At 72.6% G+C, this 55,938-nt stretch carries 49 protein-coding genes; 24 read left to right on the top strand and 25 right to left on the bottom strand.

Annotation, left to right across the window (positions count from 1 at the left end):
* Positions 1–721: 721 nt before the first annotated feature.
* Both ACZ5NJ_RS30965 and ACZ5NJ_RS30960 read left to right on the top strand, forming a co-directional pair.
* Positions 722–1,582 carry a C40 family peptidase gene (locus ACZ5NJ_RS30965; RefSeq protein WP_468769135.1) on the top strand — a complete coding sequence of 287 codons (861 nt, stop codon included), beginning with the start codon at positions 722–724 and terminating at the stop codon, positions 1,580–1,582.
* A 306-nt stretch (positions 1,583–1,888) separates the two neighbouring features.
* On the top strand, positions 1,889–2,149 hold the full coding sequence (locus ACZ5NJ_RS30960) for a hypothetical protein (protein WP_468769134.1): 261 nt from the start codon (positions 1,889–1,891) through the stop codon (positions 2,147–2,149).
* 50 nt (positions 2,150–2,199) lie between these two features.
* Here ACZ5NJ_RS30960 and ACZ5NJ_RS30955 read toward each other — a convergent pair whose 3' ends face one another.
* Complete coding sequence (locus ACZ5NJ_RS30955; RefSeq protein ID WP_468769133.1) at positions 2,200–3,492, bottom strand: geranylgeranyl reductase family protein; 1,293 nt, start codon at positions 3,490–3,492, stop codon at positions 2,200–2,202.
* Between the two features lie 98 nt (positions 3,493–3,590).
* Between ACZ5NJ_RS30955 and ACZ5NJ_RS30950 the strand changes: the two genes are divergently transcribed.
* The gene (locus tag ACZ5NJ_RS30950) at positions 3,591–4,124 is read left to right on the top strand and encodes a GNAT family N-acetyltransferase (RefSeq protein ID WP_468769131.1); all 534 of its coding nucleotides are present in this window, start codon (positions 3,591–3,593) and stop codon (positions 4,122–4,124) included.
* An 82-nt stretch (positions 4,125–4,206) separates the two neighbouring features.
* Here ACZ5NJ_RS30950 and ACZ5NJ_RS30945 read toward each other — a convergent pair whose 3' ends face one another.
* Both ACZ5NJ_RS30945 and ACZ5NJ_RS30940 read right to left on the bottom strand, forming a co-directional pair.
* Complete coding sequence (locus ACZ5NJ_RS30945; protein WP_468769167.1) at positions 4,207–5,118, bottom strand: glutaminase; 912 nt, start codon at positions 5,116–5,118, stop codon at positions 4,207–4,209.
* Between the two features lie 24 nt (positions 5,119–5,142).
* Entirely contained in the window at positions 5,143–5,838 is a 696-nt protein-coding gene (locus ACZ5NJ_RS30940; RefSeq protein WP_468769130.1) for a demethylmenaquinone methyltransferase, read from the bottom strand.
* 179 nt (positions 5,839–6,017) lie between these two features.
* Here ACZ5NJ_RS30940 and ACZ5NJ_RS30935 point away from each other — a divergent pair, with 179 nt between their 5' ends.
* Positions 6,018–6,821, top strand: a complete 804-nt coding sequence (locus ACZ5NJ_RS30935) for a DUF3152 domain-containing protein (RefSeq protein WP_468769129.1) — start codon at positions 6,018–6,020, stop codon at positions 6,819–6,821.
* An 18-nt stretch (positions 6,822–6,839) separates the two neighbouring features.
* Here the strand turns inward: ACZ5NJ_RS30935 and ACZ5NJ_RS30930 are convergent, their stop codons facing one another.
* From ACZ5NJ_RS30930 to ACZ5NJ_RS30915, 4 genes are all read right to left on the bottom strand, one after another.
* A complete protein-coding gene (locus ACZ5NJ_RS30930) occupies positions 6,840–7,484 on the bottom strand; it encodes an imidazolonepropionase-like domain-containing protein (RefSeq protein ID WP_468769128.1) in 645 nt (214 codons plus the stop codon).
* 17 nt (positions 7,485–7,501) lie between these two features.
* On the bottom strand, positions 7,502–8,701 hold the full coding sequence (gene mqnC, locus ACZ5NJ_RS30925) for a cyclic dehypoxanthinyl futalosine synthase (protein WP_468769126.1): 1,200 nt from the start codon (positions 8,699–8,701) through the stop codon (positions 7,502–7,504).
* Positions 8,702–8,774: 73 nt separating this feature from the next.
* On the bottom strand, positions 8,775–10,526 hold the full coding sequence (locus tag ACZ5NJ_RS30920) for a serine/threonine-protein kinase (protein WP_468769125.1): 1,752 nt from the start codon (positions 10,524–10,526) through the stop codon (positions 8,775–8,777).
* 237 nt (positions 10,527–10,763) lie between these two features.
* Positions 10,764–11,627 carry a menaquinone biosynthetic enzyme MqnA/MqnD family protein gene (locus ACZ5NJ_RS30915; RefSeq protein ID WP_468769123.1) on the bottom strand — a complete coding sequence of 288 codons (864 nt, stop codon included), beginning with the start codon at positions 11,625–11,627 and terminating at the stop codon, positions 10,764–10,766.
* A gap of 237 nt (positions 11,628–11,864) precedes the next feature.
* On the opposite strand from ACZ5NJ_RS30915, the gene ACZ5NJ_RS30910 reads away from it, so the two are divergent.
* Together ACZ5NJ_RS30910 and ACZ5NJ_RS30905 are read left to right on the top strand one after the other, a co-directional pair.
* Positions 11,865–12,068 (top strand): cold-shock protein, encoded by a 204-nt coding sequence (locus ACZ5NJ_RS30910; RefSeq protein ID WP_007265804.1) that lies wholly within the window; start codon positions 11,865–11,867, stop codon positions 12,066–12,068.
* 231 nt (positions 12,069–12,299) lie between these two features.
* A complete protein-coding gene (locus ACZ5NJ_RS30905) occupies positions 12,300–12,875 on the top strand; it encodes a hypothetical protein (RefSeq protein ID WP_468769122.1) in 576 nt (191 codons plus the stop codon).
* Positions 12,876–12,977: 102 nt separating this feature from the next.
* On the opposite strand, the gene ACZ5NJ_RS30900 is transcribed toward ACZ5NJ_RS30905, so the two are convergent.
* The gene (locus tag ACZ5NJ_RS30900; RefSeq protein WP_468769121.1) at positions 12,978–14,681 is read right to left on the bottom strand and encodes a lytic transglycosylase domain-containing protein; all 1,704 of its coding nucleotides are present in this window, start codon (positions 14,679–14,681) and stop codon (positions 12,978–12,980) included.
* A 498-nt stretch (positions 14,682–15,179) separates the two neighbouring features.
* Between ACZ5NJ_RS30900 and ACZ5NJ_RS30895 the strand changes: the two genes are divergently transcribed.
* The 3 genes from ACZ5NJ_RS30895 (at position 15,180) to ACZ5NJ_RS30885 (ending at position 19,391) form a co-directional block, all read left to right on the top strand.
* Positions 15,180–15,872, top strand: coding sequence for a hypothetical protein (locus ACZ5NJ_RS30895; RefSeq protein ID WP_468769120.1), 693 nt, complete (start codon positions 15,180–15,182; stop codon positions 15,870–15,872).
* A 101-nt stretch (positions 15,873–15,973) separates the two neighbouring features.
* Positions 15,974–16,759: an SDR family oxidoreductase gene (locus tag ACZ5NJ_RS30890; protein WP_468769118.1), complete on the top strand. Its 786-nt coding sequence runs from the start codon at positions 15,974–15,976 to the stop codon at positions 16,757–16,759.
* A 40-nt stretch (positions 16,760–16,799) separates the two neighbouring features.
* Positions 16,800–19,391, top strand: a complete 2,592-nt coding sequence (locus tag ACZ5NJ_RS30885; protein WP_468769117.1) for a bifunctional FO biosynthesis protein CofGH — start codon at positions 16,800–16,802, stop codon at positions 19,389–19,391.
* A gap of 20 nt (positions 19,392–19,411) precedes the next feature.
* Here ACZ5NJ_RS30885 and ACZ5NJ_RS30880 read toward each other — a convergent pair whose 3' ends face one another.
* Positions 19,412–20,491: a tyrosine-protein phosphatase gene (locus ACZ5NJ_RS30880; RefSeq protein ID WP_468769116.1), complete on the bottom strand. Its 1,080-nt coding sequence runs from the start codon at positions 20,489–20,491 to the stop codon at positions 19,412–19,414.
* A 223-nt stretch (positions 20,492–20,714) separates the two neighbouring features.
* Between ACZ5NJ_RS30880 and ACZ5NJ_RS30875 the strand changes: the two genes are divergently transcribed.
* From ACZ5NJ_RS30875 to ACZ5NJ_RS30860, 4 genes are all read left to right on the top strand, one after another.
* Positions 20,715–21,998, top strand: coding sequence for an ADP-ribosylglycohydrolase family protein (locus tag ACZ5NJ_RS30875; protein ID WP_468769115.1), 1,284 nt, complete (start codon positions 20,715–20,717; stop codon positions 21,996–21,998).
* 56 nt (positions 21,999–22,054) lie between these two features.
* Entirely contained in the window at positions 22,055–22,834 is a 780-nt protein-coding gene (locus ACZ5NJ_RS30870) for an SDR family oxidoreductase (RefSeq protein WP_468769114.1), read from the top strand.
* A 66-nt stretch (positions 22,835–22,900) separates the two neighbouring features.
* The gene (locus ACZ5NJ_RS30865) at positions 22,901–23,761 is read left to right on the top strand and encodes a TIGR03619 family F420-dependent LLM class oxidoreductase (protein WP_468769112.1); all 861 of its coding nucleotides are present in this window, start codon (positions 22,901–22,903) and stop codon (positions 23,759–23,761) included.
* 170 nt (positions 23,762–23,931) lie between these two features.
* Positions 23,932–24,420: a hypothetical protein gene (locus tag ACZ5NJ_RS30860; RefSeq protein ID WP_468769111.1), complete on the top strand. Its 489-nt coding sequence runs from the start codon at positions 23,932–23,934 to the stop codon at positions 24,418–24,420.
* Between the two features lie 176 nt (positions 24,421–24,596).
* On the opposite strand, the gene ACZ5NJ_RS30855 is transcribed toward ACZ5NJ_RS30860, so the two are convergent.
* Positions 24,597–26,138 (bottom strand): helix-turn-helix domain-containing protein, encoded by a 1,542-nt coding sequence (locus tag ACZ5NJ_RS30855; RefSeq protein ID WP_468769110.1) that lies wholly within the window; start codon positions 26,136–26,138, stop codon positions 24,597–24,599.
* A gap of 127 nt (positions 26,139–26,265) precedes the next feature.
* Positions 26,266–26,724 (bottom strand): ATP-binding protein, encoded by a 459-nt coding sequence (locus tag ACZ5NJ_RS30850; RefSeq protein WP_468769109.1) that lies wholly within the window; start codon positions 26,722–26,724, stop codon positions 26,266–26,268.
* A 129-nt stretch (positions 26,725–26,853) separates the two neighbouring features.
* Between ACZ5NJ_RS30850 and ACZ5NJ_RS30845 the strand changes: the two genes are divergently transcribed.
* Together ACZ5NJ_RS30845 and ACZ5NJ_RS30840 are read left to right on the top strand one after the other, a co-directional pair.
* A complete protein-coding gene (locus ACZ5NJ_RS30845) occupies positions 26,854–27,693 on the top strand; it encodes a helix-turn-helix domain-containing protein (RefSeq protein WP_468769107.1) in 840 nt (279 codons plus the stop codon).
* The gene (locus ACZ5NJ_RS30840) at positions 27,690–27,932 is read left to right on the top strand and encodes a DUF397 domain-containing protein (RefSeq protein WP_468769106.1); all 243 of its coding nucleotides are present in this window, start codon (positions 27,690–27,692) and stop codon (positions 27,930–27,932) included. Before ACZ5NJ_RS30845 ends, ACZ5NJ_RS30840 begins: the two co-directional genes overlap by 4 nt.
* Here ACZ5NJ_RS30840 and ACZ5NJ_RS30835 read toward each other — a convergent pair.
* Together ACZ5NJ_RS30835 and ACZ5NJ_RS30830 are read right to left on the bottom strand one after the other, a co-directional pair.
* Positions 27,929–28,267: a hypothetical protein gene (locus ACZ5NJ_RS30835; protein ID WP_468769105.1), complete on the bottom strand. Its 339-nt coding sequence runs from the start codon at positions 28,265–28,267 to the stop codon at positions 27,929–27,931. The genes ACZ5NJ_RS30840 and ACZ5NJ_RS30835 overlap by 4 nt on opposite strands.
* 464 nt (positions 28,268–28,731) lie before the next feature.
* Entirely contained in the window at positions 28,732–29,400 is a 669-nt protein-coding gene (locus ACZ5NJ_RS30830) for a DUF4097 family beta strand repeat-containing protein (protein ID WP_468769103.1), read from the bottom strand.
* 225 nt (positions 29,401–29,625) lie between these two features.
* On the opposite strand from ACZ5NJ_RS30830, the gene ACZ5NJ_RS30825 reads away from it, so the two are divergent.
* Together ACZ5NJ_RS30825 and ACZ5NJ_RS30820 are read left to right on the top strand one after the other, a co-directional pair.
* Entirely contained in the window at positions 29,626–29,997 is a 372-nt protein-coding gene (locus ACZ5NJ_RS30825) for a VOC family protein (protein WP_468769102.1), read from the top strand.
* Positions 29,998–30,836: 839 nt separating this feature from the next.
* Entirely contained in the window at positions 30,837–31,235 is a 399-nt protein-coding gene (locus ACZ5NJ_RS30820) for a VOC family protein (protein WP_468769100.1), read from the top strand.
* Positions 31,236–31,351: 116 nt separating this feature from the next.
* Here the strand turns inward: ACZ5NJ_RS30820 and ACZ5NJ_RS30815 are convergent, their stop codons facing one another.
* The 7 genes from ACZ5NJ_RS30815 to ACZ5NJ_RS30785 all read right to left on the bottom strand — a co-directional run bounded on the left by ACZ5NJ_RS30815 (position 31,352) and on the right by ACZ5NJ_RS30785 (position 40,145).
* Positions 31,352–31,645 carry a hypothetical protein gene (locus ACZ5NJ_RS30815; RefSeq protein WP_468769098.1) on the bottom strand — a complete coding sequence of 98 codons (294 nt, stop codon included), beginning with the start codon at positions 31,643–31,645 and terminating at the stop codon, positions 31,352–31,354.
* A 61-nt stretch (positions 31,646–31,706) separates the two neighbouring features.
* On the bottom strand, positions 31,707–33,278 hold the full coding sequence (locus tag ACZ5NJ_RS30810; protein WP_468769097.1) for an APC family permease: 1,572 nt from the start codon (positions 33,276–33,278) through the stop codon (positions 31,707–31,709).
* Between the two features lie 265 nt (positions 33,279–33,543).
* Entirely contained in the window at positions 33,544–35,028 is a 1,485-nt protein-coding gene (locus tag ACZ5NJ_RS30805; RefSeq protein WP_468769095.1) for an aldehyde dehydrogenase family protein, read from the bottom strand.
* Positions 35,025–36,767, bottom strand: a complete 1,743-nt coding sequence (locus ACZ5NJ_RS30800) for an N-acyl-D-amino-acid deacylase family protein (RefSeq protein WP_468769093.1) — start codon at positions 36,765–36,767, stop codon at positions 35,025–35,027. Before ACZ5NJ_RS30800 ends, ACZ5NJ_RS30805 begins: the two co-directional genes overlap by 4 nt.
* 371 nt (positions 36,768–37,138) lie before the next feature.
* Positions 37,139–38,260 (bottom strand): LLM class flavin-dependent oxidoreductase, encoded by a 1,122-nt coding sequence (locus ACZ5NJ_RS30795; RefSeq protein ID WP_389609918.1) that lies wholly within the window; start codon positions 38,258–38,260, stop codon positions 37,139–37,141.
* Between the two features lie 109 nt (positions 38,261–38,369).
* Complete coding sequence (locus tag ACZ5NJ_RS30790; RefSeq protein WP_468769091.1) at positions 38,370–39,167, bottom strand: SDR family NAD(P)-dependent oxidoreductase; 798 nt, start codon at positions 39,165–39,167, stop codon at positions 38,370–38,372.
* A gap of 30 nt (positions 39,168–39,197) precedes the next feature.
* Positions 39,198–40,145, bottom strand: coding sequence for an LLM class F420-dependent oxidoreductase (locus tag ACZ5NJ_RS30785; RefSeq protein WP_468769090.1), 948 nt, complete (start codon positions 40,143–40,145; stop codon positions 39,198–39,200).
* Between the two features lie 376 nt (positions 40,146–40,521).
* On the opposite strand from ACZ5NJ_RS30785, the gene ACZ5NJ_RS30780 reads away from it, so the two are divergent.
* Positions 40,522–41,211, top strand: coding sequence for a transmembrane-type terpene cyclase (locus tag ACZ5NJ_RS30780; RefSeq protein WP_468769089.1), 690 nt, complete (start codon positions 40,522–40,524; stop codon positions 41,209–41,211).
* On the opposite strand, the gene ACZ5NJ_RS30775 is transcribed toward ACZ5NJ_RS30780, so the two are convergent.
* Complete coding sequence (locus ACZ5NJ_RS30775) at positions 41,183–41,941, bottom strand: L,D-transpeptidase family protein (RefSeq protein WP_468769088.1); 759 nt, start codon at positions 41,939–41,941, stop codon at positions 41,183–41,185. The two genes, ACZ5NJ_RS30780 and ACZ5NJ_RS30775, sit on opposite strands and share 29 nt — an antisense overlap.
* A gap of 1,512 nt (positions 41,942–43,453) precedes the next feature.
* Between ACZ5NJ_RS30775 and ACZ5NJ_RS30770 the strand changes: the two genes are divergently transcribed.
* On the top strand, positions 43,454–44,677 hold the full coding sequence (locus ACZ5NJ_RS30770; protein WP_468769086.1) for a DUF922 domain-containing protein: 1,224 nt from the start codon (positions 43,454–43,456) through the stop codon (positions 44,675–44,677).
* Positions 44,678–44,749: 72 nt separating this feature from the next.
* Positions 44,750–45,190: an NUDIX hydrolase gene (locus ACZ5NJ_RS30765; protein WP_468769085.1), complete on the top strand. Its 441-nt coding sequence runs from the start codon at positions 44,750–44,752 to the stop codon at positions 45,188–45,190.
* Positions 45,191–45,196: 6 nt separating this feature from the next.
* On the opposite strand, the gene ACZ5NJ_RS30760 is transcribed toward ACZ5NJ_RS30765, so the two are convergent.
* Positions 45,197–46,816: an ABC-F family ATP-binding cassette domain-containing protein gene (locus ACZ5NJ_RS30760; protein ID WP_468769084.1), complete on the bottom strand. Its 1,620-nt coding sequence runs from the start codon at positions 46,814–46,816 to the stop codon at positions 45,197–45,199.
* A gap of 45 nt (positions 46,817–46,861) precedes the next feature.
* On the bottom strand, positions 46,862–47,461 hold the full coding sequence (locus ACZ5NJ_RS30755) for a DUF6434 domain-containing protein (protein ID WP_468769083.1): 600 nt from the start codon (positions 47,459–47,461) through the stop codon (positions 46,862–46,864).
* A gap of 98 nt (positions 47,462–47,559) precedes the next feature.
* Between ACZ5NJ_RS30755 and ACZ5NJ_RS30750 the strand changes: the two genes are divergently transcribed.
* Positions 47,560–48,465 (top strand): hypothetical protein, encoded by a 906-nt coding sequence (locus ACZ5NJ_RS30750; protein WP_468769082.1) that lies wholly within the window; start codon positions 47,560–47,562, stop codon positions 48,463–48,465.
* A gap of 33 nt (positions 48,466–48,498) precedes the next feature.
* Here the strand turns inward: ACZ5NJ_RS30750 and ACZ5NJ_RS30745 are convergent, their stop codons facing one another.
* Positions 48,499–49,341, bottom strand: a complete 843-nt coding sequence (locus ACZ5NJ_RS30745; RefSeq protein ID WP_468769081.1) for a trypsin-like serine peptidase — start codon at positions 49,339–49,341, stop codon at positions 48,499–48,501.
* Positions 49,342–49,539: 198 nt separating this feature from the next.
* Here ACZ5NJ_RS30745 and ACZ5NJ_RS30740 point away from each other — a divergent pair, with 198 nt between their 5' ends.
* Positions 49,540–50,625 carry an alpha/beta fold hydrolase gene (locus tag ACZ5NJ_RS30740; RefSeq protein WP_468769079.1) on the top strand — a complete coding sequence of 362 codons (1,086 nt, stop codon included), beginning with the start codon at positions 49,540–49,542 and terminating at the stop codon, positions 50,623–50,625.
* Between the two features lie 84 nt (positions 50,626–50,709).
* On the opposite strand, the gene ACZ5NJ_RS30735 is transcribed toward ACZ5NJ_RS30740, so the two are convergent.
* The gene (locus ACZ5NJ_RS30735) at positions 50,710–51,930 is read right to left on the bottom strand and encodes an amidohydrolase family protein (RefSeq protein WP_468769078.1); all 1,221 of its coding nucleotides are present in this window, start codon (positions 51,928–51,930) and stop codon (positions 50,710–50,712) included.
* 163 nt (positions 51,931–52,093) lie between these two features.
* Here ACZ5NJ_RS30735 and afsR point away from each other — a divergent pair, with 163 nt between their 5' ends.
* Positions 52,094–55,114 carry an SARP-family global regulator AfsR gene (gene afsR / locus ACZ5NJ_RS30730; protein ID WP_468769077.1) on the top strand — a complete coding sequence of 1,007 codons (3,021 nt, stop codon included), beginning with the start codon at positions 52,094–52,096 and terminating at the stop codon, positions 55,112–55,114.
* A 198-nt stretch (positions 55,115–55,312) separates the two neighbouring features.
* Positions 55,313–55,519: a hypothetical protein gene (locus ACZ5NJ_RS30725; protein WP_468769076.1), complete on the top strand. Its 207-nt coding sequence runs from the start codon at positions 55,313–55,315 to the stop codon at positions 55,517–55,519.
* Positions 55,520–55,938: the final 419 nt, after the last annotated feature.

Raw genomic sequence — 55,938 nt, 5'->3', positions numbered from 1 at the left:
CCTCGCTCCTTCCAGTCGTCCTTGACCGTTGGTCGCATGTGAGGCAGTTCACAAGCCAGACTGGTGCGCATCTTATGCCTGCCGGTCTGTGATCTGCGACACGGGTAACAACACCGGGTTTGTGATCTCCACCACCTGACGAACGATCATGAAGCCCGATGAGTGGTGATCTTCATACGCAAGGCATCCACATGATCACCAAACGTGACATCCACCCTCGTTACCGCAGGTAGGGGCGGCCTCGCACTATCAAAGAATGCGGGCTACATGCAAATTGGCTACGCGGCGGCGCGGGTGATAAGGGAATCCACTTCCCCCGCGCGAGGGGTCCGGCGATACGGAAGTGGACGGCGCTCCCGGCGCCGGGAGGATGTGCATCCGTTCACGAGCCGCGCGGCCGACGAACCGCACGGCAAGTTCACGGTCGGATCACGGACCGGCCACAGCGCCCTCACGGCGGCAGGCAACTGTGACCTGCGACACATCGATCATGGCCCGCAAAAAGGAGGCTTGGCCATCTGTGCGGGTCGATGGTAGGCGGTGGATCAATTCGGACTTATTGCTGAAAGCCCATGATCACAGCCCTGTGAAGGGGTGTCCGATACGTCCGTTACGGCGTCAATAAGAGGCGCGACGCGCCCGGTTGCCCGGCTTTTCCGGCAACTGTGGCGCAGACCACGTTTCTTGAAGGTGACCCTGCACCCCTGATAGCGGTTGTCCCATGTCCCACACCGCTCACATACCCAGCCACCGGAAGCCCCGCCGCAGCGCCTCGAAGCTCGCGGTCCGCGCCGGAGTTGCCGGTGGCGTCCTCAGCACCCTGGCCATGGCCGGCACCGCGAGCGCGTCCCCGTCTACCGAGCCCGTGGCCGAGACGACGCTGGAGATGCCGGTCCTCAGCCTGGACCTCGGCACCGAGGTCTCCAAGGCGGTCAACACGGCCGCCGAGAACACCCGCGTCGCCGCCGTCGAGGCCGCCGTCACCGGTGAGCTGAACGCCCAGGAGGAGAGCGCCCGCACGGGTGCCGCCGCCGAGGCGAAGCAGGCCAAGGAAGACGCCCAGAAGGCAGCCGAGCAGAAGGCGAAGCAGGAGGCCGACCGCAAGGCCGAGGCCGAGCGCGCGGGCCGCAGCTCCGGCCGCTCCTCCCTCACCAACGCCTCCGCCTCCGACGACGGCAGCGGTGCCACCGTCAAGGGCGGCTCCAGCAGCGGCCGCTCCTCCGCGACCGGCTCCGCCGCGGCCATCATCGACTTCGCCTACGACCAGGTCGGCAAGGCGTACGTGATGGGCGCCACCGGCCCCTCCGCGTACGACTGCTCGGGCCTCGTGCAGGCCGCGTACCGCCAGGCGGGCATCTCCCTGGACCGCACCTCCCAGGACCAGTCCCTGGCCGGCACCTCGGTGTCCCTGAGCAACCTCCAGCCGGGCGACATCCTCTACTGGGGTCCGAAGGGCAGCGCCTACCACGTCGCGATCTACGTCGGCGGCGGCAAGTTCGTCGGCGCGCAGAACCCCAGCACGGGCATCGTCGAGCGCCCGCTGAGCTACGACATGCCGACGGGCGCCGTCCGCGTCCTCTGACCCACCCGGTCCCCGCGAGGTCCGGTACTCCCCCTCCCCCAGCTACCGCTGGGAGGTGCCCCCAGGGGGCGGAGTACCGGACCTTCGGCATGCCCGGGGCCGGGCCGCACCGTCCCTCCCCACACTCCTCACCACAGGAGCGACAGAGTGCCCGCGAACGCCAACACCCGGGTGGCGGACGGCGGTCGGCCGGGCCGGCGGCCGAGCGGGCCGGCCCGCCGGACGGCCCGTGCGGAACGCGCCCTCGCCCTGCGAAGATAGGCGTGTATCCGTGCGCCCGCAGCGATCCCCGGAGGTGGTGATCCCATGAGCGGAACCTCGTGTGAGGACCGCGGCGTCGACGGCGCCACCGCCCTCCCCGCCGCGCTCGGGCTGGGGCTGCTGTCGGTCGGCGGCTGGATGCTGACCACCGCCCGGCCGTGGCAGAAGCCCGGCACCCCGTTGGTCCTCGGCCTCGGCTGGACCGTGTCCGGCGCCCTCCTGCTGGCCGGCCTCGGCCTCCTGGCCCGCTGCGTCCGCACCGTCCACGGGGCCCCGGAGTCCGCCGAGGAGCCCGTGGACGGCTGAGCCGCCCGCCGGGGGACCCGGGGGCGGCTCAGGAGGCGTACGGGCGCGGCTCAGGCCTTCGGGGCGACCTTCGAGAGGCCGTTGATGATGCGGTCCATCGCGTCGCCGCCCGCCGGGTCCGTGAGGTTCGCGAGCATCTTCAGCGTGAAGCGCATCAGCACCGGGTGCGTCAGCCCGCGCTGCGTGGCGATCTTCATGACCTTCGGGTTGCCGATCAGCTTCACGAAGGCGCGGCCCAGCGAGTAGTAGCCGCCGTACGTCTCCTTCAGCACCTTCGGGTAGTTGTGCAGGGCCAGCTCCCGCTGCGCCGGGGTGGCGCGGGCGTGGGCCTGGACGATGACGTCCGCCGCGGTCTGGCCGGACTCCATCGCGTAGGCGATGCCCTCGCCGTTGAACGGGTTGACGAGCCCGCCCGCGTCACCGACCAGCAGCAGCCCCTTGGTGTAGTGCGGCTGCCGGTTGAAGGCCATCGGCAGGGCCGCGCCGCGGATCGGCTGCGTCATGTTCTCGGGGGTGTAGCCCCAGTCCTCCGGCATCGACGCGCACCAGGCCTTGAGGACCTCGCGCCAGTCCAGCTCCTTGAACGCGGAGGAGGAGTTGAGGATGCCGAGGCCGACGTTGGACGTGCCGTCGCCCATGCCGAAGATCCAGCCGTAGCCGGGCAGCAGCCGGTCCTGCGGGCCGCGCCGGTCCCACAGCTCCAGCCAGGACTCCAGGTAGTCGTCGTCGTGCCGCGGCGAGGTGAAGTACGTGCGGACGGCGACGCCCATCGGGCGGTCCTCGCGCCGGTGCAGGCCCATCGCCAGGGAGAGGCGGGAGGAGTTGCCGTCGGCCGCCACGACGAGCGGCGCGTGGAAGGTGACCGGGGTCTTCTCCTCGCCCAGCTTCGCCTGCACGCCGGTGATGTGCCCGGTGCGCGGGTCGCGGATCGGCTCGCCGACGTTGCAGCGCTCGTAGAGGCGGGCGCCGGCCTTCTGCGCCTGGCGGGCGAGGGTCTCGTCGAAGTCGTCGCGCTTGCGGACGAGCCCGTAGTCGGGGAAGGAGGCGAGTTCCGGCCAGTCCAGCTGGAGCCGCTGCCCGCCGCCGATGATGCGCAGGCCCTTGTTGCGCAGCCAGCCGGCCTCTTCGGAGATGTCGATGCCCATCGCCACCAGCTGCTTGGTGGCGCGCGGGGTCAGACCGTCACCGCAGACCTTCTCGCGCGGGAACGCCGTCTTCTCCAGGAGCAGGACGTCCAGTCCGGCCTTCGCGAGGTAGTAGGCGGTCGTCGAGCCGGCGGGCCCGGCCCCGACGACGATCACGTCCGCGCGGTGTTCGGAGAGGGGCTCGGTGGGCTCGGTCACTGCGGGGTCTCCCGAAGGCTCGATAAAGGGTGCCCAACGGCACAGGACATGACGCAGTCTATGCAGCGAGAGTGATCGCGATCCGAAGGGCTGCCCCGATGACGACCTCGCCGATGACCCGGCCGCCGCTGCCTGCGGTCCAGCTCCGCGTACCGATCGACGAGGACGCGCGGGCCTGGCACCGCCTCTTCGACGACGCCGACGTGATGAAGTTCCTGGGCGGCCCCGCGGAGCTGTCCGCGTACGAGGAGTTCACCGCCCGGCAGCGGATGCACGACGCGCAGCTGGGGCACTGCCTGTGGAGCGTCCTGGACGAGGAGGGCCGGGTCATCGGCTTCACCGGCGCGCAGCCGTGGCCGGCGGACAAGGTGTGGGGGCCGGTGGGACGGATCGAGATCGGCTGGCGGCTGGGGCGTTCCGCCTGGGGGAAGGGGTACGCCTACGCCGCCGCGGTGGCCTCGGTGGAGCGGCTGCGGGAGATCGGGGTCGGGTGGGTGTGCGCGGTGATCGACGTGCGCAACGTGCGTTCGGTGGCGGTGGCGGAGCGGCTGGGGATGACGCCGGACGAGGAGATCGCCGCCCCGGGCGGGCGGCGGGCCCGGGTCTACGAGCTGACCCTCGACGGGGCGTAGCGGGGCGTGGCGCGGGGGCGGGCGGCGGGGCCGGTCCGGGTGGCCGGGTCCCGCCGCGGGGAGCCGCCGCGCCCGGGCCGGGTCAGAACACGCTCAGGCCCGTCAGGGTCGTGAAGCGGTCCAGGGCCGTCACGCCGGCCACCGAGTTGCCCCGGGTGTCGAGGCCCGGGCTCCATACCGCGAGGGTGCAGCGGCCCGGGACGACGGCGATGATGCCCCCGCCGACCCCGCTCTTGCCCGGCAGCCCCACCCGGTAGGCGAACTCCCCCGCCGCGTCGTACGTCCCGCAGGTCAGCATCACCGCGTTGATCTGCTTCGCCTCGCTGCGCGTCAGCAGCCGCGAGCCGTCCGCGCGCAGTCCGTGGCGGGCCAGGAAGCGCCCGGCCAGGGCCAGGTCCGCGCAGGTCATCTCGATCGAGCACTGCCAGAAGTAGTGGTCCAGCAGCGCCGGCACGGGGTTGTCGATGTTGCCGTACGAGGCCATGAAGTGCGCCACGGCCGCGTTGCGGTCGCCGTGTTCGTGCTCGGAGGCGGCCACCTCCGGGTCGAAGCCCACGTCCGGGTTGCCGCTCTCCTGCCGCAGGAACTCCAGGAGTTCGCTGCTCGCGTCACCCGTCAGGGTCTGGAGCCGGTCGGTGACGACGAGCGCGCCCGCGTTGATGAAGGGGTTGCGCGGGATGCCGTTCTCGTACTCCAGCTGCACCAGGGAGTTGAACGGGTTGCCGGACGGCTCCCGGCCCACCCGCTCCCACAGGCTGTCCCCGCCCTCGGCGAGGGCGAGGGCCAGCGCGAAGACCTTGGTGATCGACTGGGTGGAGAAGGGGACCCGCCAGTCGCCGGTGCCGAAGACGTTGCCGTCGAGGTCGGCGATGGCCATCCCGAACCGCCGGGGGTCGACCCCCGCCAGCGCCGGGATGTACTCGGCCGGGGTGCCGCTGCCGATCAGCGGGGCGACGTCCGCCGCGATCCGGTCGAGGAGGGCCTGGTAGTCCACGGGTGCCACGGCTGCCAACGGACGCTACTGGACCTTGACGCCGCGGTGCAGGGCCACGATGCCGCCGCTGAGGTTGCGCCAGGCGACCTTGCCCCAGCCGGCCTTCTGCAGCAGCTCGGCCAGCGCCGGCTGGTCCGGCCACGCGCGGATGGACTCGGCGAGGTACACGTACGCGTCCGGGTTGGAGGACACCGCGCGGGCCACCGGCGGCAGGGCGCGCATCAGGTACTCGGTGTAGACCGTGCGGAAGGGGGCCCAGGTGGGCTGGGAGAACTCGCTGATGACGACCTGCCCGCCCGGCTTGGTGACCCGGTACAGCTCGCGCAGCGCGGCGTCCGTGTCCTGGACGTTGCGCAGCCCGAAGGAGATCGTCACGGTGTCGAAGACGTCGTCCTTGAAGGGGAGCCGGGTCGCGTCGCCCGCCGTCAGCGGGAGCCACGGGTTGCGCTTCTTGCCCTCCCGCAGCATGCCGAGGGAGAAGTCGCAGGGGACGACGTACGCGCCGGTCGCGGCGTACGGGAGGGACGAGGTCGCGGTACCGGCGGCCAGGTCGAGCACCGTGTGGCCGGGGCGGGCGGCGACCGCCTTGGCGGCCTCCTTGCGCCACAGGCGCGCCTGCCCGAGGGAGAGGACGTCGTTGGTGAGGTCGTACTTCTCCGCGACGCCGTCGAACATGGAGGCGACTTCGTGCGGCTGCTTGTCCAGGGAAGCCCTTGTCACTGGCGGTGGCCCCTCGGTGCTCGGTGTTCCTGCGGCGGACGGGTCGTACCCCGTCATCCTCTCAGGCCGCCACCGTGCCGGCCGCCCCGGCCCGGCCTGACGCGCGCCGATGGAAATTCCGGCAGATCAGGACCGGAAACGGGCAGACTGGTCCGACAATCCGACCAAAGGGACCACCGATGGCGACACGCCGATCAGTCACAGCACGACGGGCCGAACGGCGCAGGCGACTGCGCCGCACGGTCCTGGGCTCGACGGCGTTAGCCGCGCTCTCCGTCACCGCCTACTGGCTCGGGCTGGAGCGGGGCGCCGCCACCGCCGCCCCGGGCGGCCCGTCACCGGCGGCCGGGCGGGCGGCGGCCCCGGCCGAGCACGCGTCACCGCCCCCGGGCCCGACCGCGAGTCCGAGCCCGGGCCCCACCGCGGCGCCGGGCGCGTTCACCGCCTCCTCCACCGCCGGCCGGGCCCAGGGCCAGGGGCGTGCGCTGCGCTGGCGGGTGGAGACGGAGAACGCCAGCGGCGTCGACCCGGACTCCGCCGCCCGGAACATCGAGGAGATACTCGGGGACCGTCGCGGGTGGATACGCGACCCCTCGTACGGCTTCCGGCTGGCCGGCCCCGGCGAACCGGTGGACTTCACCGTGAAGATCGCCACGCCCGCCACCACCGACCGGCTGTGCGACGTGGTGACCCCCGAGCTGATCGGGGAGACCAACTGCCAGGCCCACCACACCATCGTGGTGAACCTCAAGCGCTGGCAGGAGGGATCGCCGAAGTTCCGGGGCTCGGCCGCCGAGTACCGGGCACTGATCGTCAACCACGAGGTGGGCCACGAACTGGGCCGCGGCCACGAGACCTGCCCCCGGCCGGGCGCCCCCGCCCCGGCGATGATGCAGCAGATCAAGGGGCTCCAGGGGTGCACGTCGAACGCCTGGCCGCACACCGCGGACGGCACCTACCTGTCCGGCCCCCCGGTGCCGTAGCGGGACGGCCCCGAGCGGTCAGCGCCGCCGGTGCAGCAGCCGGCCGCCGATGACGGTGGCCACGCAGGTGGTCGCCCCGCGTTCCAGCAGCTCGGCCCCGTCCGCCACCGCGAACACCGCGAACCGCGCCGCGCCGCCCGCCCGGAGCACCCCGTGGAAGGCCTGGCCGGCGCTCTCCCGCCCGGTGAGCGGGTCCAGCGTCGGCACGCCCTCGTAGGGGGCGGGCGGGACGACGGTCAGGCCCGAGCGGACCACCGCCGTGCGCACCGCCGGGACCGTGAACCGCCCGGCCACCGCCACCACTCCGCGCGCCAGCAGCTTCTGCGTGCCCCGCCGGGCGCTGTTGCCCCGGCGGGACTCGGTCAGCTTCAGGGCCTCCAGGGCCTCGGCGCCGGTGATCGGGTCGGCGCCGAGCTCGGTGACCTCGTACGGGTCGTCCGGGTAGTACGTCCCCTCCAGCAGCACGTCCGCCCCGCGCGCCAGCAGCCCCGGGGTGAGCACCCCGGGCCAGCGCCGTACGCGGGCGTGCGGCGCGGCCGCGGCGAGGTCCTCGTACGGGCCCGTGCGGACGATCCGGTCGCCCTCCACCAGGACGGCGCCGGCCCCCAGGGGGGTGGCGTCCGGCCCGGTGACGAGCAGTTCGGCGGTGTGCAGCGTCAGCATCGAACGGTCGGTCCGCGTCAGCTCGTGGAGATGAGCTTCAGCTCCGGGTGCGCGGTGCCCCCCTCGATGGCGGTCGAGGAGATGTGCGAGACGACGCGGTCGTCGACGGGGTCGTTCGCCGGGTCCTCGTGCACGACGAGGTGCTCGTACGTGGTCGCGCGCTGCGCCGGGACGCGGTCCGCCTTGCGGATCAGGTCGATGATCTCCTGGCGGTTCGAGCGGTGCTTGGCACCGGCGGAGGAGACGACGTTCTCCTCCAGCATGATCGAACCGAGGTCGTCGGCGCCGTAGTGGAGGGCGAGCTGGCCCGCCTCCTTGCCGACGGTCAGCCAGGAGCCCTGGATGTGGGCGACGTTGTCGAGGAAGAGCCGCGCGATGGCGATCATGCGCAGGTACTCGAAGACGGTCGCCTGGGTCCGGCCCTTGAGGTGGTTGTTCTCGGGCTGGTACGTGTACGGGATGAACGCGCGGAAGCCGCCGGTGCGGTCCTGCGTGTCACGGATCATCGCGATGTGCTCGATGCGCTCGGCGTTGGTCTCGCCGGTGCCCATCAGCATGGTGGAGGTGGACTCCACGCCCAGCTTGTGGGCGATCTCCATGATCTCCAGCCAGCGTTCGCCGGACTCCTTCAGCGGGGCGATCGCCTTGCGCGGCCGCTCCGGCAGGAGTTCGGCGCCGGCGCCCGCGAAGGAGTCAAGGCCGGCGGCGTGGATCCGCTGGATGGCCTCCTCCGCCGAGACGCCCGAGATGCGGGCCATGTGGTCGACCTCGGAGGCGCCGAGGGAGTGGATGACCAGCTGCGGGAACGCCTTCTTGATGGCGGAGAAGTGCTCCTCGTAGTACTCCACGCCGTAGTCCGGGTGGTGGCCGCCCTGGAACATGATCTGCGTGCCGCCGAGCTCGACGGTCTCCGCGCAGCGGCGCAGGATGTCGTCGAGGCCGCGGCTCCAGCCCTTCTTCGTGTCCTTGGGGGCCGCGTAGAAGGCACAGAACTTGCAGGCCGTGACGCACACGTTGGTGTAGTTGATGTTGCGCTCGATGATGTACGTCGCGATGTGCTCCGTCCCCGCGTAGCGGCGGCGGCGCACCGCGTCGGCGGCCTGGCCGAGCGCGTGCAGCGGGGCGTGCCGGTAGAGGTCGAGCGCCTCTTCCTTGGTGATCCGGCCCCCCGCGGCAGCGCGGTCGAGGACGGACTGGAGTGCGGCCAGGTCGGTCACCGGTGGGTCACCTTTCGGCGGTGTGTCAAGGGTCCGGACCGATCCAGCCTACGCCAGGGCCCCGTCCGTTCTTTCAGGGGCTGCGGGTCAGGTCGCCCTCCGGGTTGCCGGCCGCCCTGTCCCCCGATGTGTAGTGCAGCGAGCCGCCCGGGTTGAGGGTGAACCGCTCGTCGGCGGAGCCTCCGGCGCAGACGCCGGGGGCCGGGTTGGGGCCGCCGGCGGTGTCCAGGACCAGGGAGCGGTCGGTGGCGGAGCTGAGCTTCCAGTCGCCGCTGCAGTCAGTGCCGAGGATCGGCAGGACCGACTTGTCCCGGCCGACGACCTCGCCGACCTTGCCGGCCTTGATGGTGATCTCGAACTGGCTGGTGGCCCCGAGGTTGGTGGTGACGGTGCCCTTCCAGGTGCCGATGAGCTCCTTGGGGACGTCGTCCCGGGTGCCCTTCGACGGGGCCGAGGCGGACGGGGCCGGGGTGGCCGGGGTTGCCGGGTCCGGGGCCTTGGAGGTGGCCGGGGGTCGGCCCACCACCTTGTCGTGGGAGTCGGACCGCCCGGGCAGCAGCCCTGTGGCGTACAGACCGCCGGACAGGGCCACGAGGAAGGCGGCCGCGCCGAGCACCACGGTGCAGCTGAGACGGCGGCCCGCCACCCGGACGCTCATCCCGGGCCGCTCCCCCGGCGGAGCGTTCCGCTGCCCCGGCACGCCGCCGGGCCCGGACGTCTCGGTGGGCAGCCCGTACACCCCGCCGCCCGAGGAGCCGCCGGACCCGTACGGGCCGCCGCCGGGGCCGGTCGAGCCGGGGCCGTAGGGGTTCGCGTAGCCGCCGGGGGTCGCGTACGAGGGACCCGGCGTCCCGAACCCGACCCCGACGGGCCCGCCGAACGACCCCTCGGTGAAGGGCACCGGCCCGGACGCGGACACGTCGCCGCCCCCGGAGGTGTCCGCGTCCAGGTCCAGCAGGGCCACCGCCGCCCGGCTCGCCTCCTCCACCAGCGGGGCCGGGAGCCAGCCCGGGGCGCCCAGGGCCCCGCCCAGCGCGGCCGCCAGGTCCTGGGGCGCCGGCCGCCCGGAGGCCTCCTTGGCCAGGCAGGACGCGATCAGCTCGCGCAGCTCCCCGGCCGGGACCCCGTCCAGCTCCGGCGGCTCGTGCACCACCTTGTAGAGGAGGGTCGCGGAGTTGTCGCCGCTGAACGGGGGCCGGCCGGTCGCCGCGAAGGCCAGGACCGCGCCCAGCGAGAAGACGTCCGACGCGCCCGTGACGCCCTTGCCCAGGATCTGCTCGGGGGACATGTAGCCGGGCGAGCCGATGGACACCCCGGTGGAGGTCAGGGAGGCGGTGCCGTCCGTGGCCCGGGCGATTCCGAAGTCGATCAGCCGCGGCCCGTCGAGGGTCAGCATCACGTTCGACGGCTTCACGTCCCGGTGGACGAGGCCCAGCCCGTGCACCGCCACCAGGGCCCGGGACAGCCCGGCGCCCACGGCCCGTACCGAGGCCTCCGGCAGCGGCCCGTGCCCGGCGACCGCCCGGTCCAGCGAGGGCCCCGCCACATAGCCGGTCGCCACCCACGGCACGGCCGCCTCCGGGTCGGCGTCCAGCACGGGCGCGGTCCACTCCCCGCCCACCCGCCGCGCGGCCTCCACCTCGCGGCGGAACCGGGTGCGGAACTCCGTGTCGGAGGCGAAGTGCGGGTGCACGACCTTCACGGCGACCGTCCGCCCGCCCGCACTGCGCCCCAGGTAGACCCGGCCCATGCCGCCCGCGCCGAGCCGGCCGAGCAGCCGGTACGCGCCGATCGTCCGCGGCTCACCGGCTTCGAGCGGCTGCATCGCGTCCCCCCTGTCCCCGGGCTCCATGGTCACCCGGACAGCAGCACCTTAGGCGGTGTCCGGCGGGCCGGGGCCGGAAAGACGTCCGCGCATTCCGCTCCGCGGATCTTCTTCCGCTCTTCCCCTTCTCGGGACGCGTACGACGGAAATGCGAAAGGCGAACTAATTACCGGCAAACGGAACATTCCCGTTCGGTGAAGCGGAAGATCCCCGGGAAGGCTCCCAGGGTATTGGTGATCACCGTTCCCCGGCGCCGGCCTTCAGCAACTCCACGGTCACATCCGCCGCGTAGCCCGTGTCCGCTCCCGTACGACGCGCGAATTCCCGCACCCCGGCGAGTTGTTCCGGGCCGAACCGGAAGTCGAGGGTGGTGAAGTAGCGCTGGAGCAGTCCGGCGTCGAAGGCCTCCCAGCGGGCCGCCTGCTCGGCGACCTTCACGACCTCCTCCAGGGACACGTCCCGGGAGGCGAGGAAGGCGTCGTGGACCTCCCGGACGATCTCCGGTTCGCGGGCCAGGTAGTCCTTGCGGGCGGCCCAGACGGCGAAGACGAACGGCAGCCCCGTCCAGTCCTTCCACATCTGGCCCAGGTCGTGCACGGCCAGCCCCAGCCGGGGCGCGTCGTGCAGCGAGGCGCGCAGCGCGGCGTCGCCGATCAGCACCGCCGCCTCGGCCTCCTGCATCATCAGCCCCAGGTCAGGGGGGCAGGTGTAGTAGTCGGGCCGCACCCCGTACTGCTCGGCGAGCAGCAGCTGGGCCAGGCGGACGGAGGTCCGCGAGGTCGATCCGAGGGCCACGCGGGCCCCGTCCAGCTGCTCCAGCGGGACCTGCGAGACGATCACGCAGGACATGACGGGGCCGTCGCACCCGACGGCGATGTCCTGGAGGGCGACGAGCCGGTCGGCGTTGCGGAGGAACTCCACGAGGGTGACCGGAGCGATGTCCAGGTCACCCTGGATGAGCCGCTCGCTCAGCTTCTCGGGGGTGTCCTTGGTCAGCTCCATGTCCAGCAGCGTGCCGGTGCGCGCGAGTCCCCAGTAGAGGGGCATGCAGTTCAGGAACTGGATGTGGCCGACCCTGGGCCGGCTGCGATAGACGTCCACATCGCGAGACTAGCCCCCGCTTCTCCGTCAGCGTTCGAGCGGGTCTCAAACGTCCGAGTGACGTGATCTTTCCCTCTGGTCTCGCCCCGAGGGTGCGTGCTAGGCTCGACGCAAGTTGCAGTTTGGTTTCCCTTGCAGTACGAGGCCTGCGGAGCATGTAACCCGCAGGCTTTTGTAGTTTTCAGACTTCTTAGCAGGTTCTGGAGCAGGGCGACCCTTTGGCCCATAGGAGGGCTCATGGCTACCGGAACCGTGAAGTGGTTCAACGCTGAAAAGGGCTTCGGCTTCATCGCCCAGGACGGCGGCGGCCCGGATGTCTTCGTCCACTACTCCGCGATCAACGCCTCTGGCTTCCGCTCCCTCGAGGAGAACCAGCAGGTGAACTTCGACGTCACGCAGGGTCCGAAGGGCCCGCAGGCGGAGAACGTTACCCCGGCCTAGTCGCCAGGCCGATCGGATCGCGGTCGGATTTCGCAGTACCAAGGAGCCCTGCTCCCTCCGTGCGAACGGAAGGGGCGGGGCTCCTGCCTGTTCCGTTCGGAGCAGCCCTGCCTCCGTTCGGGGGTCGAAAACTGGTTCCCCTGAGTGATGATCCGTGACGTCGCGTGTCCAGCGGCGGGCGGATCGGGGATGTTGGGTCGCGCACATCCGGCCTGCACTCACGGAGGAACGATGACGAAGCTCGCTTGGGCCGCACGGGGCATCTCGGCGCTGTCGGGGGCGGTGCTCCTCGGCGCCCTCATGGCGCCGTCCGCGGCGGCGGGGGGCGTGGACCACGACCCGCAGCCCAAGAAGAAGGCCTCCCATCCCGCCAAGGCCGCGAAGCCGGCCGCGCACGCCATGACCGCCAAGCCGGCCGGGTCCGACGACGACCGCGACGACGAGCACCACAAGAAGTGCTCCACCGGCCGCGACCTCGCCACCGCCGCCCCCGACTACACCAACTTCCCCCCCGGGCTGATCTTCCGGGTGGCGACCGACCGGCACGGGCACGCGTTCCTCAACGACAGCCGGAACCCGGGCGTGTGGGTCAACCTGGGGATCCTCGCGAACGCGCCCCGCTGCGTCACGGACACCGCCGCCTCGGTCACCGAGTCCAACCCCGGCCAGCTCTACGTGACCCTGCAGGACCGTGAGGGCGTGCTGCACCAGGCCACCTGTACCACCTCCGACACGCCGTTCAGCGCGTCGAACCTGGTGGCCGCCTGTGGCACCGGCTTCACCACCGTCCAGGACACCCCGGTATAAGCCCCCGGCCCCCGGGGCCCCGTACACCGACGACGGCACGGCCGGTCGCGCTGGGCGACCGGCCGTGCCGTCGTGTGCGGGCGTACGGGCCCCGGGCCCGGGTCAGGCCTTCGGCGCCGCCTTGGGGGCGGTGACCGTGACGTCCAGGACCAGTTCCGCGCCGTCCGCCGTGGTCAGCCGCAGGTGGTACGTGCCCGCGGGCGCGTCCGTGGTCAGCAGCTCCGGCAGGACGGTCTTGCCGTCGGCCCCGGTCTTGGCCGGCTGGACGGTGAACAGCTTCTGGCCGTCCGCCGCGCCCTTGAAGAACGGGCCCGTGGCCGTCTTCGGGTCCACCGGGACCCAGGCGCCGGGCTTGCCGGTGACCAGCTGGGCGGTGAGCTGTACCCCGGCCTCCGGCTTGTCGCCGCGGGCGGCCAGGAACTCCAGGCCCTTGACGGAGGTGCCCGCCGCGACCTCGACCGCGCCGGCGCCGCCCGTACGGGTCAGCACCACCGGCTTCTCGGCCGGCTTCGCGGTGACCTTGCCGTCCAGGGCCACGGTGAACTGGCCCTTGGCGTCGTAGGCCGTGGCCCGGAGGGTGAAGGTGCCCGCCTTCGGGCCGGCCTTGAGGCGCGGCGCGGTGGCGATGCCCTGGGCGTCGGTACGGACGACCACGCTCGACTCGTCACCGAAGACGAAGCCCGTGCCGCCGGTGGTGTCCTGCTCGACCGCGACGACCACCGCCTGGCCGACGGCCGGCTTGCCGTCGCTGAGCACCGCCTTGAACCGGGCGCCGTCCGCGAAGGTGCTGCCGGCCTCCGCCTCCAGCGCGCCGTCGCCGGCCCGGGCCAGCCCGGCCAGCGTCGCGGGTGCCGGGGTCGGCTTCGACGGGTCCGGCGTCGGGGTGGGCTTCGACGGGTCGGGGGTGGGCTTCGGCGTGGGCTTCGGGTCCGGCTGGGGCGTCGGCTTCGACGCGGGCGGGTTCGGGGTGGGGACGTGCGGCGGGGTGGGCACCTGGGGCACCGGCGGGGTCGGGTAGTTGCCGACGGGCGGGTTCGGGATGCCGGCCGTGCCGTCCTGCTGGTACTGGCGCATGTAGCCGAGCACGCTGTTCACGTACTCGCGCGACTGGTTGTAGCTGAGGATCGCCTTGTCGAGGTCGGCCGGGTTGGAGAGGTCCTTGCCGCCCGAGCAGAGGTAGAGGCCCGCGCCCAGCGCCGCGTCGTAGATGTTGTTCGCGTCGCGCTTGCCGTCCCCGTTGCCGTCGGCCTTCCAGGTGGCCCAGGTGGAGGGGATGAACTGCAGGGGGCCGAAGGCGCGGTCGTACTCGGTGTCGCCGTCGAACTCGCCCTTGTCGGTGTCGAGGATCTTCGCGAAGCCGTTGCCGTCGAGGCGCGGGCCGCGGATCGGCTTCTCGGTGGTGCCGTCGTCCTTGAGTCCGTAGCCGGAGGCGTGCACGGACTCGATGCGGCCTATGCCCGCGATCAGCTGCCAGGGGAGCTTGCACTTGGGGAGCGCGGCGCCGACGGCGAGCTCGGCGCGCTTGTAGGCGTCCAGGGCGGTCGCGGGGATGCCGGCGGCGCCTTCGGCGGCCGTCCCCGCGCCCGCGGCGGGCGGGACGACGGGGTCGGCGAGCTGGCCCGGCAGGTCGAGGCGGGCGTCGCCGCGCTCGGCGGCCTGCGGACTGTCCGGGGTGGGCTCGGCCTCGCCGGCGCCGGCGACCGGGGTGTTGGTCACGACGGCCGCGGTGGTGAGGCTGGCGGCGAGGGCGGCCGTGCACAACACCTTGCGCGAGGTGTTGACTACATGACGGTGAAGCGGCTTCACGGTGCGGCGATCCCCCCAAGGCGGCCGGCGAAGTCAGGCGCACGGCCGGTCGGGCCGTGATTGTTCTGTCTATCAGGTATTCGGATACGACTCGCCGTCGCCCCCGCAGATATGACGCACCATTCGTCTCGTCTTCACCCTTCTGTGGCTCAGGACGTCCAGCCCGCCTCCCGCGGGACTCCCGCACGGCTCGAAGGGGACTTCCGACCCCGTCCGGAACACCCCGAAAGCCCCGCCTTGTATGGCTCGTTGGAATTCGACCCGATTCACCTCGGGTCGGCCGGTTCGGGCGAGGGCGGGGCCGCCGGGAGCGTCCCGGCGGGACCACGTCAACTACTGGTAGTTTCACGCCAGACGAGAGCACTGGTGTACGACGCCTCCTCCTTCCGTGCAGGCATCCGGAAGGCGGAGCGGGCCGTGGTCCAGGCCGTTCGCCGCCCTGCCTCCGCCCCTCGGCCGCCGCTCTCCCGCCCGCGCCGCCGATCCCGAAGGCCTGCCATGACCACTCCACCGCCGCAGCAGCCCCACCCGTACGCCGGGGCCCCGGTCCCGCCGAACCCGTACGCGGGCACCGCCGCCCAGCAGCCGAACCCGTACGCCCAGCCGCCCGCCGGCCAGCCCGGCCAGCCGCCCGCCGGCCAGCCCGCGCAGCACCCCGTCGGCTACCCCACCAACCCGGGTGCCGGGTATCCGGCGCAGCCCGCCACCGGCTTCCCCGCCCCGCAGGGCGGCGGCCCGGGCGCCGCACCGTACGACCCCGCGTACGCGCCCCCGTACGCCCACGCGCCCGCGCCGGGCTGCCGCAACTGCGGGGCCCCGGAGGCGGCGAACTTCGCGGTCCGCGCCCACGTCGGCGTGCTGATCATGATGCGGTTCCACAGCCTCAACGGCCCCTTCTGCCGCCGCTGCGGCCGGGCGCTGGTCCGGGTCATGACCACGAAGACCCTGTGCCAGGGCTGGTGGAGCCCCTTCTCCCTGGTGATCTTCACGCCGTTCACGCTGCTCTGGAACCTGATCGCCGCGATCAAGTTCGGCAAGCTGCCGGAGCCCACCCCCGCGCCGGGCCGCCAGCCGCTGGAGGAGGGCCCGCCGGTGCACGCCCGGCCGCTCGCCTACGTGGCGATCATCCCGCTGCTCTGGTTCACCTGGGTCGCCGTGAACATCTACCTGGACGCCTCCGGGCGCCGCTAGAGAGGTTGGCCCGCCCACTCCCCCGCGCCCCTTCCCACCGCAGCCGCGCCCGCCTACCCTGACGCCCCGTCAGAAACGTACGAGTCACACGGGAGCGCGCCATGCTGCTGCGAGGGAAGACCGTCGTCGTCTCCGGCGTGGGGGCCGGGCTCGGCCACCAGGTGGCCGCCGCCGTGGTCCGCGACGGCGGGAACGCCGTCCTCGGCGCGCGCACCGAGGCCAACCTGGCCAAGTCCGCCGCCGAGATCGACCCCGACGGCGCCCACACCGCGTACCGGCCCACCGACATCACCGACGAGCGGCAGTGCGAGGCCCTCGCCGCGCTCGCCGCCGAACGCTTCGGCGGGATCGACGCCGTCGTCCACGTCGCCGCCTGGGACTCCTACTTCGGCGGCCTGGAGGACGCCGACTTCGGTACCTGGCAGCAGATCCTCGACGTCAACCTCCTCGGCACCCTGCGCATGACCCGCGCCTGCCTGCCCGCCCTCAAGGCCGGGGGCGGCGGCTCCGTCGTCCTCATCGGCACCCAGTCCGCCGTGGCCGCGCCCAACGAGGTCCGCCAGGCCGCCTACGCCGCCTCCAAGGGCGCCCTGACCTCCGCCATGTACTCCCTGGCCCGCGAGCTCGGACCGCACCGGATCCGCGTCAACACCGTGCTGCCCGGCTGGATGTGGGGCCCGCCCGTCCAGGCCTTCGTGACCTTCACCGCGCACATCGAGAACGTTCCCGAGGCCGAGGTCCACGCCCGCCTCACCGACCGGATGGCCCTGCCCGACCTCGCCACCGACGGGGACGTCGCGGACGCCGCCGTCTTCCTGGCCTCCGACCGGTCACGGGCGATAACCGGCCAGTCCCTGCTGGTCAACGCCGGTGAGCTGATGCGGTGACCCCCTCCGGCCCCCGAACCGCTGCTCGTATGCTCGCCGTATGACCACTCCGAGTGACGCCCCGACCGACAACGCGATGCGCCGCGCGCTCCGGCGGGCCCGCGACGGCGTCGCGCTCGACGCGACCGAGGCGGCCGTGCTGCTCCAGGCCCGCGGCGAGGCCCTGGAGGACCTCGCCGCCTCCGCCGCCCGGGTCCGTGACGCGGGCCTGGCGGCCGCCGGCCGCGCGGGCGTGATCACGTACTCGAAGAGCGTGTTCATCCCCCTCACCCGCCTCTGCCGCGACAAGTGCCACTACTGCACCTTCGCCACCGTCCCCGGCAAGCTGCGCCGGGCCGGGCACGGGATGTTCATGTCCCCGGACGAGGTCCTCGACATCGCCCGCCGGGGCGCCGCCCTCGGCTGCAAGGAAGCCCTGATCACCCTCGGGGACAAGCCCGAGGACCGCTGGCCCGAGGCCCGCGAGTGGCTGGAGGCGGAGGGCTACGACGACACGATCTCGTACGTCCGCGCCATCTCCGTGCGCATCCTGGAGGAGACCGGGCTGCTGCCCCACCTCAACCCCGGGGTCATGTCCTGGGCGGACTTCCAGCGCCTCAAGCCCGTCGCCCCGTCCATGGGCATGATGCTGGAGACCACCGCCACCCGGCTGTGGTCCGAGCCCGGCGGCCCGCACCACGGCTCCCCCGACAAGGAGCCCGCCGTCCGGCTGCGCGTCCTGGAGGACGCCGGCCGTTCCTCGGTTCCCTTCACCTCCGGGCTGCTCATCGGCATCGGCGAGACGTACGAGGAGCGCGCCGAGTCGCTGTTCGCGCTGCGCCGGGTCGCCCGCGCCTACCACGGCATCCAGGAGCTGATCATCCAGAACTTCCGCGCCAAGCCGGACACGGCGATGCGCGGCATGCCGGACGCCGAACTGGACGACCTGGTCGCCACGATCGCCGTCGCCCGGCACATCATGGGCCCCTCCGCCTGCCTCCAGGCCCCGCCCAACCTGGTCGACGGCGAGTACGCCCGCCTGATCGGCGCCGGCATCGACGACTGGGGCGGGGTCTCGCCCCTCACCCCGGACCACGTCAACCCCGAACGCCCCTGGCCCCAGATCGACCTGCTGGCCGAGCGGTCGGCGGCGGCCGGGTTCGAGCTGCGCGAACGGCTCTGCGTGTACCCGGAGTTCGTGACCCGGGGCGAGCCCTGGCTGGACCCCCGGCTGCTGCCCCACGTCCGGGCGCTGGCCGACCCGGAGACCGGCCTGGCCCGCCCGGACGCCGTCGTGGAGGGGCACCCCTGGCAGGAGCCCGAGGAGGCCTTCACCGCCGCCGGGCGCACCGACCTGCACACCGCGATCGACACCGAGGGCCGCACCGGCGACCGCCGCGAGGACTTCGACGAGGTCTACGGCGACTGGGAGGCCCTGCGCGAGGCGGCAGCGCCCGGCATGGTCCCCGAACGGATCGACACCGACGTACGGGCCGCCCTCGCGCAGGCCGCCGACGACCCGGAGCGGCTCACCGACGACCAGGCCCTGGCCCTGCTGCACGCGGACGGCCCCGCGCTGGACGCCCTCTGCCGGATCGCGGACGACCTGCGCCGCTCCGTGGTGGGCGAGGACGTCACGTACATCGTCACGCGGAACATCAACTTCACCAACGTCTGCTACACCGGCTGCCGGTTCTGCGCCTTCGCGCAGCGCCGCACCGACGCCGACGCCTACACCCTCTCCCTGGAGCAGGTCGCCGACCGGGCCGCGCAGGCCTGGGAGGTGGGCGCCGTCGAGGTGTGCATGCAGGGCGGCATCCACCCGGACCTGCCGGGGACGGCGTACTTCGACATCGCGCGGGCGGTGAAGGAGCGGGTGCCGGGCATGCACGTGCACGCCTTCTCCCCGATGGAGGTCGTCAACGGCGCCACCCGCACCGGGATGTCCGTACGGGACTGGCTGGCGGCCGCCAAGGAGGCCGGGCTGGACTCCATCCCGGGCACGGCGGCGGAGATCCTCGACGACGAGGTCCGCTGGGTGCTCACCAAGGGCAAGCTGCCGACGGCGGACTGGACCGAGGTCATCACCACCGCGCACGAGCTGGGCATCCGCTCCTCGTCGACGATGATGTACGGCCACGTGGACCAGCCGCGGCACTGGCTCGGCCACTTCCGCACCCTGGCCCGGATCCAGGAGAGCGCCCTCGCCAAGGGCGTGGAGGGGTTCACGGAGTTCGTGACGCTCCCCTTCATCCACACCAACGCCCCCGTCTACCTGGCGGGCATCGCCCGGCCCGGCCCGACGGTCCGCGACAACCGGGCGGTGACGGCGATGGCCCGGCTGCTGCTGCACCCGCACATCCCCAACATCCAGACGAGCTGGGTGAAGCTGGGCACGGAGGGCGCGGCGGAGATGCTCCGCTCCGGGGCCAACGACCTGGGCGGGACGCTGATGGAGGAGACCATCTCGCGGATGGCGGGGTCCTCGTACGGCTCGTACAAGTCGGTGCGGGACCTGGTCGCGGTCGCGGAGGCGGCGGGCCGGCCCGCGAAGCCCCGGACGACCCTGTACGGGGAGGTGCCGCGGGAGCGGCAGGCCGCGGCCCGGGCCTCGGACGGGCACCTGCCGGAGCTGCTGCCGGTCCTGGACTGACCGGGCGGCCCGGAGCGGGATCAGCCGACGAGGAGGTCCCGCTTCAGGTCGCGCAGCTCGCGGGCGTCGAGGCCGAGGCCGTCCTCGAGGTAGCGGTCGAAGGTGCCGTACGTGGCCTTGACCTCGTCGTAGCCGGCATTCAGGTACTCGGGGCGGACGTCGAGCAGCGGCTTGTAGACGGCGGCCTGCGGGGCCGGCAGGTGCGAGAGGATCGCGTCGTTGGCGGCCTTGCGGTAGTCGTTGCTGGCCAGGTAGTCGGCCAGCACCGTCTCCTGCGGGACGCCGAGGGCGGTCAGCAGGGTGGCGTCGGCCCAGCCGGTGCGGTCCTTGCCGGCGGTGCAGTGGAAGAGGACGGCGTGGGCGCGGTCGTCGCGGACCCCGTCGAGGACCTGCGTGTAGGCCTTCCTGCCGCCCTCGCCGCCGACCATGCTCCGCTCGGCGCCGATCATGGCCCGGACGGCCTCGTCGGGGGACTTGGGCAGGGTCTGGAAGGCGCCCGAGCCGGCGAAGACGTCGGCGACGACGTAGCGGGCGCCGGCCGGGACGCGGTCGGCGTCCTTGGTGCGCTCGTCCTGGGTGCGCAGGTCGAAGACGGTCTTGACGCGCAGCCTCCGGAGCTTGGCCTGGTCGGCGTCCGTGAGCTTGTTCAGGGCGTCGGAGCGGTAGACCTCGCCCATCTTGACCCACTGGCCGGTGGTGGTGCGGTAGCCGCCGACGTCGCGGAAGTTGACCGCGCCCTCCAGCCTGACCTGGCGGTCGGCGAGGTGCAGGCCCTGGCCGTGGTCGGCCTTGAAGTCGAACCACTGGCGGTCGGCGGCGGGCAGCCCCTTGACCGTGGCCAGGCCCTGGGCGCCGCCCTGGGCGACGACCTTGCCGTTCGCCTTGATCTCGACGTGCCCGGTGCCCTTGGCGTTCCACTTCAGGGCGTACGAACCGTCCGCGGCGGCGGTGACGGTGGCCTCGGTGAAGGGGATCGAGGTGCGGTCGTGGTGGCGGCCGGGCCATTCCCAGCCGGAGGCGGAGGCGGCGGGGGCCACGACCAGCGAGGCGGTGAGCGCGGAGGCGACGGCGGCGGTCGCGGCGAGGAGAGCCTTCTTCATGGGGTCGAGCCTCCGGGCGCCCGGCGAACCGGGCGTGAACAGGACATGGCTGGAACCGGCCGACGCGAAGGCGAGTGGCAAAACGTGCCACCGATCATCTCCCTGGCTGGAACCGCTCGCGATCCGGCCGTTCTCCGCTCACTTACGGGCGATCTGACGGACTCCTTCCGAAACCGACCGAAGCCGTCCACTACAGTGCGCGCCAGACTCTGGGGGGAACGGCATGGATACGACGACGGGCACGGCCGCCGGCACGGCCGCGAGCAGGGACGCCGGCACGGACGCGGCCACAGCGGCGGGGGCGGCCGGGGCGACGGGCTCGGCCGCCCCGGCCCCCGCTCCGGCCTCGACCCCGGCCCCCGCCCCGGCCCCGGCCGCCGCCCCGGCCTCGACCCCGGCCACCAACCTGACCACCGCCCTGTGGGGCCGTGCCGAACAGCAGGACTTCCGCAGCCGGGTGCGCGGCGCCCTCCTCGGCTCCGCCATCGGCGACGCCCTCGGCGCCCCCGTCGCCGGCATCTCCCTGGACGGCATCCACGAGGCCCACGGCCCGGCCGGCCTCACCGAGCCCGCGCCCGCCCACGGCCGCCGCGGCACCGTCACGGCCTCCACCCAGCTCACCCTGTTCACCGTCGACGGCCTGATACGGGCCCACGTGCGCCGCGACACCGGCGGCTGGCACCCCCCCACCGACGTCCACCGCGCCTACCTCCGCTGGGCCGCGACCCAGCACGACTGGGGCCCCGACGAACGCCGCGCGGACAACGGCTGGCTCGCCCGCGAGGAGTGGCTCTACGCCCGGCGCGGCCCCGCCCGGGCCTGCCTGACCGGCTTCGCCGACGACACCCTCGGCACCCTGGACCAGCCCAAAAACCCCACCGCCCGCGACGCCGCCGCCACCGTCCGCTCCGCTCCCTTCGGGCTCCTGGTCGGCTGGGAACCCGGCCTGGTGCTCCAGCTCGCCGTCGAGTGCGCCACCCAGAGCCACGGCCACCCCACCGCCTACCTGTCCGCCGGGGCCCTGGCCGTCATCGTCCACGGCCTCACCCGCGGCGAGCCCCTCGACGCCGCCGTCCGGCACGCCCTCGCCCTCCTCGCCGCACGCCCCGGCCACCAGCCCGTCACCGACGCCCTGCGCCGGGCCCTCGCCGCCGCAGCCGGCGCCACCCCCGGGCCCCGCGCCGTCGAGTCCCTCTCGTCCGGCGAAAGCCGCGACGCCGAGGACACCCTCGCCCTCGCCGTCTACTGCGCCCTCGCCGCCGAGGACGTCCGGCACGGGCTGCGCCTGGCCGTCAACCACGGCGGCGACTCCACCGCCACCGGCGCCCTGTGCGGGGCCCTCCTCGGCGCCCTCCACGGCGAGACCGCCCTCCCGGCGGCCTGGCTCGCCGCACTGGAAGGCCGCGCCACGATCCTGGAACTGGCCGACGACTTCGCCCTGGAAATGACCCAGGGCCCCACCCTCCACACCACCCCGGCCTGGCTGACCCGCTACCCGCAGGGCTAGGCCCTGAACGTCCCGGCCGCGGCGACGGCCGTGGCCCCAGCAGGAACGAGGCGAAGATGGGTGAACTGGACGGCCGGACCGCACTGGTGACCGGCGGCTCACGCGGGATCGGGCGGGCGGTCGCGCTGCGCCTCGCCGCCGACGGAGCGCTGGTCGCGGTCCACTACGGCGGCAACGAGGCGGCCGCCGCCGAGACGGTGGCGCGGATAGCCGACGCGGGCGGCCGGGCGTTCGCCGTGCGGGCCCGCTTCGGGGAGAGCGGCGCGCTGGACCGGCTGTTCGAGGGGCTCGCCACCGGGCTCGCGGAGCACGGCGCGGACGGCCTGGACATCCTGGTCAACAACGCCGGCATCCACTCCACCAGCCCGATCGGCCGGCTCACCGAGGAGGAGTTCGACCAGCTCCTGGCGGTCAACGTGCGCACCCCCCTCTTCGTGGTCCAGCGCGCCCTCCCGCTCCTGAGGGACGGCGGCCGGATCGTCAACATGGGCTCCGCCGCCACCCGTATCGCCAACCCCCTCCAGATCGGCTACACCGTCACCAAGGCCGCCCTGGCCGCCCTCGCCCCCTCCCTCGCCCACGAGTTGGGCCCGCGCGGCATCACGGTGAACACGATCGCCGCCGGAGTGGTGCGGACCGACATGATCGCCGCCTACCTGAACGTCCCCGAAGCGGTCGCCGGACTGGAGGCGATGACCGCCCTGCGCCGGGTCGGCGAGCCGGAGGACATCGCGGACGCCGTCGGCTTCCTGGCCGGCCCGCGGGGACGCTGGGTGACCGGCCAGACCATCGACGTCTCCGGCGGCACCTACCTCGGCCCGCCCACGGCCGGCTGACCGCCCCTGCCACCGCCACGCGGAACCCCGTACCTTGGCCCTCCCGACGACTCGGAGGTGCCCCCCATGCGGATCGCCACGACCATCTTCCTCACCGACCGCACCGTCTCCCCCACCCGTCTCGCCCACAGCCTCGAAGAGCGCGGCTTCGCCGGCCTCTACCTCCCCGAGCACACCCACATCCCGGTCAGCCGCGCCACCTCCGCGCCCATGGGTGGCGACCTCCCCGACCAGTACGGCCGCACCCTGGACCCCTTCGTCGCCCTCGGCCAGGCCGCCGCCGTCACCCGCCGCCTCCACCTCGGCACCGGAATCACCCTCGTCGCCCAGCACGACCCCATCGGCCTCGCCAAGCAGGCCGCCACCCTCGACCACCTCAGCGGCGGCCGCCTCACCCTCGGCATCGGCTACGGCTGGAACGTGGAGGAGGCCGCCGACCACGGCGTCGACTGGCCGACCCGGCGCGAACGCGTCCGCGAGCACATGGCCCTGATGCGCGCCCTGTGGTCCCCGGAACCGACCGCGTACGAGGGCCCGTACGGCTCCGTCCAGGCCAGCCTCGCCCACCCCAAGCCCCCCACGCCCCCGCGCGAACTCCCGGACGGGCGGCGGCTGCACGGACCGCGCACCCTCATCGGCGGGGCCGCCGGCCCCAAGCTCTTCGCCGCCGTCGCCGACCACGCCGACGGCTGGCTGCCCATCGGGGGCGGCGGCCTCACCGAGAGCCTGCCGGTGCTGCGCCGGGTCTGGGAGGACGCCGGACGCGACCCCAAGGCCCTCCAGGTGGTCCCGTACGCCGTCCGCCCCAACCCCGGCAAGCTCGCCCACTACGCCGAGCTGGGCATCGAGGAGGTCGTCCTGCAACTCCCCTCCGCGCGCGAGGCGGAGGTCCTGCGCACCCTGGACGACTACGCCCAGTACCTCTGAACCACAAGCCGGCGACCGGATCGAGACCCTGCCGGGACACGGCGGCCGGAACCGCCGCGCCCCGGCGGGGCGTGTCTTCGGGTGCCTCGACCGGCCGGCACGGCTGGTACGTTGGCGCGTTCCGTTCCACCGTTCGTTCCAGTCGACTCGCTTTCCTGGGGGACCCTCCCGTGCACAGCACCCTGCGCATCACCGCCTTCGCCGCCGCCGGCCTGGCCGCCGCCCTGACCCTGACCGCCTGCGGCAGCGACTCGAAGGCGGACGCGAAGCCCAGCAAGGCCCCCGCGGCCGCCCTGACGCCGACCGCCGCCCCGACCGCCGCCGCCAGCACGGGCAGCTCCGGCGCGGGCACGGGCGCGGGCTCCCTGGACGGCGGCTGGATCTCGATGCAGACGCCGGGCAAGAGCGTGGTGCTCACGGTCAAGGGCCAGAAGGCGCTCGTGGTCGAGGCCGCCACCGGCCTGACCTGCGAGGGCACCGCCACCGGCGCCACCCTGGACCTGAAGTGCCCGGCGGGCGCGACCCGTTCCAAGGGCAAGGTCGACTCGGTGGACGCCACCACGCTGAAGGTCACCTGGGAGGGCGCGGGCCAGGACACCTTCCAGAAGAGCGAGGCGGGCAAGCTCCCGTCGCTGCCGCCCCTGCCGACGAAGAAGTAGCGGCCCTCCGCCCTGACGAACCGGGCCCGGAGCGCACCATCGGCTCCGGGCCCGGTTCGGCGTCACGCTCCCGCGTGCTGGACCGGAACCTACGGTTCCGATCCCCCCGTTGACGGCGCCGACCTGAGCGGCACCGCTGAGGGGAAAACTAGGGCCCCGCTCGACCGGCCGCCATCTCACGGCTGCACGGTCACGGGGCACGAGGGTGTCACCGGTGCACGGTCCCCCACCCCTGACCGGCCCGAACACCCCGCCTCGCCGGGGTCCGGCTCGCCCACGGCCATGAGCGCGAGCACCACCTCGTAGAGCCCGCTCCCGCCCGCGACGAGCTGGCGCCGCAGCAGCCCCTCCGCCCCGCGCAGGTGCTCGCGCACGGTCTGCGGGTGCACGCCCCGGCGCCGGGCGGCGGGCTCGACCGCGCAGTTCTCGGCGACCCAGTCCCGCAGCGTCCGCCCGAGGTCCCGCTCGTCGGCACCGAGCGGTGCGAGCAGCTCACGGGCCCAGGCCCGTACGGGGGCGGCGGCCAGGAGGCCGGGCACATCGGGAGCCGCGCGCCCGGCAGCCTCCTGGCCCTGGTCCTCGAACCTCAGGGCGAGGTCCAGCGCCGCCCGGGCCCGTACGTCACCCAGGTCGACGCCGAGCAGCCCGGCCGCCCGGTCCATACGCGCCCGCACGGTGTTGCGGCTGATCCCCAGCAGACTGGCCGCGCTCACCGCCGTGAACTCCAGCCCGAGCCGCACGGTGGCCGTCAGCGCGTACCGGTCGTGTGCGGGCACCGCCGCCAGCGGCCGCAGGAACCGGGCCGCCCAGGCGGCCGCGGCCCCCGCGTCCAGGACCTCCGGCAGCCGGACCCGGGCGGCGTGCCCGGCCATCCGCCCGGGCATCAGCCGTGCGGCCGCCAGGCTCCGGACGGCGTCGTCGTACCCCGCCGCGACGCGGGAGAGCGGGTGCCGGTCCCCGACCCCCAGGAACACCCCGTCCCGGCCGGCGACGAACGCGCGCAGGATGTTCTCCGCGCCGCCGCCGACGGGCGCGACGACGATGACGTGCCCGTCGTCCGCAGGACACCGCACGACCAGCGCCCGCCCGGCCAGCAGCGCCTCGCAGGTGTCGGCGACCTCACGCCGCTCCTGCTGCGCGGTCTCCAGGACGAGGACCACCGCGCGTTCCGCGTCCAGGAGGCCCGGCCGCAGTCCGGCCATCGTCCGCTGGGCGAGGGCCACTTCGCCGCCCATGAGCAGTTGCAGCACCGACAGCCGCACCCCGGCCCCCGCCTCGGCCAGCCGCCGCCGCTGGGCCTCCGCCTCCGCGGCGGCCAGGAGCAGCTCCAGGAGGGTGGCGCCGTGGGCGACGAGCGCGGCGGCCGCCTCGTCGAAGGGGGCCGGACGGGAGACGACGAGCACCGGGTGCGGCCGCTCCGCCCCGAGGGCCAGCATCCGCAGATGCCGCCCGGGTTCGGCGACCACGGCGGACCGGGGGCTGCCGGCGGCGACGTCCCGCAGGAGCATGCCGTCGGGGCGCCCGTCCCCGGCCCGGTCCGCCGGCTGCGCGGGGCCCTCGATCCGCGCCGAGCCGCCGACGGCCCGGCTCAGCCGCTCGACGACCCTGCGCACCGCCGCCGAGTGCCCGCCGGGCCCGACGCGGGCGGCCCTGAGCAGCCCGTCGAGCCCCTCGGGCCGCCGCTCCCCGCCAACTCCGTCTCCGGACAAGCCAGTCACCACCATTCCGCCTTCCCGTCTTCCCCGTTCACGACACCGGCGCGCATGCTAATCGCCTGACGCGGAGGCCGTGGGGGGAGAGAGGGCGGCAGCGCCGGGAGGCCGGAGCACCCGACGGGGTACGTCGTCAGCGTGGTGGGGCTGCCGGAGCCCTGAGGGTGGCCAGCTCGGCCCAGACGGTCTTGCCGATGATGCGGTCCATCACCCCCCAGTCGGCGGCGACGGCGTCCACGATGCGCAGGCCGTAGCCCGACTCCGCCTGGTACGCGTGCGGCTGGACGGCGGGCCGGCGGTCCCGCCGGGGGTCGGACACCTCCAGGCGCAGGACCCCGGCGGAGTGCGGGTCACCGCCCAGCAGGGTCATCCGGAGCTCGAAGTCCCGCCCGACGACCCGCCCGTGGGTCGCGGCGTTGGAAGCCAGCTCGGCAACGAGGAGCCCGGCGTCGGCGGAGAGGCCGGTGCCTTCGGGGATCCCCCAGTCGTGGAGGCAGACCAGCGCCAGCTGCCGGGCGAGGCGGGCGCCTCGGGGGGTGCAGCTGAAACGCTGAGTGAACGTGCGTACGAGGGGGCGGGAGGGTGCGGTCATGGAGACGAACTTCTCGTGTGAGCTGGGGAGTTCCCAGCGCCTTGACTGCTACTGAAGAAGAGTAGTAGCCCACGCTCTGGACAGGCGCCGTCACCGACCGTGAGCATGATGACTCGGGAGGTGACCGTGATGACGGCTGGCAAGGGCAGCGGCGGTGACGACCAGGTGGAACCCGACCCCGACCTGAAGAACTTCGGCGAGACGGTGAAGGCGTTCCGCAAACGCGCCGACCTCACACAGGAGCAATTCGCACCGAAAATCGGCTACTCGGTGCAGTACGTGGCGTCCGTGGAGCAGGGCCGCCGACATCCGTCCCTGAAGTTCGTCAACAAGTCGGAAGAGGTGCTGGACACCTTCGGAGTGCTCCACATCGCGGCGAAGCAGATGACGCGGAGGCGGGGCCTGGCGTCCTGGTTCCGGCGGTGGGCGGAGCTGGAGACCGAGGCCCTTGCGCTCAACACGTACGAGTGCAGGTCGATACCGGGGTTGTTGCAGACGGAGGCGTACGCGCGGGCCCAGATCCACAACGTCCCGCCCCTGCCGACGCCCGAGGTGGAAGAGGCGCGGATCTTCCGGCGCCTGGAGCGCCAGAAACTCCTCACTCGCGTCCCGTACATCATGTTCAGCTTCATCATCGAGCAATCGCTGATCGAGCGGCAGACAGGCGGCCCGGAGGTGACGCGCGAGCTCATCGACAACCTGTTGGGGGCCGGGAAGCTACCCAACGTCGACATCCAGATCATGCCGCTCGTCAGCCCGGAGCACTCTGGCCCCGATGGCCCCTTCCAGCTCCTGGAAACCGAGGAGCACGAGTGGGCGGGCTACAGCGAGGGGCAGAAGACGGGTCAGGTCATTACCGACCCGAAAGCCATCAGCGCCCTCCACCAGCGGTATGCCAAACTTCGCATCCAGGCCCTCAACCCTGCGGAAAGCACGGGCTTGTTGATGCGAATGCGAGGTTCCCTGTGAACAGCTTCCAGCTCCGGTGGTTCAAGAGCAGCTACAGCGGTAGCGAGGGTGACAGCTGCGTCGAGGTTGCCCTCTCCTGGCACAAGTCCACCTACAGCGGCAGCCAGGGCGACAGCTGCGTCGAGGTCGCCACCTGCACCGACACCGTCCACGTCCGGGACTCCAAGCTCACGGCCAGCCCTGAGCTGAAGGTCAGCCCCTCCACCTGGACCGCCTTCCTGGGCGGGGTCACCGCCTAGAACGGCGGGATCGGGCCCGGCGCCGCCACGCCCGGGGCCGGACGCCAGAAGCGCCCGTCAGGCAGGGCCTGACGGGCGCCGAGGAAGTATTCGGCATCGCGCTGGAACCGGACACCCGGCACCACGCGGCGGACGTGCGCCCAGATGCTCGGCGCCACGCGGTACTCGCCCGCCACCATCCAGGGGTCGTCCCCCAGCACGAACAGGTGCCGGATCTTCAGGAACTGGTCCCGGGACAGCGAGGCGGACTCGACTATCTCCTCGTCCGCGTCACCGAAGCCGGTCAGATCCCAGACGAGGTTGTAGCCGTCGGCGAATGGATAGTCGCTGCTCACCGCCTCAAGCTAGGCCGCGCCCGCGTGCACCCGCACCTTCTTTTACGGCGGAGCGGTGGCTACGGGGGGCGGTGCACCCCCGGGCCGGGTCGGGAGAGTGTCGGGGGTTTCCCGCCAGTCCACTGTCCTTCCGGGCCGGTCCGGCCTGTCAAGGGCGCTCCTTCGTCGCGTCGCTGCGCGATGGCCTTCGGCCACCCTTGACAGACCGGCCCGTCCCGGAATGCCAAAGACTGTCGGGAACCCCCCGAAGGAACGGGCCGGCCAAGGGACGCACATGCCACGCGGTCCGGGGAAGCCCAACCCCTTCCGCACGGCAGACAGGGCATCCGACCCCGCTGCGCCACCATCGGCCATCCCGGGCAGCCGAGTCGCCCCAGATCGCTACGCGCTCCTGCCACCTCAGCGTCCGACGACCGTCCCGGGCTGGTGTCCGCACCTCGGGCCGAACATCAGCCCCTGGGGAGTCAGATGGTGCGGGCGGTGATGTCGCCGTAGGCGGTGGTCGCCTGGATGGTCAGGGGGACGGTGCCTTCGGAGCTCTGAAGGGCGTTGCTGATGCGGCCGTAGCCGGTGCCCGCGTCCAGGGAGGCGGCGACGCCACGGGCGGCGCCGACCGTGATGTTGCCGTGCTGGGTCGTCAGGGTGACCACGCCGGCGGTGGCCTCGGCGATGGTGATCTCGCCCTTCTGGGTGCTGACCTCCGCCGGGCCGCCGACGCGGCCGAGGGAGACGTCGCCGGACTGGACGGTGACGCGGACGGAGGCGGTCGCGTCCAGCTCGACCTCGGCCTGTGCGGCTTCGAGGACGACATCGCCGAGGCGGCCCTCGCCCCGCACCTCGCCGGCGGCGACCTTGGCCTCGACGTGCGAGTCGGCGGGGAGCTGGACGGTCACGTCGACGAAGCCGGAGTTGCCGGTGAGCCGGTTCTTCGCGTCGGCGGCCACGATCCGGAGGACACCGTCGGTGTAGGCGACCTCGATCAGCTCGGCCGCCTTCACGTCGCGGCTCTTGGAGGGGTCTGCGGGGCGGACGTCGACCGTGGCGTCGGTGCGGTCGGAGGCGATGAGCTGGACTCGACCGGCGGGGATGTCCAGGACGGCGGAGACCGGGGTGGCCGTGGCGAAGGTCTGCATGGTGCTCTCCTTGATCGGTGCCGCTGGTTTCTGACATGAGAAACGCTACGTTGCATTCCAAGGGCTGACAACACCGTCGTTGCGAAAAAACTCAATCATCGCAGCTCAGCACCCCGCAATCGTTGCAACGATGCGAAATTCAACGCAACGCCACCCACCCACACATTGCAATGGGATGCAAGTAAACGCTATGCCCGCAGACCAGAGGGCGGCTAGTGTGCGTCCATGACTTCCCTCATTCGACACATCACCATCGACTGCCAGGACGCCTACGCCCTGGGCCAGTTCTGGGCCGGTGTTCTCAACGGCTCTCTGCACGAGGACGATTCACCCGGTGACCCGGAGGCGCTGCTCGCGACGGAAGGGGGGACGCTGCTGTTCATCCAGGTGCCCGACACCAAGTCGGTCAAGAACCGCGTGCACTTGGACATCCAGCCGCAGGACCGCACGCGGGACGAGGAAGTGGAACGCCTCGTGGCGCTCGGCGCCACGCTGGTCGGCGATCACCGCAAGCCCGACGGCACCGGCTGGGTGACCCTCGCCGACCCCGAGGGCAACGAGTTCTGCGTGGAACGCAGCGCGGCTGAGCGGAAGTAGCCAACGCAAAGGCCCCGGCCTCCCTGAGGAGGCCGGGGCCTTGATCGAGCGCTGGGCAGGCCTTGCACCTGCATCCCCCCACAGGAAGTGGGGTGCCTTTCCTTGGACCACCAACGCCAGTCCCACCGCCGGTTTCCCGGCTGCGAGCTCGTGATCGACTTTACACCAGATCCCGCCCCGAAACCATCGTCAGCGGCCAACAAACGGAATCCGGCGACCACCTGACGCCCCCACCACCCCCGGAGACCGCCCGGCTCGTTGTTTTGTGCCGGTATCCACCCAAGACGGCCGCCAGCCGCTGAGACGAGAGAAGCGCGTAGCGATCTGCCGCGCGCGGCGGAGTCCTGGACCGATCCGGTCGACATCTGGTGCGGGGAGCAACCCCGGACGGTCGTCGGACGCTGAGGCGGCAGGAGCGCGTAGCGATCTGGGGCGACCCGGCTGCCCGGGATGGCCGGATGGCGGCGCAGCGGGGCCGGATGCCCTGTCTGCCGTGCGGAAGGGGTTGGGCTTCCCCGGACCGCGTCGGACATATGGACCTTGGCCGGCCCGTTCCTTCGGGGGGTTCCCGACAGTCTTTGGCATTCCGGGACGGGCCGGTCTGTCAAGGGTGGCCGAAGGCCATCGCGCAGCGACGCGACCGAAGGGAGCGCCCTTGACAGGCCGGACCGGCCCGGAAGGACAGTGGACTGGCGGGAACCCCCCGACACTCCCCCGACCCCGCCCAGGGGCACCCCGCCCACCCCCGACCCCGCCCCGCCACCCCACCCCACCACCCCACCTGACAGACCGCCCCCGCCCCCGCCCCCCGACGCACCGCGCCGCCGTAGCCTCCCCGCATGATCGATGCACACGCCCACGTCCGCGTCGCCCGTCCCTCCCGCGATCTCGCGGCCGCCGAGCGGTTCTACGTCGACGGGCTCGGGCTCGACGTCCTGTGGCGGACCTCGGGGCACGTCTCCGGGGAGCACGACCTCGTCATGGTCGGCCCGACCGGCGGCGGGTGGCACTTCGAGCTCACCCGGGATCCCGAGAACCCCGTCGTCCCCTCCCCCACCGTGGACGACCTGTTCGTCGTCTACCTCGGGCAGGAGCCCGACGCCGCCCTCGTCCGCCGCCTGATCGCCTGCGGCGGGCAGCGGGTGCCGTCCAACAACCCGTACTGGGACGAGTACGGCGTCACCGTCGAGGACCCCGACGGCTACCGCCTCGTCCTCTGCTCCCGCACCTGGGGCTGAAGACCCGGGGGAACACCGGAGGCGGCGCGAGGCCCACGGCTCTCGCGCCGCCGTCAGGGGTCATCAGAAGCGGTCTCAGGGATCCCAGGGACTCAGCGACTCAGCGACTCAGCGACTCACTTCACCGACGGCGCCTGCGGCAGGCCGCCGTCGAGGGCGGTGTCGGCGCCGGCGAGGGAGCCCTGGGTGGACTTCGTCGCGCTGTTCGCGGCCGCGCCGGTGACGGCGAGGGCGGTCTTGGTGTCCTGCACCGCCTGGCCCGGGTGGCCGGCGATGTCGACGACCCGCTCGACGACGGGCTGGCTCTCCAGCGTGGGCCCGTCGGCCGCCTGCGCGGCGGCGGGGGTGAGGGCGAGGGCGGCGCCTCCGGTGAGGACCAGGGCGGACAGGGTGCGCTTGATGGCAGTCATGCCCGGCCCAACGACCCCGCCACGCCCCGGGTCACCGCCGACCCCCTCGTTGGTGTGACGCTCAGTCCTCGACCACCAGCGACGGCGTCGACTTCGTCAGGACCTCGCCGCGGAAGAAGGCCGGGCTGCGGCGCTGGGTGATCAGCATGATGACCACGCCCAGGCCCAGCAGGCCCACGCCGATGACGAAGACGCTGCCGACGCCGAGGCCCGGGATGGTGGAGCCGGAGCCGTACGACGGGTCCCAGGCGTCGGTCAGCGTCTTGACGAAGACCGCCGCCAGGAGCAGCCCGCCCAGGACCGGGAAGACGCCCTTGAAGAACAGGTCGCGGGCGGAGCGGCGCAGGTCGCCGCGGAAGTACCAGGCGCAGGCGAAGGCCGTCAGGGAGTAGTAGAAGCAGATCATCAGGCCGAGCGCGAAGATCGTGTCGGTGAGGACGTTCTCGCTGACCAGGGTCATGACCGTGTAGAACGCGCCGGTCGCGACGCCCGCGGTGACGGTGGCGCGGCCCGGGGTCTTGAAGCGGGGGTGGACCTTGGCGTAGGAGGCGGGCAGGGCCTCGTACGTGGACATGGCGAGGACGGTGCGGGCGACCGGGATGAAGGTGGTCTGGAGCGAGGCGGCCGCGGAGGCGAGGACGGCCACGAAGAGCAGGATGCCGAGGGCCGGGCCCATGACGGGGCCGGCGAGGGCGGCGAAGACGTTGCCGGAGGTCTCCGGGTTGCCGAGGCCCAGGCCCTTGTCGCCGGAGCCGACGGCCATCTGGGCGGCGACGCCGGTGGCGAGGTAGGAGCCGACGAGGACGACCATCGCGATGAGCGAGGCGCGGCCGGGGGTCTTGGCGGAGCCGATGGTCTCCTCGTTCGCGGTGAGGCAGGTGTCCCAGCCCCAGTACATGAAGATCGAGAGCGAGAGTCCGGCGGTGAAGGCGCCCATGGACTCGACCGCGAAGGGGTTCATCCACTGCCAGGAGAAGTCGACGCCGGTGTCGAAGGCGCCGGCGGAGGCCTTCTGGAAGGCCATGGCCACGAAGACCGCGAGGACGACGAGCTGGAGGCCGACGAGGGTGTACTGGACGCCCTTGGTGGCGGTCATGCCGCGGTAGCTGATGGCGGTCGCGGTGGCGATCAGCGTCAGGCAGGTGGCGATGTGGGCGAACTTGTCGTGGTCGAGGGCGGCGATGTCCGGGTTGGACGTGATCTCGCCGGCCAGGAGCCAGAAGTAGGACGTGGCGACGCCGGCGAGGTTGGACAGGACGATGATCGTGGCGATCACCAGGCCCCAGCCGCACATCCAGCCGATCCGCGGGCCGAAGGCCTTGACGGTCCAGGTGAAGGAGGTGCCGCAGTCCGGCATGTCCTTGTTGAGCTCGCGGTAGGCGAAGGCGACGAGCAACATCGGCAGGAAGCCGGCCAGGAAGACGGCGGGCATCTGGAGGCCGACCTGCCCGGCGGTGGAGCCGAGGGTGGAGGTCAGGCAGTAGACGGGGGCGACGGTGGAGATGCCGATGACGGCGCTGCCGACCAGGCCGACGGAGCCTTTGCCGAGGCCCTTGCCGCGCACCTCGCCGTCGCCCTCGGCCACGCCGCCTACCGTGTCTCCGACCCGAGGCCGTTCGTCCAGCTGTGTCATGTGAAAGGACGGTAGAGGGTGCGATTTCCACATCCGGACGGGTTACATCCGTATGTCGGCGCAATGAATCGCCTTGGAATTTCAACCCACGGGCAGTTTACGACGCGGGAATGCAAGATCCATTCACACCCCCGCGCCCGATTCGGAGGCGCCGGACGCGGGGTTCCGGAATGCGGAAACCGCAGCCGCGTCCGGAATGTCCGTTTGGAAAATTTCCCGAGGCAATTTTCTCCCGCCCCGCCCCCCGCTCGCCTTCCGCCGCCCCCTACCCCGCCCACACGATCGACTGCACCTCGCTGTACGCGTGCAGCGCGTACGAGCCCACGTCCCGGCCCACCCCCGACCGCTTGAACCCCCCGAACGGCGCCTCCATGTTCCGGCCGATCGTGTTGACCCCCACCCCGCCGGACCGCAGCCGCCGCGCCACCCGGAACGCCCGCGCGGCATCACCCGACCACACGTAGCTGATCAGCCCGTAGTCGCTGTCGTTGGCCAGGGCCACCGCCTCGTCCTCGCCCCCGTCGAAGGGGACGACCACGACCACCGGCCCGAAGACCTCCTCCCGCACCACCCGCATGTCACTGGTGCAGTCGACCAGCAGCGTGGGCGCCACGTAGAAGCCCTTGCCCCTGCGGTCGCCCTCCCCCACCACCGGCCGCTCCCCGCCGAAGGCGATCCGCGCCCCCTCCTTGCGGCCCAGCTCCACGTACGCCTCCACCCGGTCCCGGTGCGCCGCCGAGATCACCGGCCCGACCACCGTCCCCTTCACCGCCGGGTCCCCGATCTTCATGAACGCCAGGTACCCCGTCAGCTTCTCCACCAGCTCCGCGTACACCGACCGGTGGACGATCACCCGGGTCGGGGCCGTGCAGATCTGACCGCTGTAGAAGGAGAAGGTGGTGCCGATGCCCATGACCGCCGCGTCCAGGTCGGCGTCCGCGAAGACCACCGCCGCGCCCTTGCCGCCCAGCTCCATCAGCTGCCGCTTCATGGACCGCCCGCAGACCTCCGCGATCCGCTGCCCCACCCCCGTCGAGCCGGTGAAGGACACCATGTCCACGTACGGGGAGTCCACCGCCGCCTCGCCGACCTCCACGGCCTGCCCCGAGACCACGTTCACCACCCCCGGCGGGATCCCGGCCTCCGCCAGCGCCTCGGCCATCCGGAACACCGACAGCGGGTCCTGCGGGGCGGGCTTGACCACCACCGTGTTCCCCATCGCCAGCGCCGGCGCCACCTTGCCCGCCGGGTTCGCCCACGGGTTGTTGTACGAGGTGACGCAGGTGACCACCCCGACCGGCTGGCGCACCTCCAGCGCCCCCAGCACGCTCGCCGCACCCATCGGCCCCGCCTCGGTGACCTGCGGCGGCAGCCCCCGCTCCACCGGCTCCAGCGCGCCCTTCGCGTACCGCCGGAACCGCGCCACCCCCACCCCGACCTGCATCCCGCGGGCGATCCCCGTCGGGGCGCCGGTCTCCGCCCGGGCCAGCTCCGCCCACGGCTCGAACTCCCGCTGGATGACGTCCGCGGCCCGGTCCAGGATCGCCGCCCGCTCCTCGGGCCGCGTACGGGACCACGGGCCGAAGGCCTCGGCGGCGGCCCGGGCGGCCTCCTCGACCTGCGCCCGCGACGCCTCGGGCGCCAGCCCCACCACGGACTCGTCCGCCGGGTTCACCACCTCGTAGTGGCCGCCGGCCGGCTCGACCCACTCCCCGCCGAAGTACAGCCGCTGCCCCTGCCCGCCGCTCATCGCGTGCCCACCGTCCTCGTGTCCCGGCCCGACCGGAGCACGGTCCCCGGGATCGCGCCGGTCACCTCGTCGTCGCGGATGGTCTCGACCCCGTTGACCCGTACCGACACGATCCCGATCGCCCGCGAGTCCAGGCGCGGGCTGTCCCCCGGCAGGTCGTGGACCAGCGTGGCCGGGCCGGCCTCGATGCGCTCCGGGTCGAAGAGGACCAGGTCCGCGTGCCAGCCTTCGGCGATCCGGCCGCGCTCGCGCAGCCCGAACAGCCGCGCCGGGTCGTCCGTCAGCATCTTCACCGCCTGCTCCAGCGGCACCAGCCGGCGGCCGCGCAGGCAGTCGCCGAGGAACCGGGTCGTGTACGGGGCCCCGCACATCCGGTCCAGGTGCGCGCCCGCGTCGGAGCCGCCGAGCAGGACGTCCTCGTGCTGCCAGGTCTCGGCGCGCAGGGCCCAGGTCGCCGGGTCGTTGTCGGTGGGCATCGGCCACAGGACGGTGCGCAGGTCGTCGTGGGCGCAGATCTCGACCAGGCACTGGAAGGCGTCCTGCCCGCGCTCGGCCGCGATGTCGCCGACGACGCGCCCGCCGAGGCCCTCGTTCTCCTTGCTGTACGTGTCGCCGATGACGTACCGCCCGAAGTTCGCGAGGCGCCGGAAGACCCCGGCCTCCTTGCTGTCGGCGCGGCGCAGCATCTCGGCGCGTACGTCGGGGTCGCGCAGCTTCGCGATCCGCTCGGGGACGGGGAGGGCGAGGACCTCGCCCCAGCCGGGGATGAGGTTGAGGGCGCAGAACGTGCCGAGGGACATGTTCATGGGGGTGAGGATCGGCATGGTCAGCGCCACGATCCGGCCGCCGGCCTTGCGGGCGCGCTCACTGGGGACCAGCTGGCGCGGGACGCGTTCGGGGACGGCGGCGTCGATGGTGAGGACGTTCCAGTTGAGGGGCCGGCCGGCGGCCGCGCTCATGTCGACGAAGAGGTCGATCTCCTCGTCGGAGAACTGGTCGAGGCAGCCCGCGACGATGGCTTCGAGCTGGGTGCCCTCGTGGTCGCCGACGGCCCGGGAGAGCGCGAGCAGCTCGGCGGGCTCGGCGTGCCGGGAGGCGACGGGGGCGCCGTCGCCATCGGAGTGGGTGGAGGACTGGGTGGTCGACAGGCCCCAGGCGCCGGCGTCCATGGCCTCGTGGAGGAGGGCGAGCATCGCGTCCAGCTGGGCGGGGGTGGGGGCGGCGGCGCCGGTGGCGGCCTCGCCCATCACATGGCGGCGCAGGGCGCAGTGCCCGACCATGAACCCGGCGTTGACGGCGATCCGCCCTTCGAGGGCGTCCAGGTACTCGCGGAAGGTCGACCAGGACCAGTCGACGCCCTCTTCGAGGGCGGCGAGGGCCATGCCCTCGACCCGGCTCATCATGCGGCGGGTGTAGTCGGCGTCCTCGGGGCGGTCGGGGTTGAGGGGCGCCAGGGTGAACCCGCAGTTGCCGCCGGCGACGGTGGTGACGCCGTGGTTCATGGAGGGCGTGGCGTACGGGTCCCAGAAGAGCTGGGCGTCGTAGTGGGTGTGGGGGTCGATGAACCCCGGGGTGAGGACCAGCCCGGTGGCGTCCTCGCTGGTGCGGGCCTCCTCGTCGACGGTGCCGGGGGGCGCGATGACGGCGATGCGGCCGTCGCGTATCCCGACGTCCGCGACGCGGGCGGGGCCGCCGGTGCCGTCGACGACGGTCGCTCCGCGGATGAGGTGGTCGAGCATGGGGGTTCCCCTCCTGGTGTCCCTCTGCCGGTGCCCTGGCCGGGCGGTGTGCGGGTGCCCTGGCCGGGCGGGGTGCGGTGTGCGGTGGCCGGGCGGTGTGCGGTGGGTTGCGGGTGGGCCGCTGCGCGGGGCGGGGTCCCCTACCCGCCCTTCGCCCGTTCCCCCGGGGCTCCGCCCCGGACCCCGATACCGTGCGCTCCGCGCCCGGTGCGCTCAAACGCCGCGCGGGCTGGAATTGCCGCACAGCGGCAATATCCAGCCCCGCCGGCGTTTGAGGCGCGGGGTCTGGGGCGGAGCCCCAGGGAACGGAGGAAGGGCGGGGCGGGGAGACGGCTCCGCGCAGCGGCACCCCGCACCCCCGGCGGGAGCCGCTACGCGGACTGGCGGAAGCGGGTCGTGCGGTGGACCGGGTCCGTGTCGATGTGCGGGATGACGTGCTCCCCGATCAGCTTGATCGTCGTCATCGTGTCCTCGTACGACACCCCGGTCGGCAGGCCGAACGACAGCTGGTCCGCCCCCGCCTGCTCCCACCGCTTGCACTGCGCCCGCACCTCCGCCGGGTCACCGCAGATCAGCAGCTCCTCGGCGATCAGCAGCTCGATGATCTCCGCGTTGTACTCCGGCAGCGTCTCCGGCCACTCCGGGATCGCCTCCGGCCGCGGGAACGTGTCGTGGTACCGGAACACCAGGGACTGGAAGCGGTTCATGTTCGCGTTGACGGCGATCTCGACCGCCTTCTCGTGCGTCTCCGCACAGATCGCCGTGGAGGTGACCATCACGTTGTCGTTCACGAAGGCGCCGATCGCCTTCGCCTCCTGGATCGCCGTCTTGTACTGCTCCAGCACCCACTCCATGTCCGAGACCTTCTGGACGCTGAAGCCCAGCACGCCGAGGCCCTTCTTCGCCGCCATCGCGTACGAGGACGGGGAGCCGGCGGCGTACCACATGGCCGGGTGGGCCTTGCCGTACGGCTTGGGGAAGATCTTGCGCGGCGGCAGCGACCAGTGCTTGCCCTGGAACCCCTCGTACTCCTCCTGGAGGAACATCTTGGGGAATTCCGCGATGGTCTCCTCCCAGATCTCCTTGGTGTGGTTCATGTCCGTGATGCCCGGCAGGAAGCCGAGGATCTCGTGGCTGCCGGCGCCGCGCCCGGTGCCGAACTCGAAGCGGCCCTTGGAGAGGTGGTCGAGCATGGTGACCTTCTCGGCCACCTTCACCGGGTGGTTCACCGGGGCGAGGGGGTTGAAGATGCCGGAGCCCAGGTGGATGCGTTCGGTGGCGGCGGCGAGGTAGCCGAGGAACACCTCGTTCGCCGACAGGTGGGAGTACTCCTCCAGGAAGTGGTGCTCGGAGGCCCAGGCGTACTTGAAGCCGGACTTGTCGGCCTGGATGACGTACTGGGTCTCCTCGAGCAGTGCCTTGTGCTCTGCCTCGGGGTCGACCTTGGACCGCGCCTCAGGCACGTATCCCTGCACGAAGAGCCCGAATTCCAAGGGGTTCACCGTCCTTAGGTTTCTGACGTTGCGTCAGATTCGATGGGTCCGACTGTTCCACCGCGGGGTGGGGGCGTCAAGAGCGGGGATGGCCTGAACTGACGGTCCGTCAGAGAATGCTGACCCCGGCCATCCAGCCGCCGTCGATGACGAACGGCTGGCCGGTGATGTACGAGGAGTCCTCGGACGTGAGGAACAGCGCCAGCTTCGCCATCTCCTCCGGCCGCCCCACCCGCCCCAGCGGCACCACCTTCCGGTACAGGTCCGCCATCGCCTCCCGGGCCTCGTCCGTCACCCCGGCCGGGTCCAGCAGCCCCGGGTTGGCCATGGGGGTGTCCACCGCACCCGGGCACATCGCGTTGACCCGGACGTTCCGCGCGGCCAGCTCCAGCGCCGCCACCCGCGTCAGCCCGAGGATCGCCGCCTTGGTCGCCGCGTACGCGCCCACGTACGCCATGCCCGTCAGACCCGTGTACGAGGAGGTGTTGACGATCGTCCCGCCGCCCGCCGCCCCGATCTCGGGGGCCACCGCCTTGATCCCGAGGAAGGTGCCGACCTGGTTGACCTGCACCACCTGCTGGAACTCCTCCAGCGGGGTCGCGGTCAGCTCGTTGAAGCGCAGGATCCCCGCGTTGTTGACCAGCCCGTCGACCCGGCCGAACGCCTCCTTCGCGACGGCCACGGCGGCCGCCCAGTCCTCCTCCCGGGCCACGTCCATCCGTACGTACCGGGCACGGTCCTCGCCGTGCTCCTCGATGATCCGCTGCGCGACGGCGGCGCCCTGCTCGTCGAGCACGTCGCCGAGCACCACCCTGGCGCCCTCGGCGGCGAAGAGCCGCGCCTCCTGCTCGCCCTGGCCGCGCGCCGCACCGGTGATGATGACGACGCGCCCGTCCAGCTTGCCCACGGGTACTCCCTTGTCGGTGTGGTCTGGGTCCTAGTCGTTGAGGAGCGGGGCCACCTCGGCCCCGAAAGCGGTGATCTGGTCGACGAGTTCGGCCCGGTCGCGGCTGCGGAAGCGGACCTGGACCTGGTCCACCCCCAGCGCCCGGTACTCCCGCAGGGACTCCGCGAGCGGCTCCGCCTTGCCCGTGAGCGTGCGCCGCCCGGTGTCCCAGCCGGGCTCGCCGACGTAGAGGGCCTCGGTGATCGCCCCCACCTCGAAGGGCCCCTCCACCCCGGCCGCCTCCCGCAGCTCCCGGATGCGGGCGACCTGCGCCGGAATCCGGTCGCGCGGGTCGCCCTGTGGCAGCCAGCCGTCACCGCGCAGGGCGGCCCGGCGGACGGCGGCCGGGGAGGAGCCGCCGACCCAGACGGGGATCCGCTGCTGGGCGGGACGGGGCGACTGGCCGAGGTCGCGGAAGGAGAACCGTTCCCCCTCGAACGCGGGGAACTCCTCCGGGCCGAGGGCGGCGCGCAGCGCGTCCAGGGTCTCGTCGAGGACCGGCCCGCGGCCCTCGAAGTCCGCCCCCAGCGCCTCGAACTCCTCCCGGACGTGCCCGGCCCCGACCCCGAGCACCAGCCGGCCGCCCGAGAGGTGGTCGAGGGTCGCGTACTGCTTGGCGGTGGCCAGCGGGTGGCGCAGGCCGACGATCGCGACGTGGCTCAGGAGCCGTACGCGCTCGGTGATGCCGGCCAGGAATGCCAGGGTGGCCACCGGGTCGTACCAGACGGTGCCCATGGGCCCGGCGAGCCGGCGCGGGATGGCGACATGGTCGCACGTGGCCAGGTACCCGAAGCCCGCCCGGTCGGCGGCGCGCGCCACCTCGGCGAGATCGGCCGCGCCGGCCGAGGCCTCCCAGGGCTCGGCGTAGAGGGTGCTCTGCGACTGGACCGGGAGCTGCATCCCGTACGCCAGCCGGCCTTCCGGAAACACGCGTGCCATGGCCGTCCGTCCCGCCTCGTGAGGGTGGTCGTGGTGGTGGTCGCGGTGGGGGCGGTCCGCCGGTGGGGCGGACCCGCGCCGCCGGGCCATCGTCGTAGCTGACGGTCCGTCAGGCAAGGGGTCGGCCGGGACGAACGGTGCGGCGGCCACGACGGCCGCGATCATTGGCTCCCCGCAGGGCAGCGCCTAGGGGGTGTCCGCAAAGTAGCGTCGTCCGCCCGCAGGGCGGGCCCCGCGGCGTCCGGTGCGTGCTCTCGGTGCGCCGGGCGCAAGACCTCGTACTGGACGTACTCGGTCTTGCGCCCGGTGCGGCGAGAGTGCGTGCCGGGCGTCGCGGGGCAGGCGGGACTTTGCGGACACCCCCTAGGGTGCGCCCGTGGAACTGATACTCACCCTCGTCAGCGGGCTGGCCTGGACGCTCGTGTACGTCGAGTCCATCCGGGTCGGGCTGCGGGACCGCACGTACGCCATGCCCGTCGCCGCCCTCGCGCTCAACCTGGCGTGGGAGGCCACCTACGCCGCCAACGACCTCCGCACCGGACTGTCCCCGCAGGGGGTGGTCAACCTGGTGTGGTGTGCCGCCGACCTGGTGATCGTCTCCACATACCTGCGGTACGGGCGCAGCGAGCTGCCCGCCTTCGTGACCCGGCCGGTGTTCGCCGCGTGGAGCGCACTCGTCTTCGCGACGGGCTTCGCCGTGCAGTGGCTGTTCCTCGCGCACTTCGGCGCGCACGACGCCTCGCGCTACGCGGCGTTCCTGCAGAACCTGCTGATGTCCGGGCTCTTCCTGGGCCTGTACGCCGCCCGGCGCGGGCCGCGGGGGCAGTCGCTGCTGATCGCCGTGGCCAAGTGGCTGGGCACCCTCGCGCCGACGGTGCTGTTCGGGGTGATGGAAGGGTCCGGCTTCGTCCTGGGGCTGGGCGTGCTCTGCTCCGTCTTCGACCTCGCCTACATCGGGCTGCTGGCGTGGGGGCCGGGTGCGGGGGCGGATACGGGTGGGGGTGCCGCCGGGGACGGGGCGGGGGCGGGGCCGGGGGTCAGAAGCCGGCCGGGCCCATCGCGATGACCGGGTGGGCCGCCGGGTCCAGGGTCTCCAGGAGCTGCTTCATCGCCGCCTTCGGCAGGCCGACGCAGCCCTGGGAGGGGCCGTCGTGGTCCACGTGGAGCCAGATGTTGCCGCCCCGGGCCTCGCCGTCCGGCATGACCGGGTCCAGCGGGGAGACGCCCTGGCGGCGGTTGTAGTCGATCGCCACGACGTAGTCGAAGGAGCCGGCGAGGGACTCCCCGTTCACCCCGAGGCCCGTGGCGACGAAGCCGGGGTCCCGGTCGTAAGGGAGCTTCGTGCCCGGCGGGGCGGACAGCAGACCGCCGGCGTCGCTGAGGGAGAACACGCCCTGCGGGGAGGTCAGGTCCCCGTACTCGCGCCCGGTGGACCAGCCCCTGGCACCATTGCGGGCCGGCCACTGCGCGGCCCGGACCCAGTCACCACCGGGCGCGGGGCGGGTGTACAGGGCGGCGGTGGACTCCGAGGAGTCCTTCGCCGCGCCGGTGACGAGGACCAGCTGGCGCGCCTCGGCCGGGATACGGGCCCGCGTGGCCTCGCTGAGGGCTGCGGCCGGGAGGCCCTGGAGGGCGTCGGGCCGCGCACCCCCGCGCGCGGCGTGCTCGGGGGCCGCGGCGTGCGCCTTGGGGCGGCCGTCGGTCCGGACGGGGGTCACGGGCGCGCCGGGCTGCTCGTAGAGGGCGTGCACCCATCCGGCCCCGAAGAGCAGCAGCCCGGCGGTGGCGACCAACACCAGCGCCCGCGACGGCCGCCCCGCCGACCCACGCCGCCGCCGGGCACCCCCACGCCGCCGGCCGCCTTCCGTCGTACGGGCACGGGGGCTGGAGGCGGGACCGGATCCGGATCCGGCTCGACGGTGCTTGCTCACGCTCCCGACGGTACCTCAGCTGATCACATCTACCAGCGAGCCGGGTTCCGCTTCGGGGTGGCGGTCTGTCAGGTGGGGCGGGGTCGGGGGTGGGCGGTGCACCCCTGGGCGGGGTCGGGGGAGTGTCGGGGGTTTCCCGCCAGTCCACTGTCCTTCCGGGCCGGTCCGGCCTGTCAAGGGCGCTCCTTCGTCGCGTCGCTGCGCGATGGCCTTCGGCCACCCTTGACAGACCGGCCCGTCCCGGAATGCCAAAGACTGTCGGGAACCCCCCGAAGGAACGGGCCGACCAAGCCAATGAACTCTGATGCGGTCCGGGGAAGCCAGCCCCCTATGGCCGGCTCGCCTGGCATCCGACCCCGCTGCGCCACCATCCGGCCACCCCGGGCAGCCGGCTCGCCCCAGATCGCTACGCGCTCCTGCCGCCTCAGCGTCCGACGACCGTCCGGGGTTGCTCCCCGCACCAGATGCCGACCGGATCGGTCCAGGACTCCACCGCGCGCGGCAGATCGCTACGCGCTCCTCTTCCCTCAGCGGCTGACGGTCGTCGGGGGCTGATACCTGCACGTAAGGGCATCTGGAGGGCCATCGGAAGCGGGGAGGGCGTCAGGTCGCCATGAGGTTCCGCTTCTTGGCGTCCGGGGGTGGTCGGGCGCTGATCTTCACTGTAGAGTTCCTCTTGAGCTCGCAGCCGGGAAACCGGCGGTGGGACTGGCGTTGGTGGTCCAAGGAAAGGCACCCCACTTCCTGTGGGGGGATGCAGGTGCAAGGCCTGCCCAGCGCTCGATCAAGGCCCCGGCCTCCTCAGGGAGGCCGGGGCCTTCTGCATGCGGACCTTCCGGTCCTCACCCCAGACGGCCGTCGGCCGCTGAGATCTGAGGAGCGCGTAGCGATCTGCCGCGCGGGGAGGGGCGTGATGCCCTCCTGGCCGACATGTGGTGCGGGGACCAGCCCCGGACGGTCGTCGGACGCTGAGACGGCAGGAGCGCGTAGCGATCTGGGGCGACTCGGCTGCCCGGGATGGCTGATGGTGGCGCAGCAGGGTCGGATGCCAGGCGAGCCGGCCATAGGGGGCTCGCTTCCCCGGACCGCATCAGAGTTCATTGGCTTGGCCGGCCCGTTCCTTCGGGGGGTTCCCGACAGTCTTTGGCATTCCGGGACGGGCCGGTCTGTCAAGGGTGGCCGAAGGCCATCGCGCAGCGACGCGACGAAGGAGCGCCCTTGACAGGCCGGACCGGCCCGGAAGGACAGTGGACTGGCGGGAAACCCCCGACACTCCCCCGACCCCGCCCAGGGGCACCCCGCCCACCCCCCACCCCGGGTCACCTGCCAAAAGCGCCCACATGCGACCACATGCGATCACCGCGCCGAGGCCTTGAGATGGAAGTACCGGAAAGAGCCCCTGAGGCGGTGATGGTCGTGGCGAAAGGGCAGCACCAGCGCCTGGCCCTGCCGGGCGCCTGCACCCCCCTGGCCGTAGCCCTGGCCGTACCCCTGGCCGTGGCCCTGGCCGTGGGTCCGGGCGCCCCCGCCCGCCTCGCCATGGCCGCAGCTCCGGAATCCGCCCCTCTCACCACCTGCAACCCACGACCCGGGATGCTCAATCCGGGGGACTACAACGGCACGGTCGCCATCGACAGCGTCATTCCGAACGGCGAAGGGGAATTGCACATCAACTCCTCCGTGCACCTCGATCTCTCGGTGGACGACACGGGGGCGGTCAGCGGCTCGTGGAGCATGCGTTCCGCCAACCACCGGAACGACGTCGACCTGCACGTCGAGATTCTCATGGGGGACGGAAAGATCACAGGCGACTCCCACCAGTTGCTCCTCTCCGGAGGCCAGGGGTCGTACACGACCACACAGGACGGGGACCCCGTCAGGAAGGTCATCGACAACGGAAGGGTCGCCGGCACGCTGTTCGGCACGGACCTCGGCGGCACCGTGCGGATCGGTTCCATCGGGTGTGACGAGATCAGCGGTTCCCACACCGGGGCCCAAGGGCCGTTCACCACTTCGGGGCCGACGCCCGTGACGCTGACGAAGGCAGGTTGTTCCCAGAAGCCCACGATCGACGATTCGAAGGACATACCGGCGACCATCAACGCGTCCACGGTCGACGAATTCCTGACGAAGGCAAGCTACGACGTGGACGGAGCTACGGCCGTGGGCCACATGAGGCCCACCATCGACTTCCATTATGAATTCAACGAAAAAGACAAGGTGACCAAGGTCGTATACCTACTGGAAACCAAAATTTCCGTGCCTCGCTGGGCGCCTGGCCACCCACCGGCCACGCCAGACCAGAAGGCGCTGATCGACAAGGCGATCGCGCTCACCACGGCACACGAGAACAAGCATCGCGACATCGCACACCGCGCCGCCGAGAGGGCCGTCTGCGCGGGAGTGGGACTCACCGCAGACGCCGCCGACAAGGTCATCGACAAAATCAACTGCGACAGCTTCCGGGAACAAGAGGCATTCGACCTCGCCCAGGGCTCCATCATGGTGGTACGGGACAAGGACGGCAAAGCCGTTGACGTGAAGTTCGCCCCTTTGAAAACTCGGCCCAATTACTCGAAGTTCTCGACGTCCAGGTGCTGAGTCCGCTGGTTCCCCGTCCCGCCCGGTGCCGACCCCTCCCGCGCGGGCCGGTGGCCGCCGTACCCTGCGGTGATGAGAACTCCTCGTCAGGCAGCGCGCATTGTCGTCCTCTCCCCCAGCGGATCGGTGTTCCTGTTCCGGGAGAACAACGTCGAGGTGGGGATCCACTGGCTGCCGCCGGGCGGCGGTATGGATCCCGGTGAGACCCCCGAGGAGTGCGTGCGGCGGGAGCTGCGCGAGGAGACCGGGTGGACGGACCTGGAGCCGCAGCGGCTGCTGTGCACCTGGGAGCACGACTTCACCCACGAGGGCATCCCCGTCCGGCAGCACGAGCACATCTACGTCACCACCGGCCCCCACCGGGAACCCGTGCTCGAAGCCCCCGGCATCCACTGGCAGTGGGTCTCGCCGGAGCGCCTCGCCACCCTCGGCGAGCCCCTCTGGCCCCCGCGCCTGCACGACCTCCTCGCGGGCACCCCGGCCGAGCCCGTCCACTTCGGGCTCGTCACGTAAAGCTCCTCACCGCACCCGCTCCACCCGCCGCTCGTCCCACACCGGCTCCGCGGTCTCCCGGACGACGCCGTCCGAGCCGAACACCAGGTAGCGGTCGAAGGAGCGGGCGAACCAGCGGTCGTGCGTGACGGCGAGCACCGTGCCCTCGTACGCCTCCAGGCCCTCCTGCAACGCCTCCGCCGACTCCAGGTCGAGGTTGTCCGTCGGCTCGTCGAGGAACAGCGCGGTCGTGCCCGCCAGCTCCAGCAGCAGGATCTGGAAGCGTGCCTGCTGGCCGCCCGAGAGCTTGTCGAAGGCCTGGTCCCCCTGGCGTTCGAGCTCGTAGCGCCGCAGCGCCGACATCGCGCCGCCCCGGTCCTTGGCGTGCTCCGTCCACAGGACGTCGACCAGGGTGCGTCCCATCAGCTCGGGATGCGCGTGCGTCTGGGCGAAGTGCCCGGGTACCACCCGTGCCCCCAGCTTCCACGTGCCCGTGTGCCGGACGTCCTCACCCGCGAGCAGCCGCAGGAAGTGGGACTTCCCCGAGCCGTTGGAGCCGAGGACCGCGACGCGCTCCCCGTAGAACACCTCCAGGGAGAACGGCTTCATCAGCCCGGTGAGTTCCAGGTCCTGGCAGACCACGGCCCGTACGCCGGTGCGGCCGCCTTGCAGGCGCATCCGGATCTCCTGCTTGCGCGGCGGCTCCGGCGGCGGGCCGATCTCCTCGAACTTGCGCAGCCGGGTCTTGGCCGCCTGGTAGCGCGAGGCCATCTCGTCGCTGCGGGCGGCGTACTGCCGGAGGTCCTGGACGAGCCGCTTCAGCTGGGCCCGTTTCTCGTCCCAGCGGCGGCGCAGTTCGTCGAAGCGGGCGAAGCGCTCCTCGCGTGCCGCGTGGAAGGTGCCGAAGCCGCCGCCGTGCACCCATACGTCGGACCCGGCGGGGCCGGGCTCGACCGCCACGATGCGCTGCGCGGCCCGCGCCAGCAGTTCCCGGTCGTGGGAGATGAACAGGACCGTCTTGCGGGTCTCCGCCAGCCGCTCCTCCAGCCAGCGCTTGCCGGGTACGTCGAGGTAGTTGTCCGGTTCGTCCAGCAGGAGCACCTCGTCCGGTCCGCGCAGCAGCGCCTCCAGGACGAGGCGTTTCTGCTCGCCGCCGGACAGGGTCCGCACCTCCCGGAAGCGGGCCCGCTCGTAGGGTGTGCCGAGGGCGGCCACCGTGCACATGTCCCAGACGGTCTCGGCCTCGTACCCGCGGACTTCGGCCCAGTCGCTGAGCGCCTGGGCGTACGCCATCTGCGCGGACTCGTCGTCCACCGTCATGATCAGGTGTTCGGCCGCGTCCACGGCGGCCGCGGCCTGCCGGATCCGCGGTGGCGACACCGACACCAGCAGGTCGCGGACGGTGCGGTCGTCCCGTACCGAACCGACGAACTGGTGCATGACGCCGATGCCGCCGCTGGAGGTGACGGTCCCGGCGTGCGGCTGGAGTTCGCCCGAGATCAGCCGAAGCAGCGTCGTCTTGCCGGCGCCGTTGGCGCCGACCAGGGCCGCCACCGACCCCTCGCCCACGCGGAACGAGGCGTCGTCGAGCAACACCCTCCCGTCGGGCAGGTGGTACTCCAGGTGCGAGGCTTCGAGATGTCCCATGGACGGACATACTCGGCGGCGCTGCCGCGACGGCTCAACGCAATTTCATGCCGGTGCGGACGGTGTGGCCGGTGCGGCCGGTCCGGCCGGTGCCGAGCGGTGGGCGTGCCAGGCCGCGAGGGCCTCGGTCCGGGTGCCGGACGGATGGTCGGTGTGCCAGGCGCGCAGGAAGCGGTTGAACTCGAACTGGGCTCCGATCACCTGGGGTTCGGCCGCCGCCGCCCGGGTGCCGTGCCAGTGGGCCACCGCTTCGGCCAGGGTGCGGCCGGCGTTCTGCGCGATGTACGCGCGCATGTACCCGTCGAAGTGGAATGCCGGGCCGATCTCCCGGCGGAAGAACTCCCGCAGCACCTGGCTGCACCGCTGCCCCTCGGGGATGACCGTGGCGCCGTCCACCGGGGCGGAGAGCTGCCGGGCGGCCGCGGGCCGGCGGGGGGCCGGCGCGGGGAGCGGTTCGCCGTCGAGGACGGCCCGCAGCCGCTCCGTGAGCGCGGCCTTGCCGCCGCCGCGCGGTACGTCGAGTCGCCGGGCGAGCTCGGTGAGCTCGGCCAGGGTCCAGTACCAGCGGGCCAGTTCGGCGCCGGTGAGGGCGGGGGTGAGGGGCGGGCGCTCCCCTGGCGCGGGCGGATGGTTATTCGAATGCATGTTCCCATCCTAGGTGCCGGGCCGGATGCGAGGGGTCCTGACACGGCGCAGAATGGACGAGGGTGCCGCGCGGCCACGTGCGAGGAAATGGGGCAACCATGAGGAAATCCCTGGTGGTCACGCTGGCGACTTCCGCGATGGCGGTCCTGCTGGCGTGTCCCGCCACCCCCGCGTCCGCGTCCGACCCCTGCTTCGGCTCCGACGGGAACACCTCGATCTTCTTCTACCGGGCCGACAAGGGCTCCGCCCTCACCGGCACCCTCTCCGCCGGCCACTGGGAGTCCAGCGGGGAGTTCCACCTGCCGCGCGGCTACACGCACGCGGCGGCGAGCCACGACTCGCTGCTGCTGTACAACAAGATCACCGGCGCTGGGGAGGTCGGCACCTTCACCAACGGCGAGTACGCCCGCACCCGGACCTACGGCGACTTCCCGACGGGCTGGACCCAGGTCGAGGCCTCGGGCGACTCCGTGCTCTTCTACAACACCCAGACCGGCCACGCCGTCACCGGCACCCTGCGGAACGGCACGTACCAACAGGTGCGCACGTACGACAACTTCAAAAAGGGCTGGGCGGCGATGGCCGGCTCGTGCGACACACTGCTCGCCGAGGCGCGGCCGGGCTCGACCCCCTTCTCCTTCGACGCGAGCGAGTACGGAGACCTGAAGGGCGGCGTCTACGACCGCAGGAGCAGTCTCTTCCTGGGGGAGGAGAACCATCTGGGTCAGCTGACCGCCACCAGGGACTCGGTGCTGTCCTGGTCGAAGGCGGACGGGAAACTCGCTCTCCGGGCGGCCACGGCGGCCCACGGCTGGATCTTCGATGTGAGCGCGGTCGGCACCACGCCCGTCTGGGAGAAGGTGGGGCGGACCGCGGACAGCCTGATCTTCTACAAGTCCGACGGCACCGCCTCGACCGCGACGCTGGTCGACGGCCACTACAAGAACGTCGGCCCCCTGGACGACATCTCCCCCGGCTGGACCCTCATCGAGGGCGGCGTGTAGCCGGGGCGGCGTGTGGCCGGGGCGCGGCGGCCGTCAGCGCCGCGGCGCCGTGGCCTTCGCGTAGAGCTGGGCGGCGTAGTCGCCGAGGACGGTGCTGGTGGAGACGTCGTCCGTGTCGCCGCCCGTCAGGATCCCGATGATCTTGCCGTCCCGGCCGAGCCAGGCACTGCCGCTGGTCCCGCCGGGGAAGTCGGAGCAGTCGAAGCGCTGCTCGCGCTCGCTGGTGCGGACGGCGACCGCCGTGCAGGTGCGGGGGACCTTGCGGTCGGCGGGGTAGCCCGTCACCGTGACCTGTTCGCCCGAGCGGCCGCTGGCGTCCAGGACGGCGCCGCCGGTGAGGTCCTCGATGTTGCGGCCCTTGTCGTCGGGGGCGACGCGGGCGAAGGCGAGGTCGTAGTCGTCGTCGGTGTCGTCGGCCCAGCGCTTGTCCTCGTAGACCTGCTCTATCTTCCAGACCCCGTACGGGGCGACACCGTTCGCATACGCAGGTGCGAAGACGGCACCGCCGTCGCGGGTCTGCTCGCCCTCCAGGAGGCAGTGGCCGGCGGTGATGAGCATGTTCTTGCCGGGACTGCGGACGACCGTCGCCGTGCAGAAGTGGTCGCCTTCCAGGCTGCCGGTGAAGAGGGCGCCGGTGAAGGTGGTGGCGTCGCCCGGCTTGGGCGTGACGGGGGCCGACTTGGGTTTGCCCAGCTGCGGCTTGGATGCTTGCGGACGCGAAGATCCGCTCGGCGTTCCGGCGGGCGCGGCCGACTTGGCGTGCACGGGGGCGGTCGCTTCGGGGGGCGGAACCAGCTCGGCCACCGCCGCCGAGGCGCCCAGCGCCGCCACGGCGCACAGCACCGCCGTCACCACGGACCGCTTGTCCACCGCCATGATCCCTCCCGCCTTTGCCCTGGCGAAGCATGCCCCGGCGACGGGCCGGGGTGCAAGGTCCGGGCCCCGCGCGCCGCCGAGAGGGAGGGATTCCGGCCATCGGGCGGGCCCCGGCAGGCCGGGCCAACCCCCTTTACAAATCGGCGCGTTGCCGTAATCTCCGCCGTGTCAGCAAAACAGCGTCTGGGGGAAACAGTAATGCTCGGGATCATCGCCGCCACCACCGCCGCCACGCTCGCCGCTCCCTTCGCCGGCCTCTTCGCCCACCGCGCCGTCCGCCGTTCGGCGCACGCCCGCCTGATGCGCATCGACACGCCGAACGGCGTCGACGAGCAGGGCTTCGTCCGCATCGGCGGCATCGACCAGTGGATCTCGGTCCGCGGCGAGGACCGGGCCAACCCCGTCCTCCTGGAACTCCACGGCGGCCCGGGCGCGGCCAACTCCCCCTACGGGGCCCGCACCCGGGCCTGGGAGGAGCACTTCACCCTGGTCCGCTGGGACATGCGCGGCGCCGGACTGACCTTCGCCCGCGGCGGCGCCGCCGCGCAGGGCGGGGAGCCGTCCTTCGAGCGGCTGTACGCGGACGCACTGGAGGTCGTCCACCACGTCCGGGAGCGCCTCGGCGTCGACCGGGTGGTGCTGCTGCCGAGCTCCTTCGGCACGGTGTTCGGACTGCGGCTGGCCCGCAGCCACCCCGAGCTGTTCTCGGCGTACGTCGGCACCGACCAGAACGTCCTGGAGGCCGGCCGGGACACCTCCGCGTACGACGCCACCCTGGAGCGGCTCCGGGCCGCCGGCAAGGTGAAGGACGCGGCGAGGGTCGAGGCGATGGGCTCCGACCCGAACCGCTGGTCGCCGGCGCAGCGCACGGCGTACGACAAGCTGTGCGCCGGCAGCGACCCGCTCACGCTGGACACCGTCAAGAAGGTGGTCCTGGGGTCGATGTGGCTGTCGCCGCTCTACTCCCCGGGCCGGATCGCCGCGTACTTCAAGGGGCAGGGCTTCTCGGAGCCGGTCGTCACCGGTACGCACGGCTTCGACGACTGGGCGGACGGCACCCGCTTCGAGATGCCGTTCTTCGTCTTCCAGGGCGCCCTGGACGTGATCACCCCGGCGGCCCGCGCCCAGGCGTACTTCGACGCGGTGGAGGCGCCGGTGAAGGGTTTCGCGCTGATCGAGGGCGCGAGCCACTTCGCGGCGCTGCGCCGCCCGGACCGCTTCCTGGAGCTGCTGCTGACCCACGTCCGCCCGGTGGTGACGGCCGGACGGGCCACCACCGCCTGATCCGCCACCTGATCCGCCACCTGATCCGCCGCGGACGGAGGGGGCCGGGGAGCCGCTGTGGCCCCCCGGCCCCCTTCGGCCGTCTCAGGCGCCGGGCCAGAGCCCCTCCGGGGTGAGACCGAGCAGGTCGATGGCGTTGCCGCGCACGATGCGCTCGACGACGTCGGCGTCGAGGTGGCCCATCTGGGCCTCGCCGACCTCCCGCGACTTGGGCCAGGTGGAGTCGGAGTGCGGGTAGTCCGTCTCGTAGAGGACGTTGCCGACGCCGATCGCGTCGAGGTTCTTCAGGCCGAAGGCGTCGTCGAAGAAGCAGCCGAAGACGTGCTCGGCGAAGAGCTCGGACGGCGGGCGGTGGACCTTGTCGGCGACCCCGCCCCAGCCGCGGTTCTCCTCCCAGACCACGTTCGCGCGCTCCAGGATGTACGGGATCCAGCCGATCTGGCCCTCGGCGTACATGATCCGCAGGTGGGGGAAGCGTTCGAACTTGCCGCTCATCAGCCAGTCGACCATCGAGAAGCAGCAGTTGGCGAAGGTGATGGTGGAGCCGACGGCCGGCGGGGCGTCGGCGGAGGTGGAGGGCATGCGCGAGGAGGAGCCGATGTGCATGGCGATGACCGTGCCGGTCTCGTCGCAGGCCTGGAGGAAGGGGTCCCAGGCGTCCGTGTGGATGGACGGGAGCCCCAGGTGCGGCGGTATCTCCGAGAACGCGACGGCGCGCACGCCCCGCGCGGCGTTGCGGCGCACCTCCTCGGCGGCGAGGCGGGCGTCCCACAGCGGGATGAGGGTGAGGGGGATGAGGCGGCCCCCGGCGAGGGGGCCGCACCACTCCTCCACCATCCAGTCGTTGTAGGCGCGCACCGCGAGCAGGCCGAGTTCGCGGTCCTTGGCCTCGGTGAAGGTCTGGCCGCAGAACCGCGGGAACGTGGGGAAGCAGAGGGCGGACTGGACGTGGTTGACGTCCATGTCGGCGAGTCGCTCGGGAACCGAGAAGGAGCCGGGGCGCATCTGGTCGTAGGTGATGACTTCCAGCTTGATCTCGTCACGGTCGTACCCGACGGCGGTGTCGAGGCGGGTGAGCGGCCGGTGCAGGTCCTCGTACACCCACCAGTCGCCCACCGGGCCCTCGTCGCCCTTCGCGCCCATGACGGGGGCGAACCTGCCGCCGAGGAAGGTCATTTCCTTGAGGGGGGCGCGGACGATCCGGGGGCCGGTGTCGCGGTATCTCGACGGGAGCCGGTCCCGCCAGACGTGAGGAGGTTCAACCGTGTGGTCGTCCACCGAGATGATCTTCGGGAAGGTCTCCATGGCCCTTACGGTAGCGTTCATCTGACGAACCGTCAGCTATTCCGGCGCCCGTCCTTCCCCGGCCGGAAGCGGATGGCTCCGCCGCGGGCTGACGCGTACGCGCAACACAGGGCAGACTGACCCTTAAACCGACGGAACCCGACGGAAGGCAGGGGGAGGAAAGATGGACGGCGGACCGGCCATCCCGCACCAGCCGAGCGACTCCGACGGTCCCGGCACACCCGGTACACCGGGCGCACCCGGCGCGCCCCGCACACCCGGCACACCCACGCCCGGTGCGCCCGCCCCCGGAGACAACCGGTTCGCCGTGCTCGGACCCGTCCGCGCCTGGCGCGGGAGCGAGGCGCTGCCCTCCGGCAGCCCCCAGCAGCGCGCCCTGCTCGCCGCGCTGCTGCTGCGCGACGGCCGCACCGCCACCGCGCCCGAGCTCATCGACGCCATCTGGGGCGAGGACCCGCCCCAGCAGGCCCTCGCCACCATCCGCACCTACGCCTCCCGGCTCCGCAAGGTCCTCGACCCCGGGCTGCTCGTCAGCGACGCCGGCGGCTACGCCATCCGGCTGCGCCACCAGGAGGCCCTCGACCTCGGCATCGCCCGCAGCCTCACCTCCGACGCCGAGAAGGCCCGCACCTCGGGGGACCGCGCCCTCGCCCGTACGCTGCTGGCCCGCGCCCTGGACCTGTGGGACGGCGAACCCCTCGCCGGAGTCCCCGGCCCGCACGCCGAGACCGAACGCACCCGGCTCACCGAATGGCGCATCCAGCTGCTGGAGACCCGCCTCGACCTGGACCTGGAGGTCGGCCAGCACGCCGAGGCCGTCTCCGAGCTCACCGCCCTGACCGCCGCCCACCCGCTGCGCGAGCGGCTGCGCGAACTGCTGATGCTCGCCCTCTACCGCAGCGGCCGGCAGGCCGAGGCCCTCGCCGTGTACGCGGACACCCGCCGCCTCCTCGCCGACGAACTCGGCGTCGACCCCCGGCCCGAGCTGTCCGCCCTCCAGCAGCGCATCCTCAACGCCGACGCCGAACTGGCCCGCGCCGAGGACCCCGCCCCGGCCGCCGCCCCCGCACCCGTACGCCCGGCCCAACTGCCCGCCACCATCCCCGACTTCACCGGCCGCACCCCCTTCGTCGGCGAGCTCGGCGAGATCCTCGCGGGCTCCGACGGACAGGTCATGGCCGTCTCCGCGCTGGCCGGCATCGGCGGCGTCGGCAAGACCACCCTCGCCGTCCACGTCGCACACGCCGCCCGCCCCCACTTCCCCGACGGCCAGCTCTACGTCGACCTCCAGGGCACCGAACCCCGCCCCGCCCTCCCCGAAGCCGTCCTCGGCTCCTTCCTGCGCGCCCTCGGCACCCCCGACAGCGCCATCCCCGACTCCCCCGCCGACCGGGCCGCCCTCTACCGCTCCACCCTCGACGGCCGCCGCGTCCTGGTCCTCCTCGACAACGCCCGCGACGCCGCCCAGGTCCGCCCGCTGCTCCCGGGGACCGCGGGCTGCGCCGCCCTCGTCACCAGCCGGGTCCGGATGTCGGGCCTCGCCGGCGCCCATCTCGTCGACCTCGACGTGATGAGCCCCGAGGAGGCCCTGCAGCTGTTCACCCGGATCGTCGGCGCCGAACGCGTCGGCGCCGAACGCCAGGCCGCCCTCGACGTCGTCGGCGCCTGCGGGTTCCTGCCGCTGGCCATCCGCATCGCCGCGTCCCGGCTCGCCGCGCGCCGCACCTGGACCGTCTCCGTCCTCGCCGCCAAGCTCGCCGACGAACGCCGCCGCCTCGACGAACTCCAGTCCGGCGACCTCGCGGTCAAGGCCACCTTCGAGCTCGGCTACGGCCAGCTGGAGCCCGCCCAGCAGCGCGCCTTCCGCCTCCTCGGCCTCGCCGACGGCCCCGACATCTCCCTGGCCGCCGCGGCCGCCGTCCTCGACCTGCCCGAGCACGACACCGAGGACCTCATGGAGGCCTTAGTGGACTGCTCCCTCCTGGAGTCCGCCGCCCCGGGCCGCTACCGCTTCCACGACCTCGTACGCCTCTACGCGCGTGCGTGCGCCGAACGCGACGAGCAGCCCGCCGGCGGGCGCGAGGCCGCCCTCGACCGGCTCCTCGACTTCTACCTCGCCACCGCCTCCCGCGTGTACGCGCTGGAGCGGCCCGGCGACCGCCTGCCCGCCCACCTGTCCGCCACCCGCCACCCCGGACTCGTCCTCACCGAACCCCGCGCCGCCCTGGACTGGCTGTTCGCCGAGGCCGACCCGCTGCTGGCCTGCGTACGGCAGTCCGCCGGGCGGCCGGACGCCCTGCGCCGGGCCGTGGACCTGCTGTGGGCGGCCAAGGACCTCTCGGAGTCCGGGGCCAACTCCAAGCAGTACGAGTCGGCCGCGCTGACCCTGTGCGAGGCCGCCCGCGCCGCCCGGGACCCGCGCGCCGAGGGCCGGGCGCGGACCACCCTCACCATGGTCCACCTCTTCGTGGGCCGCTTCGACGAGGCCGACGAGCAGGCCCGGCAGGCCATGGAACTGGCCCGGCTGGCCGGCGACCCGCTGCCCAGCTGCTGGGCGCCCAACGACCGGGGGATCATCGCGCTCTACCAGAAGCGGCACGAGGACGGGGAGCGCTTCCTGCTGGAGGCCATCGAGAACTTCCGCGCCGACGCCAACTTCATCGGCGAGGCCAGCGCCCTGTGCAACCTCTCCCGGATCCACGTCGTCCTGGGCCGGCTGTCCAGCGCCATCGACCTCGCCCGGCAGGGCATCGCCATATACGACCGGATGGGCCTGACCCTGCGCCTGGCCAACGGCCGCTACGCGCTCGGCATCGCGCTCACCCAGGCCGGCCGGCTCACGGAGGCCCTGGACCAGCTCGGCGAGGCCCTGTCGCTGTTCCACGACAACCGGCAGCCGCTGTGGGAGGGCGTGACGCACTTCCGCCTCGCCGAAGCCCACCTGGCCGCCCTGCGGCCCGCCCTCGCCGCCAAACACGCCGAGCAGGCCATCGCCCTGCGCGGGATCGGCGGCGAGTGGCGCCGGGCCACCGTGCTGACCGTCCTGGGCAAGGCGCTGCGCCAGCTCGGCCAGCCCGACCGGGCGCGGGCGTGCTGGCGGGACGCGGAGACCGTGTTCCTGCACCTGGGCTCGGCGGAACTGGCCGAAGTCCGGGCCCTGCTGGCGGCGGAACTGGCTGCGTAGCGGCCTGACCTGGAGGCTTGCTCGATGGACGGACGCGTTCATCGTTCGTTTATCGCCGCGCGGCAGGATGAGTGCATCGACCCGGGGCGTCGGGGGGCACCCGGGCCGGCTGGTGGACTACCCGTTCGGCGGTCCACGGGGGAATCGCCGAACGGGCCCGCCAACCATCAGGACCCACACAAGACCAGGAGAGAGTCGATGGCGACGAACGAGAACATCCTGCCGCTCGACGGCGACATCAGACCGCTCGACAACCACGCCTCGGGCGCCGACATCAACCCGCTGGACGACCCGCCGGCCCAGCCGCCGGCCGGGACCCAGCCGGGCGACAAGCCGCTCGACAACCACGCCTCGGACGTCGACATCGTGGCGATGGACAACCACGCGTCCGGCCCGCGTCCGTAAGGACCGCGGGAGGCACGGCAGGACGTACGGGGGGCCCACGGGGGAGACGTACGGGGGGCCTTGAGCGGTCGTACGGGGGACGTACGGGGGGACCGCCCGAGGGCGTACGGGGGCACGGGGGACGTACGGGGGAACAACGGGGGAAAACACGGGGGAGCACCACGGGGGATGCACCACCGGTAAGAAGCACGACAGCACGACGCACATCGCACGACGCACGGGGGCCGTGCGGGCGCGCCCACGGGGGATTCGGGGGAATCCGGGCGGGCCCGCACGGGGACCGTACGGGGGAGCGGGGGGGGGGGGGGGGGGGGGGGGGGGGAAAAAAAAAAAACCCCCCGGCCCCCCCCGCTGATCCCTCGAAGCGACAGGGATGTTTGGGGGAAAACCGGAGAGGGAAGAGAAAAACTAAGAAAGGG

This window comes from Streptomyces sp. NPDC032091 (genome assembly GCF_055580265.1).
This window is presented reverse-complemented; position numbering and strand designations above follow the sequence as displayed.

Bases quoted from the DNA above. Each gene is read 5' to 3' on its own strand.
- ACZ5NJ_RS30965 (WP_468769135.1), top strand. From the start codon at position 722: ATGTCCCACACCGCTCACATACCCAGCCACCGGAAGCCCCGCCGCAGC.
- ACZ5NJ_RS30960 (WP_468769134.1), top strand. From the start codon at position 1,889: ATGAGCGGAACCTCGTGTGAGGACCGCGGCGTCGACGGCGCCACCGCC.
- ACZ5NJ_RS30950 (WP_468769131.1), top strand. From the start codon at position 3,591: ATGACGACCTCGCCGATGACCCGGCCGCCGCTGCCTGCGGTCCAGCTC.
- ACZ5NJ_RS30935 (WP_468769129.1), top strand. From the start codon at position 6,018: ATGGCGACACGCCGATCAGTCACAGCACGACGGGCCGAACGGCGCAGG.
- ACZ5NJ_RS30930 (WP_468769128.1), bottom strand. From the start codon at position 7,484: ATGCTGACGCTGCACACCGCCGAACTGCTCGTCACCGGGCCGGACGCC.
- ACZ5NJ_RS30920 (WP_468769125.1), bottom strand. From the start codon at position 10,526: ATGCAGCCGCTCGAAGCCGGTGAGCCGCGGACGATCGGCGCGTACCGG.
- ACZ5NJ_RS30910 (WP_007265804.1), top strand. From the start codon at position 11,865: ATGGCTACCGGAACCGTGAAGTGGTTCAACGCTGAAAAGGGCTTCGGC.
- ACZ5NJ_RS30905 (WP_468769122.1), top strand. From the start codon at position 12,300: ATGACGAAGCTCGCTTGGGCCGCACGGGGCATCTCGGCGCTGTCGGGG.
- ACZ5NJ_RS30895 (WP_468769120.1), top strand. From the start codon at position 15,180: ATGACCACTCCACCGCCGCAGCAGCCCCACCCGTACGCCGGGGCCCCG.
- ACZ5NJ_RS30890 (WP_468769118.1), top strand. From the start codon at position 15,974: ATGCTGCTGCGAGGGAAGACCGTCGTCGTCTCCGGCGTGGGGGCCGGG.
- ACZ5NJ_RS30885 (WP_468769117.1), top strand. From the start codon at position 16,800: ATGACCACTCCGAGTGACGCCCCGACCGACAACGCGATGCGCCGCGCG.
- ACZ5NJ_RS30880 (WP_468769116.1), bottom strand. From the start codon at position 20,491: ATGAAGAAGGCTCTCCTCGCCGCGACCGCCGCCGTCGCCTCCGCGCTC.
- ACZ5NJ_RS30875 (WP_468769115.1), top strand. From the start codon at position 20,715: ATGGATACGACGACGGGCACGGCCGCCGGCACGGCCGCGAGCAGGGAC.
- ACZ5NJ_RS30870 (WP_468769114.1), top strand. From the start codon at position 22,055: ATGGGTGAACTGGACGGCCGGACCGCACTGGTGACCGGCGGCTCACGC.
- ACZ5NJ_RS30865 (WP_468769112.1), top strand. From the start codon at position 22,901: ATGCGGATCGCCACGACCATCTTCCTCACCGACCGCACCGTCTCCCCC.
- ACZ5NJ_RS30850 (WP_468769109.1), bottom strand. From the start codon at position 26,724: ATGACCGCACCCTCCCGCCCCCTCGTACGCACGTTCACTCAGCGTTTC.
- ACZ5NJ_RS30845 (WP_468769107.1), top strand. From the start codon at position 26,854: ATGACGGCTGGCAAGGGCAGCGGCGGTGACGACCAGGTGGAACCCGAC.
- ACZ5NJ_RS30830 (WP_468769103.1), bottom strand. From the start codon at position 29,400: ATGCAGACCTTCGCCACGGCCACCCCGGTCTCCGCCGTCCTGGACATC.
- ACZ5NJ_RS30825 (WP_468769102.1), top strand. From the start codon at position 29,626: ATGACTTCCCTCATTCGACACATCACCATCGACTGCCAGGACGCCTAC.
- ACZ5NJ_RS30820 (WP_468769100.1), top strand. From the start codon at position 30,837: ATGATCGATGCACACGCCCACGTCCGCGTCGCCCGTCCCTCCCGCGAT.
- ACZ5NJ_RS30815 (WP_468769098.1), bottom strand. From the start codon at position 31,645: ATGACTGCCATCAAGCGCACCCTGTCCGCCCTGGTCCTCACCGGAGGC.
- ACZ5NJ_RS30810 (WP_468769097.1), bottom strand. From the start codon at position 33,278: ATGACACAGCTGGACGAACGGCCTCGGGTCGGAGACACGGTAGGCGGC.
- ACZ5NJ_RS30805 (WP_468769095.1), bottom strand. From the start codon at position 35,028: ATGAGCGGCGGGCAGGGGCAGCGGCTGTACTTCGGCGGGGAGTGGGTC.
- ACZ5NJ_RS30800 (WP_468769093.1), bottom strand. From the start codon at position 36,767: ATGCTCGACCACCTCATCCGCGGAGCGACCGTCGTCGACGGCACCGGC.
- ACZ5NJ_RS30785 (WP_468769090.1), bottom strand. From the start codon at position 40,145: ATGGCACGCGTGTTTCCGGAAGGCCGGCTGGCGTACGGGATGCAGCTC.
- ACZ5NJ_RS30770 (WP_468769086.1), top strand. From the start codon at position 43,454: ATGGAAGTACCGGAAAGAGCCCCTGAGGCGGTGATGGTCGTGGCGAAA.
- ACZ5NJ_RS30765 (WP_468769085.1), top strand. From the start codon at position 44,750: ATGAGAACTCCTCGTCAGGCAGCGCGCATTGTCGTCCTCTCCCCCAGC.
- ACZ5NJ_RS30760 (WP_468769084.1), bottom strand. From the start codon at position 46,816: ATGGGACATCTCGAAGCCTCGCACCTGGAGTACCACCTGCCCGACGGG.
- ACZ5NJ_RS30755 (WP_468769083.1), bottom strand. From the start codon at position 47,461: ATGCATTCGAATAACCATCCGCCCGCGCCAGGGGAGCGCCCGCCCCTC.
- ACZ5NJ_RS30750 (WP_468769082.1), top strand. From the start codon at position 47,560: ATGAGGAAATCCCTGGTGGTCACGCTGGCGACTTCCGCGATGGCGGTC.
- ACZ5NJ_RS30745 (WP_468769081.1), bottom strand. From the start codon at position 49,341: ATGGCGGTGGACAAGCGGTCCGTGGTGACGGCGGTGCTGTGCGCCGTG.
- ACZ5NJ_RS30740 (WP_468769079.1), top strand. From the start codon at position 49,540: ATGCTCGGGATCATCGCCGCCACCACCGCCGCCACGCTCGCCGCTCCC.
- ACZ5NJ_RS30735 (WP_468769078.1), bottom strand. From the start codon at position 51,930: ATGGAGACCTTCCCGAAGATCATCTCGGTGGACGACCACACGGTTGAA.
- afsR (WP_468769077.1), top strand. From the start codon at position 52,094: ATGGACGGCGGACCGGCCATCCCGCACCAGCCGAGCGACTCCGACGGT.
- ACZ5NJ_RS30725 (WP_468769076.1), top strand. From the start codon at position 55,313: ATGGCGACGAACGAGAACATCCTGCCGCTCGACGGCGACATCAGACCG.